Source organism: Chromobacterium sp. CCUG 76385 (assembly GCF_059916625.1).
Genome location: NZ_JAUCGU010000004.1, coordinates 1 through 55378 on the forward strand (window position 1 = coordinate 1; position 55378 = coordinate 55378).

The 55378-nt window shown below is 63.7% G+C and carries 55 protein-coding genes, 3 pseudogenes and 1 other annotated feature (1 of these 59 cut by a window edge); of the genes and pseudogenes, 27 read left to right on the forward strand and 31 right to left on the reverse strand.

Annotated features, from left to right (window positions below):
- Positions 1-56: 56 nt before the first annotated feature.
- Genes QUG01_RS04625 through phnG form a run of 4 tightly spaced genes read right to left on the reverse strand, consistent with a single transcriptional unit; the run spans position 57 to position 2238 of the window.
- Positions 57-149 (reverse strand): alpha-D-ribose 1-methylphosphonate 5-phosphate C-P-lyase PhnJ, encoded by a 93-nt coding sequence (locus QUG01_RS04625; RefSeq protein ID WP_500829094.1) that lies wholly within the window; start codon positions 147-149, stop codon positions 57-59.
- The gene (locus tag QUG01_RS04630) at positions 142-1227 is read right to left on the reverse strand and encodes a carbon-phosphorus lyase complex subunit (RefSeq protein WP_500829095.1); all 1086 of its coding nucleotides are present in this window, start codon (positions 1225-1227) and stop codon (positions 142-144) included. The genes QUG01_RS04625 and QUG01_RS04630 overlap by 8 nt, the downstream gene beginning before the upstream one ends.
- Position 1228: 1 nt before the next feature.
- Positions 1229-1801, reverse strand: coding sequence for a phosphonate C-P lyase system protein PhnH (gene phnH / locus QUG01_RS04635; RefSeq protein WP_500829096.1), 573 nt, complete (start codon positions 1799-1801; stop codon positions 1229-1231).
- Between the two features lie 2 nt (positions 1802-1803).
- A complete protein-coding gene (gene phnG / locus QUG01_RS04640) occupies positions 1804-2238 on the reverse strand; it encodes a phosphonate C-P lyase system protein PhnG (protein ID WP_500829097.1) in 435 nt (144 codons plus the stop codon).
- A 477-nt stretch (positions 2239-2715) separates the two neighbouring features.
- On the opposite strand from phnG, the gene phnF reads away from it, so the two are divergent.
- The 3 genes from phnF to phnN are packed head-to-tail and all read left to right on the forward strand — an operon-like array spanning position 2716 to position 4680.
- Entirely contained in the window at positions 2716-3438 is a 723-nt protein-coding gene (phnF, locus tag QUG01_RS04645) for a phosphonate metabolism transcriptional regulator PhnF (RefSeq protein WP_500829098.1), read from the forward strand.
- Positions 3438-4133 (forward strand): DUF1045 domain-containing protein, encoded by a 696-nt coding sequence (locus QUG01_RS04650; protein WP_500829099.1) that lies wholly within the window; start codon positions 3438-3440, stop codon positions 4131-4133. The genes phnF and QUG01_RS04650 overlap by 1 nt, the downstream gene beginning before the upstream one ends.
- Positions 4123-4680 (forward strand): phosphonate metabolism protein/1,5-bisphosphokinase (PRPP-forming) PhnN, encoded by a 558-nt coding sequence (gene phnN, locus QUG01_RS04655; RefSeq protein ID WP_500829100.1) that lies wholly within the window; start codon positions 4123-4125, stop codon positions 4678-4680. The genes QUG01_RS04650 and phnN overlap by 11 nt, the downstream gene beginning before the upstream one ends.
- Here phnN and QUG01_RS04660 read toward each other — a convergent pair whose 3' ends face one another.
- The 3 genes from QUG01_RS04660 to QUG01_RS04670 all read right to left on the reverse strand — a co-directional run bounded on the left by QUG01_RS04660 (position 4681) and on the right by QUG01_RS04670 (position 10872).
- Positions 4681-6315 (reverse strand): methyl-accepting chemotaxis protein, encoded by a 1635-nt coding sequence (locus QUG01_RS04660; RefSeq protein ID WP_500829101.1) that lies wholly within the window; start codon positions 6313-6315, stop codon positions 4681-4683.
- 77 nt (positions 6316-6392) lie between these two features.
- Positions 6393-8000, reverse strand: a complete 1608-nt coding sequence (locus QUG01_RS04665; RefSeq protein ID WP_500829102.1) for a diguanylate cyclase domain-containing protein — start codon at positions 7998-8000, stop codon at positions 6393-6395.
- Positions 8001-8058: 58 nt separating this feature from the next.
- Positions 8059-10872: an ATP-binding protein gene (locus QUG01_RS04670; protein WP_500829103.1), complete on the reverse strand. Its 2814-nt coding sequence runs from the start codon at positions 10870-10872 to the stop codon at positions 8059-8061.
- Between the two features lie 375 nt (positions 10873-11247).
- Between QUG01_RS04670 and QUG01_RS04675 the strand changes: the two genes are divergently transcribed.
- From QUG01_RS04675 to QUG01_RS04690, 4 genes are all read left to right on the forward strand, one after another.
- On the forward strand, positions 11248-12258 hold the full coding sequence (locus tag QUG01_RS04675; protein ID WP_500829104.1) for a putative 2-aminoethylphosphonate ABC transporter substrate-binding protein: 1011 nt from the start codon (positions 11248-11250) through the stop codon (positions 12256-12258).
- A 72-nt stretch (positions 12259-12330) separates the two neighbouring features.
- Positions 12331-13314, forward strand: a complete 984-nt coding sequence (locus tag QUG01_RS04680; protein WP_500829105.1) for an ATP-binding cassette domain-containing protein — start codon at positions 12331-12333, stop codon at positions 13312-13314.
- Positions 13308-15011, forward strand: coding sequence for a putative 2-aminoethylphosphonate ABC transporter permease subunit (locus QUG01_RS04685; RefSeq protein WP_500829106.1), 1704 nt, complete (start codon positions 13308-13310; stop codon positions 15009-15011). Before QUG01_RS04680 ends, QUG01_RS04685 begins: the two co-directional genes overlap by 7 nt.
- 241 nt (positions 15012-15252) lie before the next feature.
- Entirely contained in the window at positions 15253-18486 is a 3234-nt protein-coding gene (locus QUG01_RS04690) for a transglycosylase domain-containing protein (protein ID WP_500829107.1), read from the forward strand.
- Positions 18487-19060: 574 nt separating this feature from the next.
- Here QUG01_RS04690 and QUG01_RS04695 read toward each other — a convergent pair.
- The 19 genes from QUG01_RS04695 to QUG01_RS04785 all read right to left on the reverse strand — a co-directional run bounded on the left by QUG01_RS04695 (position 19061) and on the right by QUG01_RS04785 (position 35071).
- Positions 19061-19453 carry a hypothetical protein gene (locus QUG01_RS04695; protein ID WP_500829108.1) on the reverse strand — a complete coding sequence of 131 codons (393 nt, stop codon included), beginning with the start codon at positions 19451-19453 and terminating at the stop codon, positions 19061-19063.
- A gap of 297 nt (positions 19454-19750) precedes the next feature.
- Positions 19751-20734 carry a hypothetical protein gene (locus QUG01_RS04700; protein WP_500829109.1) on the reverse strand — a complete coding sequence of 328 codons (984 nt, stop codon included), beginning with the start codon at positions 20732-20734 and terminating at the stop codon, positions 19751-19753.
- A gap of 14 nt (positions 20735-20748) precedes the next feature.
- Positions 20749-21255: a SycD/LcrH family type III secretion system chaperone gene (locus QUG01_RS04705; RefSeq protein WP_500829110.1), complete on the reverse strand. Its 507-nt coding sequence runs from the start codon at positions 21253-21255 to the stop codon at positions 20749-20751.
- A gap of 4 nt (positions 21256-21259) precedes the next feature.
- A complete protein-coding gene (locus tag QUG01_RS04710; RefSeq protein ID WP_500829111.1) occupies positions 21260-21952 on the reverse strand; it encodes a GNAT family N-acetyltransferase in 693 nt (230 codons plus the stop codon).
- The gene (sseE, locus tag QUG01_RS04715) at positions 21928-22311 is read right to left on the reverse strand and encodes a type III secretion system effector protein SseE (RefSeq protein ID WP_103319707.1); all 384 of its coding nucleotides are present in this window, start codon (positions 22309-22311) and stop codon (positions 21928-21930) included. The genes QUG01_RS04710 and sseE overlap by 25 nt, the downstream gene beginning before the upstream one ends.
- 12 nt (positions 22312-22323) lie before the next feature.
- Positions 22324-22926, reverse strand: coding sequence for a type III secretion system translocon protein SseD (sseD, locus tag QUG01_RS04720; protein ID WP_500829112.1), 603 nt, complete (start codon positions 22924-22926; stop codon positions 22324-22326).
- Between the two features lie 17 nt (positions 22927-22943).
- Complete coding sequence (sctE, locus tag QUG01_RS04725) at positions 22944-24404, reverse strand: type III secretion system translocon subunit SseC family protein (RefSeq protein WP_500829113.1); 1461 nt, start codon at positions 24402-24404, stop codon at positions 22944-22946.
- The gene (locus QUG01_RS04730; RefSeq protein WP_500829114.1) at positions 24401-24868 is read right to left on the reverse strand and encodes a SycD/LcrH family type III secretion system chaperone; all 468 of its coding nucleotides are present in this window, start codon (positions 24866-24868) and stop codon (positions 24401-24403) included. Before QUG01_RS04730 ends, sctE begins: the two co-directional genes overlap by 4 nt.
- A gap of 19 nt (positions 24869-24887) precedes the next feature.
- Positions 24888-25685 (reverse strand): hypothetical protein, encoded by a 798-nt coding sequence (locus QUG01_RS04735; RefSeq protein WP_500829115.1) that lies wholly within the window; start codon positions 25683-25685, stop codon positions 24888-24890.
- Between the two features lie 11 nt (positions 25686-25696).
- On the reverse strand, positions 25697-26305 hold the full coding sequence (sseB, locus tag QUG01_RS04740) for a type III secretion system translocon protein SseB (RefSeq protein WP_043628926.1): 609 nt from the start codon (positions 26303-26305) through the stop codon (positions 25697-25699).
- 20 nt (positions 26306-26325) lie between these two features.
- Positions 26326-26676 carry a hypothetical protein gene (locus tag QUG01_RS04745; RefSeq protein WP_500829116.1) on the reverse strand — a complete coding sequence of 117 codons (351 nt, stop codon included), beginning with the start codon at positions 26674-26676 and terminating at the stop codon, positions 26326-26328.
- 791 nt (positions 26677-27467) lie between these two features.
- Positions 27468-28379 (reverse strand): type III secretion system protein SepQ, encoded by a 912-nt coding sequence (locus QUG01_RS04750; protein WP_500829117.1) that lies wholly within the window; start codon positions 28377-28379, stop codon positions 27468-27470.
- Positions 28369-28863, reverse strand: coding sequence for a hypothetical protein (locus QUG01_RS04755; RefSeq protein ID WP_500829118.1), 495 nt, complete (start codon positions 28861-28863; stop codon positions 28369-28371). Before QUG01_RS04755 ends, QUG01_RS04750 begins: the two co-directional genes overlap by 11 nt.
- A gap of 38 nt (positions 28864-28901) precedes the next feature.
- Entirely contained in the window at positions 28902-29285 is a 384-nt protein-coding gene (locus QUG01_RS04760; RefSeq protein ID WP_500829119.1) for a hypothetical protein, read from the reverse strand.
- Positions 29279-30595, reverse strand: a complete 1317-nt coding sequence (locus tag QUG01_RS04765) for a FliI/YscN family ATPase (protein ID WP_500829120.1) — start codon at positions 30593-30595, stop codon at positions 29279-29281. The genes QUG01_RS04760 and QUG01_RS04765 overlap by 7 nt, the downstream gene beginning before the upstream one ends.
- Positions 30582-32633: an EscV/YscV/HrcV family type III secretion system export apparatus protein gene (locus QUG01_RS04770; protein WP_500829121.1), complete on the reverse strand. Its 2052-nt coding sequence runs from the start codon at positions 32631-32633 to the stop codon at positions 30582-30584. The genes QUG01_RS04765 and QUG01_RS04770 overlap by 14 nt, the downstream gene beginning before the upstream one ends.
- Positions 32617-32997: a hypothetical protein gene (locus QUG01_RS04775; RefSeq protein ID WP_500829122.1), complete on the reverse strand. Its 381-nt coding sequence runs from the start codon at positions 32995-32997 to the stop codon at positions 32617-32619. Before QUG01_RS04775 ends, QUG01_RS04770 begins: the two co-directional genes overlap by 17 nt.
- A 298-nt stretch (positions 32998-33295) precedes the next feature.
- Positions 33296-34189 (reverse strand): hypothetical protein, encoded by an 894-nt coding sequence (locus tag QUG01_RS04780; protein WP_106077203.1) that lies wholly within the window; start codon positions 34187-34189, stop codon positions 33296-33298.
- A 54-nt stretch (positions 34190-34243) separates the two neighbouring features.
- Complete coding sequence (locus QUG01_RS04785) at positions 34244-35071, reverse strand: hypothetical protein (RefSeq protein WP_500829123.1); 828 nt, start codon at positions 35069-35071, stop codon at positions 34244-34246.
- A gap of 166 nt (positions 35072-35237) precedes the next feature.
- Between QUG01_RS04785 and sctR the strand changes: the two genes are divergently transcribed.
- The 6 genes from sctR (at position 35238) to QUG01_RS04815 (ending at position 41500) form a co-directional block, all read left to right on the forward strand.
- A complete protein-coding gene (gene sctR, locus QUG01_RS04790; RefSeq protein ID WP_043627572.1) occupies positions 35238-35885 on the forward strand; it encodes a type III secretion system export apparatus subunit SctR in 648 nt (215 codons plus the stop codon).
- Positions 35886-35895: 10 nt separating this feature from the next.
- The gene (gene sctS, locus QUG01_RS04795; protein ID WP_500829124.1) at positions 35896-36165 is read left to right on the forward strand and encodes a type III secretion system export apparatus subunit SctS; all 270 of its coding nucleotides are present in this window, start codon (positions 35896-35898) and stop codon (positions 36163-36165) included.
- A 2-nt stretch (positions 36166-36167) separates the two neighbouring features.
- A complete protein-coding gene (sctT, locus tag QUG01_RS04800; protein ID WP_106077201.1) occupies positions 36168-36947 on the forward strand; it encodes a type III secretion system export apparatus subunit SctT in 780 nt (259 codons plus the stop codon).
- Complete coding sequence (locus QUG01_RS04805; protein WP_500829125.1) at positions 36944-37996, forward strand: EscU/YscU/HrcU family type III secretion system export apparatus switch protein; 1053 nt, start codon at positions 36944-36946, stop codon at positions 37994-37996. The genes sctT and QUG01_RS04805 overlap by 4 nt, the downstream gene beginning before the upstream one ends.
- Before the next feature lie 151 nt (positions 37997-38147).
- Positions 38148-38738, forward strand: coding sequence for a lytic transglycosylase domain-containing protein (locus QUG01_RS04810; RefSeq protein ID WP_500829126.1), 591 nt, complete (start codon positions 38148-38150; stop codon positions 38736-38738).
- Positions 38738-41500 (forward strand): two component system sensor kinase, encoded by a 2763-nt coding sequence (locus QUG01_RS04815; protein WP_500829127.1) that lies wholly within the window; start codon positions 38738-38740, stop codon positions 41498-41500. The genes QUG01_RS04810 and QUG01_RS04815 overlap by 1 nt, the downstream gene beginning before the upstream one ends.
- Positions 41501-41521: 21 nt before the next feature.
- Here QUG01_RS04815 and QUG01_RS04820 read toward each other — a convergent pair whose 3' ends face one another.
- Positions 41522-42175 (reverse strand): two component system response regulator, encoded by a 654-nt coding sequence (locus QUG01_RS04820; protein WP_043627564.1) that lies wholly within the window; start codon positions 42173-42175, stop codon positions 41522-41524.
- 100 nt (positions 42176-42275) lie between these two features.
- On the opposite strand from QUG01_RS04820, the gene QUG01_RS04825 reads away from it, so the two are divergent.
- The 12 genes from QUG01_RS04825 (at position 42276) to QUG01_RS04880 (ending at position 50100) form a co-directional block, all read left to right on the forward strand.
- Positions 42276-42677 carry a hypothetical protein gene (locus tag QUG01_RS04825; RefSeq protein WP_500829128.1) on the forward strand — a complete coding sequence of 134 codons (402 nt, stop codon included), beginning with the start codon at positions 42276-42278 and terminating at the stop codon, positions 42675-42677.
- Positions 42674-44149 (forward strand): EscC/YscC/HrcC family type III secretion system outer membrane ring protein, encoded by a 1476-nt coding sequence (locus QUG01_RS04830; RefSeq protein WP_500829129.1) that lies wholly within the window; start codon positions 42674-42676, stop codon positions 44147-44149. Before QUG01_RS04825 ends, QUG01_RS04830 begins: the two co-directional genes overlap by 4 nt.
- 7 nt (positions 44150-44156) lie before the next feature.
- Positions 44157-45335 carry a type III secretion system inner membrane ring subunit SctD gene (gene sctD, locus QUG01_RS04835; RefSeq protein WP_500829130.1) on the forward strand — a complete coding sequence of 393 codons (1179 nt, stop codon included), beginning with the start codon at positions 44157-44159 and terminating at the stop codon, positions 45333-45335.
- An 8-nt stretch (positions 45336-45343) separates the two neighbouring features.
- Positions 45344-45565: an EscE/YscE/SsaE family type III secretion system needle protein co-chaperone gene (locus tag QUG01_RS04840; RefSeq protein ID WP_500829131.1), complete on the forward strand. Its 222-nt coding sequence runs from the start codon at positions 45344-45346 to the stop codon at positions 45563-45565.
- Positions 45566-45660: 95 nt separating this feature from the next.
- Positions 45661-46380, forward strand: a complete 720-nt coding sequence (locus QUG01_RS04845; RefSeq protein ID WP_500829132.1) for a helix-turn-helix domain-containing protein — start codon at positions 45661-45663, stop codon at positions 46378-46380.
- Between the two features lie 11 nt (positions 46381-46391).
- Complete coding sequence (gene sctF, locus QUG01_RS04850) at positions 46392-46610, forward strand: type III secretion system needle filament subunit SctF (protein ID WP_043627551.1); 219 nt, start codon at positions 46392-46394, stop codon at positions 46608-46610.
- A 28-nt stretch (positions 46611-46638) separates the two neighbouring features.
- On the forward strand, positions 46639-46908 hold the full coding sequence (locus tag QUG01_RS04855) for an EscG/YscG/SsaH family type III secretion system needle protein co-chaperone (RefSeq protein WP_106077197.1): 270 nt from the start codon (positions 46639-46641) through the stop codon (positions 46906-46908).
- Positions 46905-47156: a type III secretion system inner rod subunit SctI gene (gene sctI / locus QUG01_RS04860; RefSeq protein ID WP_043627547.1), complete on the forward strand. Its 252-nt coding sequence runs from the start codon at positions 46905-46907 to the stop codon at positions 47154-47156. Before QUG01_RS04855 ends, sctI begins: the two co-directional genes overlap by 4 nt.
- Positions 47153-47854 (forward strand): type III secretion system inner membrane ring lipoprotein SctJ, encoded by a 702-nt coding sequence (gene sctJ / locus QUG01_RS04865; RefSeq protein ID WP_345909981.1) that lies wholly within the window; start codon positions 47153-47155, stop codon positions 47852-47854. Before sctI ends, sctJ begins: the two co-directional genes overlap by 4 nt.
- Positions 47851-48405: a type III secretion system domain-containing protein gene (locus QUG01_RS04870; RefSeq protein ID WP_500829133.1), complete on the forward strand. Its 555-nt coding sequence runs from the start codon at positions 47851-47853 to the stop codon at positions 48403-48405. Before sctJ ends, QUG01_RS04870 begins: the two co-directional genes overlap by 4 nt.
- On the forward strand, positions 48402-49067 hold the full coding sequence (locus QUG01_RS04875) for a hypothetical protein (protein WP_500829134.1): 666 nt from the start codon (positions 48402-48404) through the stop codon (positions 49065-49067). Before QUG01_RS04870 ends, QUG01_RS04875 begins: the two co-directional genes overlap by 4 nt.
- Positions 49060-50100 (forward strand): HrpJ domain-containing protein, encoded by a 1041-nt coding sequence (locus QUG01_RS04880; protein WP_500829135.1) that lies wholly within the window; start codon positions 49060-49062, stop codon positions 50098-50100. Before QUG01_RS04875 ends, QUG01_RS04880 begins: the two co-directional genes overlap by 8 nt.
- A gap of 995 nt (positions 50101-51095) precedes the next feature.
- On the opposite strand, the pseudogene QUG01_RS04885 reads toward QUG01_RS04880, so the two are convergent.
- From QUG01_RS04885 to QUG01_RS04900, 4 genes and pseudogenes are all read right to left on the reverse strand, one after another.
- Positions 51096-51587 (reverse strand): annotated as a pseudogene (locus QUG01_RS04885) (IS3 family transposase); the annotation flags it as partial.
- Between the two features lie 73 nt (positions 51588-51660).
- Positions 51661-52902 (reverse strand): group II intron reverse transcriptase/maturase, encoded by a 1242-nt coding sequence (ltrA, locus tag QUG01_RS04890; protein WP_500829136.1) that lies wholly within the window; start codon positions 52900-52902, stop codon positions 51661-51663.
- A 515-nt stretch (positions 52903-53417) separates the two neighbouring features.
- Positions 53418-54154: pseudogene (locus tag QUG01_RS04895) on the reverse strand (IS3 family transposase); the annotation flags it as partial.
- Positions 53760-53876 (reverse strand) — a sequence feature (AL1L pseudoknot). Its footprint overlaps the pseudogene before it by 117 nt.
- Positions 54155-54204: 50 nt before the next feature.
- Positions 54205-54518 (reverse strand): annotated as a pseudogene (locus QUG01_RS04900) (transposase); the annotation flags it as partial.
- A gap of 373 nt (positions 54519-54891) precedes the next feature.
- Between QUG01_RS04900 and fliQ the strand changes: the two are divergent.
- Positions 54892-55158 carry a flagellar biosynthesis protein FliQ gene (gene fliQ, locus QUG01_RS04905; protein WP_500829137.1) on the forward strand — a complete coding sequence of 89 codons (267 nt, stop codon included), beginning with the start codon at positions 54892-54894 and terminating at the stop codon, positions 55156-55158.
- A gap of 8 nt (positions 55159-55166) precedes the next feature.
- A protein-coding gene (locus QUG01_RS04910; RefSeq protein WP_500829138.1) for a flagellar biosynthetic protein FliR crosses the window boundary here: on the forward strand, positions 55167-55378 show its 5' end (the start). 550 nt of this gene lie beyond the right edge of the window; 212 of the gene's 762 nt are visible here — the first part of the coding sequence; the start codon lies at positions 55167-55169; its stop codon lies off the right edge, out of view.

The window sequence follows — 55378 nt, forward strand, 5'->3', positions numbered from 1 at the left end:
TCAGCAGATACAACCTGTGCATTGTTTGCAGGAAGCGGTGGGGAGAGGCTACCAACTTACAATTGGGACATAGCTTTCAAAAGGCCGCGGCGCAGCATGCGCTTGGTGTTTTCGTCGAGAAAACCAAAGTTGTAACGCGCGTCAGTCATGGCGGGTCTCCTGGCCGGCGGCGGCGCGCAGCTGGCGGATCAGCGCCAGCTCGGCCTGGAAGTCCACGTAATGCGGCAGCTTCAGGTGCTGGACGAAGCCGGAGGCTTCGACATTGTCGCTGTGATACAGCACGAATTCCGGCTGCTGGGCCGGCGCGTGGGCGGCTTCGCCCAGCTCTTCTGCGCGCAGGCTGCGGTCCACCAGCGCCATCGCCATCGCCTTGCGTTCGGCCTCGCCGAAGCTCAGGCCGTAGCCGCGAGTGAATTGCGGCGGCGCGGTCTTGCTGCCGGCGAATTGGTTGATCATCTGGCATTCGGTCAGCGTGATCTCGCCGATGTCGATCTCGAAGCCCAGCTCTTCCGGGCAGATCATCACGCTGACTTCGCCCATGCGGATCTCGCCGGCGAAAGGGTGGCTTTCGGCGTAGCCGCGCTGGGTGGAGTAGGCGAGGCCCAGCAGCCAGCCCTCGTCGCCGCGCGCCAGGTTTTGCAGCCGCGCCGGGCGGCTGGCGGGGAACATCAGCGGCTCGCGCGTCAGGTCCAAGGGCTCCGGGTCGCCGTCGGGCGGCAGGTCGGCTTCGATCAAGCCCTCGCGGTCCAGCAGCCGCAGCACGCCGGGCAAGGCGTCCGGCAGCGGCGCGGCGGCCTGTTCCCGTTCGACTTTTTGCGAGGTTTCCATCAGACCGAAGTCCAGCAGGCGCTGGGTGTAATCGGCGGTGGGGCCGAGAATCTGCCCGCCCGGCACGTCCTTGAAGGTGCCGGACACGCGGCGGCGCACCCGCATCGCGGCGGTGTCAAGCGGCAGCGTCTGGCCGAAGCGCGGCAAGGTGGTGCGGAAGGCGCGCAGCAGGAATACGGCTTCGATGCTGTCGCCGCTGGCTTGTTTCAGCGCCAGCGCGGCCAGCTCTTCATCGTACAGCGAGCCTTCCTGCATCACGCGGGCCACGGCCAGGCGCAGCTGCTGGCGGATTTGGGCGATGGTCAGCTCTGGAACGTCCTCGTCGCCGCGGCGCGCGGCGGCCAGCAGGTCCCAGGAGCGGGCGATGGCGGTTTCCCCGCCTTTGACGGCTACATACATCTCAACCCTCCCGGATGCGGACGCTGCGCGGCAGGCCGGCGACGTGGGTGTCGGAAATCAGCACGGTGTCCACGCCCAGCGGAAAGCGTGCATGGTTGCGCCGCCATTCGGCCCAGAAACCGGATGGCAAACCGGCGGCGCCGAAACGGCGCGGCGCGGCGAAGCCGGGGCCGCCGCCTTCCACCTGATCCTCGGCGAAGCTTGCCACCTCGATCAGCAGGGTGGCGGAGCGGTCCGGGTATTCGGCGCTGCCGGCTTTCAGGCTGGCCAGATCCGGCAAGGGCATGCCCTGGGCGATGACGATGAAGTCGGCTTCTTCCGGCAAGTCGGTCAGCCGCATGCCGGTATGGAAGCGCAGGCTGGAAATAGTCTCGTCTGGCAGCGCCGGCAGCCAGACGCGCACGTCTTGATCGGCCAGGGTGTACAGCAACGCGGCGGTGGCGGCTTTCAGGCCGGGCAGGGCTGGCGGCAGAGCCGGCAGGGCCTGCGGCAGCAAGGGCTTTGCCATGGCGGACAGAACGGCGCGGAAAGTTTGCTGGGCTTGATCCACCGGATGGACAAAGGCGCTATGCATGGTCATTCTCCCCGCACCATGGTGAAAAACTCCACCTTGCTGGCGGCGGCCTCGCGCGAGCGTTCGGCGCGGCGCTCGGACAGCTCGGTGGCCAGCGGCGTTATCCATTGTTCCATCAGCTGGCTATGGCGCGCCGGGTCTTGCAGCAGCGAGTCGGCCTGGGCGATCAGCTCGGCATGACGGCCGTCGCCGCCGCGCACCCAGCCGTGGCCGACATGGCCGTCTATTTCGCAACTGGCGCGGCTGACGCTGATTTCGCCCAGATTGAAGCGCGCGCCGGCGCCGCCGCTGCGTCCTTGCAGCATCATCAGGCCGGTTTCGGCCCGGCGCAGCCAGCGCGGCGCGGCAGGCAGCGCCGGGGGCAACAGTTCCAGCAGCCGCTCGATTGGGCTGTTGGCCAGCACGGCGAGCCAGCGCTGTCGGGTGGAGGTGTCCATCGTGTGCCTCATGGTTCAAGAAAAATTCATATAAACGTATAGACGTATCCATGATAATGGCAGCGCGGAATGGATTAACAGCATGCGGCGATGAAGGTTTTGTGACGTTTTCAAGGCGGGTTCAGACGATTGCTTTAGCGCTGCTGTGATCAATATGTTTTTGAATCCGCTGCGCGGGTGATGCTTTTCATAGCCGGGGCTGCCCGGCAGGCAGGGAGGGGATATTTGCTTGGCCAAATATCCCCTCCACCCCTAAAGGCCACCCTGCAAGCCTGGCCTGCGGCTGCCCGCCGGTTCCCGTCAGGCCCGAGGCGCGGCTGAACTCGCGATTTGCTAACGTCAAATCGCTCAAATATGCAGCCGCTTAAAACCTCGGGCCTGCCACCCGGCGGCAGGCTTGAAGGGACTTGGGCACGTCGGCTCCGTGTTTGCTACTTGCTGATCCAGGCGAAATTTAAGAAACGCGAAAGGATAGGAATGATAGAGAGAGGCTCCGGCGTCGCCGTGTGGCGACAGATAGAAGAAACGCTGGCGGCGGACATCGCCGGCGGCGCGCTGCAGGCGGGCCGGCAGCTGCCCACCGAACTGCAGCTGGCCGAGCGCTTCGGCGTCAATCGCCACACCATACGCCGCGCGGTGGCGACGCTGGTGGAGCGCGGCCTGCTGCGGGTGGAGCAGGGGCGCGGCACTTTCGTGCAGGACAACGCGATCGACTACGCCATCAGCAAGCGCACGCGTTTTTCGCAGAATATGGCGCGGCAGAATCTCAACTCCGACATCGACATCCTGAACAGCGACACGGTGCCGGCCAATGCCGAGCTGGCGCAGCTGCTGCAGGTGGCGGCTGGCGACACGCTGTACCGCATCAAGACCCTGAGCCGGGTGGAAGAGCGGGTGGTGGACTACGCAACCATGTTCTTCCCGGCCGCGCGCTTGCCCGGCCTGCCGGAGGCCTACCAGCGTCATCGCTCGGTGACGCGCGCGCTGGAAGCCTGCGGCGTGCCGGACTATACCCGCCGTTTTACCCGCGTCACCGCGCGCTTGCCGGATGCCGAAGTGGTGGATTATCTGGGCATCCCGAAGAACCGCCCGGTGCTGCACGTCAAATCGCTGAACGTCGACCCGGCCGGCGTGCCGGTGCAATACGGCATCACCTGTTTCAATGGCGATCTGGTGCAACTGGTGATGGAGCAGGAGTGATGCGCTACGCCGTGTATTACGCGCCCAAACCCGGCAGCCCATTGTGGCGCGCCGGTTGCCAGTGGCTGGGCAGCGATGCCGCCAGCGGCAAGGCGCTGACGCAGCCTGAGATCGACGGCATCGATGCCGGCGTTTTGGCGGCGCTGACCCGGGATGCCGCCCGCTATGGCTGGCACGCCACCTTGAAAGCGCCGTTTCCGCTGCGGATCGATGTCCAGGCAGGCACGCTGCTGCGCCATGTGGCCGAGTTGGCCGCTGCGTTCCGGCCGTTTGCGTTGAATCTGCAAGTGGATTGGCTGGATAGCTTCCTGGCGCTGCGGCCTGCGGAAGCCGCGCCTGAGCTGGACGAGCTGGCCGCGGCCTGCGCCGTGGCGCTGGAACCCTTGGCAGACCGCGGCGCGCCGCTCAAGCCGCGCGCGGGTCTGGACCCGCGGCAGCAAACGCTGTATCGGCGCTGGGGCTATCCCTATGTGTTCGAACAGTTCCGCTTCCACATGACGCTATCGGACACGCTGCCCAAGGAATCGCCGCAGGCCAAGGCCTTGGAACAGGGCGCGCGCCGCCATTTCGCCGGCGTTTTGAACGCGCTCGCGGTCGATGGCATCGCCGTGTTTGTTGAGCGCGAGCAGGGCGGCCCCTTCCATTATCTGGCTTACTGCGGTTTTGACGGCGAGGTGACGCGTTATGGCGATTGAGCCGGGGACGCTGTGGTATGTGATCGGCCCGTCCGGCGCCGGCAAGGACAGCCTGTTGTCTTATGCGCGACAGCATCTGCCGCCAGGCGCGGGCGTGATGTTCGCCCACCGCTACATCACCCGGCCGGCCGATGCCGGCGGCGAGAACCACGTGGCGCTGAGCGCCGAGGAATTTGCCGCGCGCGAGGCGAGCGGCTGTTTCGCCTTGTGCTGGCGGCGGCACGGCCTGGCTTATGGACTGGGCGTGGAGGTGGCGATGTGGCTGGCCCAGGGCTTGGACGTCGTGGTCAACGGTTCGCGTTCGATGCTGCCGCTGGCGGCGCAGCGTTTCCCCACCTTGCGTCCGTTATGGATCACCGCCAGTCCGGAAGTGTTGGCGGCGCGCTTGGCGGGACGCGGCCGGGAGCCGGCCGAGGACATCGCCCGCCGGCTGGTGGAGGCGGGCAGCTTTGCGCCGCCGCCCGGGTGCGAGGTGCTGTGGAACGACGGCGAGTTGGCCGAGGCCGGCGCGCGTTTGCTGGCCCTGCTGGCGCGCCAGCCGGTCTGATCAGTTATCCACCACGAAGCGCCGCATCTGCGTTTGCAGGGTGGCGCTGACTTCCTGCAGCCGGCCGCTGCTGAGACTGGCATCCTGGCTGGCTTTGAGGCTTTCGTCGGCGGAGCGGGCGATTTTCGACACGCTGCCGGCGATGGCCTGGCTTTCCCGCACTTGTTGCTCGATATCGACGGCCAGCCGGTCCAGCTCGCCCACCGTGGCGGTGGCGCCGCGTTTCAGCTCGGTCAATGGTTGGACGATCTCGCTGATCAGCGCCACGCCGCGCGCCATCTCGCGGTGCCCTTGTTGGATGCGCGCCATCGCTTCGGACGTCTGGCTGTCCATCGCGGCGATCACATGATTGATTTCACGCGTGGCCTGGGCGGTGCGCCCGGCCAGATTGCGCACCTCGTCCGCCACCACGGCGAAGCCGCGGCCCATTTCGCCGGCGCGGGCGGCCTCGATGGCGGCGTTAAGCGCCAGCATATTGGTTTGTTCGGCGATGTCGGTCACCGATTCAATCATGTCGTGCATGGAATTGGCGCGCTGGCGCAGCGCATCCACCGACTCGGCGCTGCCCTGGATTTGTTCGGCGATCAGGCCGATCTCGCGCGAGGCGGTTTCGATCAGGCTTTGCCCGCGGTCCGCCAGTTCGGCGGCGTTCCTGGCCTGTCGTCTGGCTTGATCGGCGGTGACGGCGGCGCGGTCGAGTTTGGCGGCGAAGTCGCCGACCACGCCGTTGATCTGATGGATTTCCGCCTGCTGGCGTTCGACCCCGCCGGCCACTTCCGCGGCGCTGCCGCGGGTGGAGGAGGCGGTATCCGCCACCACGTCGGCCGAGGCGCGCAGCTCGCGCACCAGGGTGGCCAGTTCCGCCTGCATGCGGCCCATGCGCCGCAGCATTTGCGCCGTTTCGTCGTTGCCGGCGGCATGGACTTCGCTGCGCAGATCGCCCTGCGCCATCAAGCCCAGTACCGCCACGCTATGCTCCAGCGGCCGGGTAATGCTGCGGGTGACGCTCCAGGCGAGCAGCAATCCAGCCAGCGCGGCCGCGACGCAGCAGCCCAGAAGCAAGCCGCGGGTGGCGCTCATCAGCGACAGCACGTCGGCCATTTCCGCATTCATGTGGCTTTGTTGGACTGCCGCCAGATCCGCGGTGGCGCTGAGCAGCGCCTGCAGCGCAGGCCGCGTCTGGCTGCCGTATTGCTTGGCCAGGGCTGACGGGTCGTTGGCCTCGACCAGGTCCACGGTGTCGCCGAAGGCCTTGGCGTAGGCAGCGCGCAGATCGGCCAGTTTTTGCAGCGCGCCAGCCTGCTCGGGGCTCCATGGCAGCGCCTTGAGCCTTTGCAGCGCGTCGTTGCTCTTGCGGTTGGCCTCGTCCATCGCCGCGTACAGCGGCACGCGCTGCGGCTGCTCCGGGGTGGACACGATCTGCAACAGCAGCAGCGCGGCGCTTTGCGAGTAGCGGTCCAGGTCCGCCGCCGCCTGCTGTTTGCTGGCGTCTTCGCTGACGATGACGCGGGTAGCCTGTTCGATTCGGGCCAGTCCGCTCCACACGCTGGCGGCGATGGCCAGCAAAAAAGCCAGCAGCACCATGAAGGAGACGGCGAGTCGGGGACCTACCTTGATTGTTTGCAGTAACCTCATCGGGGCGCTCTCGCAATTGGAAAACTGTAATGGTTGGTCGGGACCGCATCGGAAATATGACGATGGGCCGGCGCCGGCTACACGCGTATGGTTTCGCTGCCGCTGCGGCCGGTTTTCTTGACCCGGTACATGGCCTGGTCCGCCGCCTGCAGCAGCCGGTCCGGCGTGCTCAAGCCGCTGCCGATGGCGATGCCGATGGAGATGCCCAGCGCGCAATCGGTCCCGCCGACGGGGAAAGGCGTGGCGAAGGCTTCCAGGCACTTTGCCGCCACGGTGCGGGCTATGTCTTCGGCATTATCGTCCAGATCGCTCAACAGCAGCACGAACTCGTCGCCGCCGATGCGCGCCAGCGTATCGGTCTGTCGCACAATCGCCGACAACCGTTGCGCCACCAGCCACAGCACCTTGTCCCCAGCCTTATGGCCATGCTTGTCGTTGATGGTTTTGAAGCCGTCCAAGTCCATGAACAGCAGGGCCAGAGCATTGCTCTTGCGCTTGGCCTGGGCCTGCGCCACTTGCAGACGGTCGGTCAGCAACGCGCGATTGGGCAGTCCGGTCAAGGGATCGTGGTGGGCCAGTCTGGCCAGCTCCACCTGATGGCGGTCGAGCTTGTGCAGCAGGCGGTTGAAAGCGGCGATCAGGTGGCCCACTTCGTCGTTGCGGTGGATAGGCAGCGGCTCCAGCGGCAGCTCGCCGCGAGTCATCCGGTCGGCGTGGCGGGCGGTCACGAACAGCGGACGCAGCACGATGTACATGCCGCAGCACGTTACCATGGTGAATATGCCGAGAGCGAGCAAGGTATTGCGCAGCGTGAATTGCTTGACCCTATCCACGGTGGCGAAGGCCTCTTTGCTGGGAATCCGCGCCACGACGAACCAGCCGGCGCTGGGCACCGAGGCGACGCCGCAGACTTCCTCCACGCCCTTGGCGTTGATGGTGATGCCGGCGCCGCGCCAGCCGGTCATGGCCTTGTCGTGCAGCTGGTTGGCGCCGGGCGGCGGAAGCGGTTTCAGTATCATGTCCGGTTCCGAGGCGGCGACGAATTGACGGTCGCCCGGGGAAATCAGCAGGAAGCTGTCTTGATGGTTGCCGATGCGGCTATGCTGCATCAGTTCCAGAAAACCTGGCGCACCCAGCGCGGTGACCCCTACCAGCACACCTTGGACGCGGCCATCTACCCCCCTGATGGGGACGCTCATCGGCAGAACCGGCACCTTGGTTGCGCGGCCGATCGCCGCCTTGCCGATATATGACCGTCCGGACAGCGCGGCGTGGAAATAATCTCGATCGGCAAACGATATTTGCCTGCGGCCCCGCGCAGTGGGGTAGTCTGCGATCACCATGCCATCCAGTCCTAGCACCACCATGCCGATGGAGAACAGCGGCTGGTAGTCGTAATGCTCACGCAGCCATTGTTCCAAGCGAGCCGGATCCTCCAGCAAGGGGCGGGGCAAGTCGCGGGCCAGCCGGTTCAGCAGCATTTCGCGCTGCACCACCTTTTCGTCGATGTCATGGGCGACGTAGTTGGCCAGCGCCAGCTGCTGCGCCTCCACCACCTTGCCGAGGTCTTCGCGTAGGAAGGCGCTCAAGGCATAGTAGCGCGTCAGCGACCCGGTGAGGACGATCAACAGGGCAAGCGCGAGCAGCCGGGTGACGATGCTGTCGAGAAGGTGGCGAATATTCATCTGAACCTATCGGACGCTGGGTTTCTCAATGTTAGCCAATCCCGCGGGCGCCGCGCCGTCATTCCAGATTCAACTCGTTGGGCGCGCTGCGTTGCACGAGCCATTGCTCCACCTCCTGGCAGTTTGCCTCCAATTGCAGCATCAGTCTCGGCGCCGCCTCGGCGCGCAGGGCGCTGGCCGCCTGTTCCATGTGTTCTGCGGTTGCGGCGATATCCCGGGCGCCTATCTGCTTTGCCGCGGCGGAGAGATCGCGGGCGGCGGCGGCGATGTGCGGCATATTGTCGCTGATGATGGCATCGCGGATGCGGGCGAGATGGCGTCTGGTCTGCCTCAGGAAGTCGGCTAGCAGATCATTTTCCGTTTTGAGATTGCCGCGGCTCTGCATGATGAGCACAAACAGATCGACCGGAGCGTTGGCTGCTTGTCCGGCGTGGGCGTGAGGCGTCGCGTCCGAGGTCGTGGGCGGCGGTTTTTTCAGCCAGTTTTCCAGCATGCTGGCCAAAGTATCCAGCGCCAGCGGTTTGACCAGGCAGTCGTCCATGCCGGAGTCGCGGATCTTTTGCAATTCTTCGGGCGTGGCGCCGGCCGTGCAGGCGATGACGAGGGTGCGCCTGCGCGATGGATGCTCGGCTTCGTAGCTGCGGATCAGCCGCGCCAATTCATAGCCGTTGATATTCGGCATCAGGCAGTCGGTCAATACCAGGTGGTATTCGTCGTGCCGCCATTTTTCGAAGGCTTGCTGCCCGTCCTCGGCCGTGTCGGGGCGGTAGCCGAGTTTTTCCAGCTGGCGTATCGCCAGCTTCAGATTGGTGGGATTGTCTTCCACCAGCAGGATGCGTTTCGACGGGTCGCTGACGTGGTCGGTTTTTTCCAGCTCGCCGGCCGCGGGGTCCGGCGTGTTGACAACCTCCGCGGCGAGACGGAGGGTGGCTTGTGTGCCGCGGCCAGGCTCGCTGCGCAGCAGCACCTCGCCGCCCATCAGCTCGGCCAGGCGGCGGCAGATGGCCAGGCCCAGGCCGGCGCCGCCGTAGCGGCGGGTAGTATGGGAATCGCTCTGGGTGAAAGGCTGGAACAGTTTTTCCAGTTTGTCCGGCGCGATGCCGATGCCGGTATCGATGACATCGAAAGACAGCGCTTGCCTGTCGCCGGTATCTTGTCGCACCGCCACTCGCAGCTTGATGCTGCCGGTGGCGGTGAACTTTACCGCGTTGCTGAGAAAGTTTTGCAGGGTCTGCCGCAGCCGTAGCGGGTCCAGCAGCAGCGTCGGCGCCAGCCGGGGATCGATCTCCAGATCGAAGTGCAGGTTTTTCTGCTCGGCGGAGCGGCCATATAGGCTGAGCACTCGCTGCAGCAAGGGCCAGATGGCGGTGGGCGTCTTGACCAGTTCCAGCTGGTCAGCCTCGATTTTAGAGAAATCGAGGATGTCGTCGATCAGCCGCAGCAAGGTGCTGGCCGAATCCAGCGCAGTGTCCAGCGTGTCCCGTTGCTCCGCGTCCAGTTCGCTCATCTGCAGCAGTTCCAGCATGCCCAGCACGCCGTTCATCGGCGTGCGTATCTCGTGGCTGATGGTGGCGAGGAAGGCGCTCTTGGCTTGGTTGGCGGCATCGGCCTGCTCTTTGGCGCGCATCAGCTCCTGTTCTGCGGCCCGGCGGACCGAGATGTCGCGCAGGGTCAGATTGAAACAGGCGTCGCCGGTGTCCGGCATGCGGGTGAGCGCCAGCTCCAGCGGGAATGTCGTGCCGTCGGCGCGGATGGCGGTGAGTTGCAGCAGGCTGCCCAGCGCGACGCCGTTGTCGTGCAGCAAGGATTGCATGGTGTGCTGGCCGTCTTGGGCAATCAGCTCCTGAATTGCAATGCCCACCATGCCGCCGCGCGGCAGCTGGAACATCCGCTCCGCCACTGCATTGGCGCTGGCGACGATGCCATGGATGTCCAGCGTCGCGATGCCGTCGATCGAGGTTTCGATGACCGAGGACAGGTGCATCTGTTGCCGGGAGAGCTGCAGTTGCGTCTGTTCCAGCATCTGCAGATCCTGGTTGGCCAGGATCAGTTGGCCCAGCGTGTTCAGCAGGGTGGGTGGAATGTCGTTGCCGCGCTCAGGCGTGACCGGATAGGGAAAAAACAGGGTGAAAGTGCCGACGACGCGAGAGGCCAGCGGAATGGGAATGCTCAGGAAGTGGCTGTTGTCGCACAGCGTCGCGCTGGTGCTTTGTTGCAAGCCCAGCAGGCAGTCCTGTTGGCGGTACAGGCAGATGTCGAGCAGGGAGGCGGCATCCATCCGCTGCAGCGGACACCGCGCCGGCGTGAGCGGCCGAAACTGCGGCTTGCTCGACGCATTGCGCACCTCGCACAGGAAGCCGTCCTCCGCGCCAAACCATGGCAGCAGGATGTCGCGGGCGTAGCCGAACATGGTTTCTGGATCGGCCTTGCCTATGAATAGGCTTTGCAGGTAGTTGATGGCATCGAGCAACCGGTCCTGCTGTCGCAGGCTTTCGGCTGACCGCGCGGCCTGGCGCAAGGCGTCTTCCACCCTGCCATGCTCCTCTGCCAGCCGGCGCGACATCTGGTTGAACATGCAGATGGTGAGCGCCAGCTCATCCTTGCCCGATACCGGGATTTGGCAGCCCAACTCGCCGTTGGCGATCTGCTCCGCGGCTTGCCGCAGAGCGTTCAAATGGCGGGTCAGGTAGACGCCGAGCAGCAATGAAAACAGCGCCGAGAGCAGCAACGCGGCCCAAGCCAGCCACAGACCTTTTTGCAACTCGGCGGCATCCGTGTCATGCGGCAAACCCAGGCTGAAATGCAGCAGGATGCCGAGCGTGATCATTTCGATCAGCGTGATGCCCAGTATGGTCTTGAGCCGGAACGACATCGATCAACGCTTTCCCGGCAGGCGGCCGCGCTGCGCTGAGGAAAACTTAGGATAGCCCTGAGGCGCTTGCCGTGGCTGCAGCAGGGGTTCGCGTGGTGGACAGCGTGCGGCCATGTTGTTCTTTCCGAGGTTGCCTGGCATTTCTAAATGAAGCGCTTGGCGCTACCTTGATTGTCAATATAGATATTTCTGCATAATGCGTTTGCACGGAAGAATGTTGCGGCGCATGGGTCTAGTCGAGCAAAACAAGCTTCATCTTCCGTTCACGGACTTGTCATTGCGGCGGCGCATAGTAGCCGCAGTTTTCGTACTGGCTTGGTGTATGGGCAGTTGTCTATACGTCTAAACAAAGGAGCGTTGTCGATGAAGAAGCTGATGGCTGTAGCAACCTGTCTGGCCCTGAGCGGCCTGTTCGCCCCGCTGGCCCAGGCCAAGACGGTATTGACTGTTTACACCGCGCTGGAAGCGGACCAGGTCAAGGACTACAAGGATGCGTTCGAAAAGGCCAATCCGGATATTGAAATCCGTTGGGTGCGCGAGTCCACCGGCGTGATCACGGCCAAGCTGTTGTCGGAAAAGAATAATCCGCAGGCCGATGCGGTGTGGGGCCTGGCCGCCACCAGCCTGATGATCCTGGATCAGCAAGGCATGCTGCAAGCCTATGCGCCCAAGGGCATGGAGAAGCTGAGCCCGCAATTCGTAGACAAGGCCAAGCCGCCGAAGTGGACCGGCATGGACGTGTGGGCCGCCACCATCTGCTTCAATACCGTCGAAGCCGCCAAGAAGAATCTGCCCAAGCCGGAAAGCTGGGCCGACCTGACCAAGCCTGTCTACAAGGGCCAGATCGTCATGCCGCATCCGGCTTCGTCCGGCACCGGCTATCTGGATGTTTCCGCCTGGCTGCAGATGATGGGCGAGAAGAAAGGCTGGGATTACATGGACAAGCTGCACGTCAATATGGCGCAGTACGTCCACTCCGGCTCCAAGCCGTGCAAGATGGCCGCCGCCGGCGAGTACCCGATCGGGATTTCTTTTGAATATCGCGGCGCGCAACTGAAGGAAAAAGGCGCGCCTATCGACCTGATCTATCCGAAGGAAGGCCTGGGCTGGGATCTGGAAGCCACCGCCATCCTCAAGGGCACCAAGAACCTGGCCGCCGCCAAAAAGCTGGCCGACTTCTCCGTCAGCCTGCCGGCGATGAAGCTGTACGAGCAGAACTACGCCGTGCTGGCGATGCCGGGCGTGGCCAAGCAGAACCCGTTCATTCCGGTGGATTACTCGCAGCGTCTGTCCAAGAACAACTTTGGCTGGGCCGCCCAGAACCGCGATGCCATCCTGAAGGAATGGTCCAGCCGCTATGAAAGCAAGGCCGCGCCGAAACAATAAGCGCTCGTCTCGCAGCCGCCCCCATGCGGGGCGGCTTTCGCATCTTGTTCCCGGCTATTTTTGGAGTTACCGATGAAACCGGCCGATAGCCTGACAGCCTTGTCCGAACACCTATCTGTCTATGCGCTGACCCGCCGCTTTGGCGCTTTTACCGCGCTGGACGCGGTATCCCTGTCCATCCGCAAGGGCGAGTTCGTCTGCCTGCTGGGGCCGTCCGGCTGCGGCAAGACCACCTTGTTGCGGCTGATCGCCGGACTGGACTTGCCCGATGCAGGCGCCATTCATCTGCTGGGGCGCGACATCACCCGCGAAGCGCCGGCCAAGCGCGATTACGGCATCGTGTTCCAGAGCTATGCGTTGTTCCCCAATCTGACCGTGGCCGACAATATCGCCTACGGCCTGACCCCGCGGGGCGACAGGGAGGCCCATGCGCGCCGCGTGCGCGAGTTGCTGGACGAGCCCTTGTCGGCGCTGGACGCGAGGGTGCGCGACAAGCTGCGCGAGGAGCTCAAAGGCCTGCAGAAGCGCCTGGGCGTCACCACGCTGATGGTGACGCATGACCAGGAAGAGGCCCTAGCCATCGCCGACCGCGTGGTGGTGATGAACGCCGGCCGGATCGAGCAGGCGGGCACGCCGGCCGAGATCTACCGCAGCCCGGCCAGCCGCTTCGTGGCCGAATTCGTCGGCGAGGCCAACTGGCTGCCGGCGGAACGCCGCGGCGAGCGCCAAGCCTTGGTCGGCGGCTGCGTGCTGTCGCTGGAGCGGGATTTGCCGGCAGGAGACGCATTGACGCTGTTCCTGCGTCCTGAAGACATCATCATCAAGCCGCGCTGGGAGCGGGCGCCGAATACCCTGTTGGCGCGGGTTGAGGATGTGGGCTTTGGCGGCGCGATGACGCATGTGCGTCTGCTGCCGGAGGGCATGCCGGGCGTGACGCTGCGGGCCGAGGTCTGCCCGTCCATGCTGAACCGCCAGCCGCTGGTGCCGGGCGAGACCGTGCCGGTGGAGCTGCCGGCCTCGCTGTTGCGCGCCTATCCCAGGGAGGCCGCATGCTGAGCCTGGCGCAAAGAATCGTCCGCCCCGCCGGTCAGGCGCGCGTGGACAGGGAAAAATGGGCGGCGACGGCGCTGGTGTGGGGGCTGGTTGTGCTGTTGGCCCTGGCGCTTGGCCTGCCCTTGCTGTTCATCCTGGGCAAGTCCGTGTTGACCATGAATGGCGATTTCGCCGGGCTGGACAATTTTGCCGAGGTGCTGGACTCGCCGGGCCTGATGCGCGCGGCCGGCAATAGCCTGCTGCTGTCGCTGACGGTATCGGCGATCGTGGTGCCGCTGGCCTTCGCCTTTGCCTGGGCGCTTTGCCGCACCCATGCCTGGGGGCGCGGCCTGTTCCGCCAGATCGCGCCGCTGCCGCTGCTGGCGCCGTCGTTGATGCCGGCGATCTCGCTGGTGTATCTGTTCGGCAACCAGGGCCTGCTGAAGAGCTGGCTGCACGGCGGCAGCATCTACGGCTTCTGGGGCGTGGCGCTGGGGGAGGCATTTTATACCTTCCCCTATGCCGTCATGATTCTGTCCGCGGCGCTGGCGGCGGCCGATGCGAGGCTGTTCGAAGCCAGCCGGGCGATGGGCGCGGGCCCGCTGCGGCAGTTTCTCACCATTACGCTGCCGGGCGCGCGCTACGGGCTGGTTTCGTCGGCGCTGGTGGTGTTTACGCTGGTGATGACCGATTTTGGCGTGCCCAAGGTGGTGGGAGGCGATTGCAATGTGCTGGCGGTGGAGGCGTTCAAGCAGGTGGTCGGCCAGCAGAACTTTCCGCGCGGCGCGGTGGTCGGGCTGATGCTGCTGTTGCCCGCGGTGTTGTCGTTTTTCATCGAGCGCGTCTTGTCGCGGCGGCAACAGGCGGCCTTGACCGCGCGCGCCGTGCTGTATGCGCCGGCGCCGGACATCCGGCGCGACGCGGCGGCCACGCTGTTGCTGCTATGGATCTCGCTGCCGCTGCTGGCCATGCTGGGCATGGGCGTGGCGGCCTCCTTCATCCAATACTGGCCATACAATATGTCGTTCACGCTGGCGCATTATCGTTTTGACGATGTCGACGGCGGCGGCTGGACCGCGTATTGCAACAGCCTGCAAATGGCGGCGGCGACGGCGCTGATCGGCTGCGTGCTGGTTTTTTTGGGCGCCTACGCTTGCGAAAAACTGGAAGCGGCGCCGCTGGGCCGCGGCCTGCTGCGTTTCTTCGCCATGTTGCCTATGGCGGTGCCGGGCCTGGTTCTGGGCTTGGGTTATGTGTTCTTCTTCAATCATCCGGATAATCCGCTGAACTTCCTGTATGGCGGCATTGCGCTGATGGTGGTGTGCACCGTCGCCCACTTCTACACCACGGCGCATCTGACCGTCGCCACCGCCTTGAACCAGCTCGATGGCGAATTCGAGGCGGTGGCGGCCTCGCTGAAGGTGCCGTTCTGGACTACGCTGAGGCGAGTGACGCTGCCGGTATGCCTGCCGGCGCTGCTGGATGTGGTGCGTTTTCTGTTTGTGTCGGCGATGACCACGCTATCGGCGCTGATTTTCATCATCAGTCCTTCGCGCAGCTTGGCGGCGGTGGCGATTGTGACCATGGATGACGCAGGCGACACCGCCGCCGCCGCGGCGATGTCGACGCTGATCGTAGTGACATCGGCCATCGCCTCCCTGCTGATTCTTTGGCTGGAGCGTGTCTTGGCGCGCCGGCACCAGCGTTGGCGCGGTGTTTGATGCGCGCTTGGCGGCTGTCAGCAACCCCTGGCCGGCGGCCTCCAGCGCATGCCGTTGCTCGGATCGATGCCGCCGTGCGTCGGGAGTTTCTTTAACAAGCTTTTCCTTCCTTTCTAAAGCGCGTCGGCTATCCGATATTGAAAGAAAGCCCCGGTGCGGCGGGGCATGTTGGTGAAGTTCGGTCTGGCCAGTAGTTTTCTCCAGTACATGCGTGGGGGGCGGCCCTGGGGGCCGGCGGAAAATGATAGACACTCCTGAAGCCAAAATCGGATTGGGCAAGAGCAAATCTTCTTCGACGACGACATGGTGGGTGCTGGCGGGCTTGTTCCTGGCCCTGTGCGGACTGGGGATTTCGCTGTTTCTGAACGAGGTGCATACCTCGCGGTTTCAGTCGTGGTTTTTCAGCCACGCTGTCAGCGGCGCCACCTACCAGATGGCGCCGGGCAAGAGCAAGGACATGCGGTTTCCCGAGCCTGGCGGACCTTACGATATCCGCATGGGTTATGCCGGCTTGCCCGGTTATCTGAAGCGCTTGCAGGATAGGGGCTTTGAAATTTCCGCGCAGGCGCGCCAGTCGCCGCAGTTCATCCATCTGATCGATCATGGCGTCGCCTCGCCGTGGTTCCAGCTGGGCATCTTTCCGCAGTACCGCGAGAAGGATCAGTCCGGCCTGCTGCTGTATGACGGCTACGGCCGGCCCATCTATCAATCGACTTATCCGCAGCGCGTCTATCCCAACTTCGACGCCTTGCCGCGCCTCTTGGTGAGCGGCCTGCTGTACATCGAAAACCACACCCTGCTGGACGACGACAATCCGCAGCAGAACCCGGCAGTGGAGTGGTCGCGTTTCGGCAAGGCGCTGGCGGACGAGTCATTGCACCTGTTCCGGCCCGGCTATCACTCGGCCGGCGGCAGCACGCTGGCGACCCAGATCGAGAAATTCCGCCACTCGCCGGGCGGGCGCACCGGCTCGCCGAAGGAAAAACTGCGGCAGATGCTGTCCGCCTCCACCCGCGCCTATATGCAGGGCACCGATACCAGCGCCGCCAGGCGGCAACTGGTGGTGGCGTATCTGAATACCGTGCCGCTGGCGGCGCGCGCGGGCTTCGGCGAGATATCCGGCATAGGCGACGGCATGTGGGCATGGTACGGCCGGCCCTTCGACGAAGTGAACAGCACGCTGGTCAGCAATACGCCGCATTCGGTCAATGAACAGGCCACCGTGTTCAAGGAAGCGCTGAGCCTGATGATTTCGCAGCGCAGTCCGTCTTACTACCTCAACGGCGACATGCGGGTGCTGGAAGAGATCACCGATTCCTACCTGCGGCTGATGGCGCGCGACAAGGTGATCACGCCGGAGCTGCGCGATGCGGCCTTGCAGGTATCGTTGCGCCAGCAGCGCGAGCGGGTGCGGCCGAGTTCGTCGTCTGTGGTGGAGCGCAAGGGCGCCAATGCGGTGCGCGTCAAACTGTCCGGCATGTTGGGCATGCCGCGCATGTATGATCTGGATCACCTGGACCTGACCGTCAACAGCACGCTGGATTCGCAGCTGCAGCAACAGGTGACGGATCTGCTGCTGAAACTGCGCGACCCGGACTATGCCAAGTCGGTGGGGCTCGGTGATAAATTCCTGCTGCAGCAGGGCGAGCCAGGCGGCGTGACCTACAGCTTCACGCTGATCGAGCGCACGCCCACCGGCAACAAGGTGAGGGTGCAGGCCGACAATTTCGACCAGCCCTTCGACATCAACGAGGGCACCAAGCTGGATCTGGGCTCCACTTCCAAGTTGCGCACCCTGGTCACCTATCTGGAGGTGATCGCCGACCTGCATCGCCAGTACGCCGGCCTGAGCCGGGAGGAGCTGGCCCAGATCAAACCGGCCGAACACGAGCCGGTGCTGCGGCGCTGGGCGATAGACTATCTGAAGCAGGCCGATGACCGCACCCTGGCTACGATGCTGGCGGCGTCGATGGAGCGCCAGTACAGCGCCAATCCGGGCGAAAGCTTCTTTACCGGCGGCGGCCGCCATACTTTTGAGAATTTCGAAAAGAGCGACAACAACCGCATCATGACGCTGCGCGATGCCACGCAGCATTCGGTCAATCTGGTTTATATCCGGCTGATGCGCGATATCGTCCACTACTATATGTATCCGCCAGGGTATGACCGCGAAGTGTTGGACGATCAGGCAGATCCTCGCCGGCGGGAGTACCTGCAGCGCTTCGCCGACCGCGAAAGCAAGACCTTCATGGCCGGCTTCTATCACAAATATCGCGGCAAGACGCCGGAGCAGATCGACGAAATCCTGGTGGAAAAGGCCCGCCGCAGCGCCAAGCGCCTGGCGGTGATCTTCCGCAGCGTGCATCCCGAGGCTGACCGCACTGCCATGGCCGCTTTCATCGCCAAGTATCAGACGCCGCCGTCCAAACTGGAGGACAGCGCGGTGGCCAAACTGTACGACGAGCTGGGGCCGGACCGCTTCAATCTGGCGGACCGCGGCTATCTGGCGGGCATCCATCCGCTGGAGCTGTGGATGGTGGCGTATCTGCATGCGCATCCCGATGCCGGCTGGAGCGAAATGATCCAGGCCAGCACGGCGCAGCGCCAGGAAGTCTACCAATGGCTGTTCAACAGCAAGCATAAGGGCGGCCAGGATACGCGGATCAAGGAGATTCAGGAGATCGACGCGTTCCGCCAGATTCACGCGGCCTGGAAGCGGATGGGCTATCCGTTCGACTCCCTGGTGCCGTCTTACGCCTCGGCGCTGGGGGCGTCGGCAGACCGGCCGGCGGCGCTGGCCGAACTGATGGGCATCATCTCCAACGACGGCGTGCGCTTGCCGACGGTATACATCGACAAGATGCATTTCGCCTCCGCCACGCCGTACGAGACTTCGCTGGATCGTCCAACTGCCAAGGGCGTGCGGGTGCTGCCGCCCGAAATTCCGCAACTGGTGCGGCAGGTGTTGTCCGAAGTGGTGGACAAGGGCACCGCCCACCGTGTTTCGGGCGCCTTCGATCATAACGGCGAACATACGCTGATCGGCGGCAAAACCGGCACCGGCGACAACCGCTTCAAGACTTTCTCGCGCGGCGGCGGCTTGACCTCGGCGCGCGTGGTCAGCCGTTCCGGCGCCTTTGTCTTCTATATCGGCGATCATTACTTCGGCACCATCGTCGCCTACGTGGCCGGCCCCAAGGCGGCGGACTACAAGTTCACCAGCGCCTTGCCGGTACAGGTGCTGAAAGTGCTGGCGCCGACGCTGATGCCCAAGCTGGACCTTAGCGCCCACGCCATCAGCCACAGCGCCGACAGCGTGGCGGAGGGCATGACGGATGCCGGCTTGCCGTCCGGCACGCCCTTATGCTTGGTGCCTAATCTGGATGGGGTATGCAAGTTGCTGAAGCCGCAGCATGTGGATGCGCCGGCCAACGCCAAAGTCTGGCGCGATGACCGCAGGCTGCGCTCAGGTTAGAGGCCCAGCTGCGGTAGACCAAGGCATGGTCGGGCGACTATCTAGCGGATCGGGGGCGCGGATTGGCAATGAAGGCCGCCAAGCGGCGGTTGGCGTTGCGTTTTTGGACACAGAGCTTCCATGCATTGTCAGCATTCGTGATGTCACAATGGCTGCGCATGGCATAGCCACCGCGGATTTCATGCATGTTTTTTATTCATGTGTTTTCTGTGAAATCAATTTTATTTTAAAATCGTTATGTTCTATTTGCATTTGTCATGCTAAAATTGTCTTAAGTTGAATTTTTGACTTCTGGAAAGTCTAGTCAACTACCCCCTTTGCGGCCGCTGCGTGCGGCCTTTTTCTTTTGCCCTTGCCTCGCTCCTTACCTGCGCGCTGATGCGACAGGTCAATCCATAGCAGCAAACGATGCCAAAACAAGACGGGCCGTCCGTGGCGGCTGCGACTGTGCCAAGCGAGCAGGGCCAGCCAAGCGCGCGCCGCACGCCATCGCACAGCAAAGAAAGCCGGGATGGAGAACCGCCAACCCAGATCCGGTACGGTCTGCATCGGCGAGCCTTGGCTGGCGAGGCGGTTATTTGGCTTGCGGCTGTACCTGATAGCAGGTAGTTGCCAGCAGGGAAGGCAGCAGCTTGGCGGCGGCATCGCGACCAACGGCGAATCGAGCCTTGTCGACTGACAACTGACCCGCCATCACCGGCGCGCTGATCGGCACGTTATTGATCACAATCACCACCGGCTGGCCCAGAAAGTCGCGCGAGGCCTGCTTCATCCTTGCGGCGGTGTCGGATTTGAGCGAGGCGTCAAGCAGGATGGCGTCGCGTTGGATGCGTACATTGCTCTCGGTGAAATCGCAGGCGGAGTCGAAACGCAGGATATGGCCGGTGATAACCGGCTTGGCCGGCTCATCGGCAAAAGCGGCGCTGGCGATGAGCAGCGCGGCAGCGGACAGCAGAAGGGATTTCATCGAAATGCTCCGGGAGGGCAGGGTTGAAGTCGCGGACATTGTACACGGATAAGCCGCCAGCGCCGGAGGGCAGCGGCATTGCAAGGCGGGAACGCGCAGGCAAAAAAAATCCCGCCGCAGCGGGATGCAAGGAGGAGGAGAAAATCTCTTACCAGAGCTTTGATCATAGTTTCTCTTCCGATCGTTCGATATCAGATGAATACGAAAAGGCGTTGCGCAAGGTTGTCCGCGACCGTGTCGAGAAACACGTCTCACAATCTTGAAGCGATGTAGACAATCTTACCGGCCACCGCGCGATCAGAAGGAGACCGACCGGCTGCGCTGCAACAGGCGCGCGCTGTTCTCCAGCGTCTGCCGCATGGTCTGGCTGATCAAGTGGATCGTTTCGGTTTCCGCGTCGCGTGTCTGCGCCGGCTTTGCCTGCGTGGCTGTTGAAACCAAGGTCGGAGTCGGGCGGGTCTGCGTGTCCATGTCATGGACTGGCACGGCCTCGGTCTGCACGGCTTGATTTTTCTGTTCCGGCTTGGCTTTGATCAAGGCAAGTTTGGCCTTGGCCTCCGCCGCCTCCATTTCATGCTTTTGCTTGTCTGCGCCGCGCAAGCCGGCGCTGGCGGTGGGGATGCCGCTTGCCGTAGTCAACGCCGCGCTGCCTATGGAAATCCCCAGCCCGGCGCTATGCAGCGCGCCCGTGGTGGCCACCGGCAGGAAGCCGCCGACGGCGATGGTGCCGACGGCAAGCGTCCCGCGCGCCAGCAAAGAGCCATAAGTGGCGACTTTCTTGGCGGCATCGGCGGAAGCGCCGCATTTCGTGGCCAGCCAATTCATGAAGTTGCCCAGCGAGTCGCCGCCCATCGCCATGCCTTCGCCGCCGTGCGCTTTGCTATACCAGTCGTAGCCGGCGCAGGCCACATCGCCCACCGCCATGGCAAAAGCCACGCCGGCCAGCGCCAGCAGCGGGATGCCGGCGCCGCCGGTCAGCCCGGTGACCAGGGCCGCGGCCACCAGCACGGCGCTGGCGGCGGCCAGGGTCAGCAGCTTGGCGAAGAAGCCGCGCTTGGCGATGTCTACGCCGCATTTTTTGGCTTCGGCGTCGGCCGTTTTGGCCTTGTCTTCCAGCTCCTCCAGGCTCAGCGCTTCCGGCCGGTTCTGGGTATTCGGTTGCGCAATGCCCAAGTCTTCAGGGGAGTCCAGCACCACGCCCGGCGAATTGTCGATTATCGCATTGCCATCCAGATGGCTGATGGATGGAGAGGAAAGCCTGCTGATTGATGGATTTTCCATGTCGAGATTCCTGATCAGTGGTTTAGGTCGTCCAGCATGTCTTCCGCCCGCTGCCGCAGCGGGGTGTAGCGCGGGTCCGCGTCAGCCTGGCCGTAGCACAGCGCGATGGTGGTATCGAGCGCGTCGCGCGCGGCATTCAATTCATCCATCGCCAGCAGGCATTCCGCGATGTGAAAGGTGGCGAAGGGATCATTGGCCTGCATCGCCACGCTATAACCGAAGAAAGTCAGCGCGTGGCGGAATTCGCCATGCCGCTTCAGCGCACAGGCAAAAGCGAACAGGAAGCGGCGGTCCAGCGGTTGCTGCAGGGCCAGAAAAGCGAAGTCGGCGGTGGCGCTGTCCAGGTCGCCGGCGCTCCAGGCGCGATAAGCGCGTTCATAAATGGCTTCGAGTTCAGCCGCGCTGTAGCCAGTGATATTGCCCAGCGTGGCGCGGCCTTCCAGCACCTCCAGGCAGCGTTGCGCGGCGGCCTCGGCCTGCTCGGCCGGCGTGGCAGTTAAGGGAATGTTCAGTGACGTCATACGGCTAAGACCTTTGAGCACCTTGCATGGGGCTAGAGTGTGATGGATGGGTGTGGGAACGGCTTTGGCAAAATGGCTCGGGTTTTGGCGATTCCGTCGTCGATGCGCCGCCGTCCGGCGCATATGCCGTCTCATGGGCTGGCATTGCGGCGGTGCGGTCGCCGATCAGCAAGCCATAGGCGCAAACATCGTGGCGGCTTGCCCCGTGGCGAAACACGCCGCGCAGCGTGCCCTCGTGGGTAAAGCCCAGTCTGGAGAGCAGCCGGCGCGAGGGATGGTTGTCGCTCAGCACCCAGCCTTGGATACGGTGCAGCGGCGCGCCCAGGCCGCCGTCAAACAGCCAGGGCAGCACTTCGGCCAGGCATTCCCGCATCAGGCCCCGTCCCCACCATTCGGGGCTCAGGGCGTAGCCCAGCGTCAGCACGCCGGCGCCGCGGTCCCAGTCGGTGAGACGCAGCACGCCAGCCAGCGCGCCCTGGCTGCCCAGGCGCAAGGCCATGACCCGCCCTTGCTCGGGAGTCAAGGCCAGCGCGGCATGGAACCAGCGTCTTGCCTCGCCCTCGTCGGCCAGCGCGGACAAACCCGTAGGGGCCGCCACGCGCGGGTCGGCATAGAGCGCGCGGTAGCGCGGGTAGTCTGCCTGCACCAGAGGCGTCGGCCGCAACGCGCTGGCTAGCGGCAGCGGTAGCGCAGCCATAGCTCGTCGTCCAGGCGCACCGGCTGCGCGCCTTCCGCCAGCATCAGTTCGGTCAGCCGGCGGCGCGTCCGGTCCAGCGCCGGGTCGCGCGGGGCGGGCAGGATCATGGCATCGACGTAGCGCAGCGCCGGCACGGCTTTGATCAGCCGCCGCAGCAGCGTCATCAGCGCGAGCACGGCCTGTCCGTCGGGCGCCTGGGCGGAAAAATCGCACAGCACCAGACGCTCGCCTTCCTGCCGATAGGTGAGGGCATAGCGCCCGGTGTCCACGCGCTGTCCCAGCATGAAATCGCTGCCCAGGAAGCTCTGCGGCGCCGGCTTCAGGCCATCGGCCTGCAGAAAGCGGGTGACATCGTCCATGATCCAGCCCCCTTACGACATGCGCACGCTGCTGGACAGGCGTTCGTGCGCCTGCGTCAGCGTGCTGAGGATCTCGCGCAGGTCGCTGGACACCTTGAGCGCTTTTTCCAGCGTCTCGTCGGCGCGCTTCAGCTGTTGCTCGGCCAGACCGTGCTGATAGTCGGCCTCGGCCTGTTTCTCCTGCGCCTCCCGCAGTTCCGGATTGACGGCGACGCCGACGCTGCCATCCACGATGCTGCCGATTCCCTTGCCGATATCGCCGGAGTGAGCCAGCCAGCTGCCCTGCGCCGCGCCGAAGGCCGACGCCGCGCCGGCCAGCCCCTGGGCGATGCCGGTGCCGATCTGCGCCCATGCCTGCTTGTTCTTGGCGTCGAATTCGGTTTCGATGGCCTGCATCCGGGTATCGAACGAGGTTTTCTGCATCTGGAAGGCGTTGTTCTGCTGAATCTGGTTGTATTGACGCAGCAGGTCGCGCAGCTTGCCGAACAACTGGCCCAGTTGCACCATCAGTTCGTTCAGCTGGCCGATGGCGTCGCCGCCTTGATTGCCGTCCACGCTGAGTACGGGCGTGCCGCCGTTGATGGCGGCTGCGTTGGTGTTTGCAATGGTGTTCATAGACTTCTCCTTGAAAGTCAGGCGATATTGGCGGCAATGCTGCTGAGCACGGCGCCGGTCTTGTTCTGGGCTTCCGAACCGGCTGCCAGGGCCTTGCCGGCGCCGTCCATCAGATTGCCGATGTCTTCCTTGGCGCGTTTTTTCAGCTTTTCGAACTCGTCGAGCATGAACTGCATGAAGTTGCTTTCCGCCATCAATTGCTGCACGACTTTCTGCAGCTCGGCGCGCTCCTTGGCGATTTCGCCCTGGAAGACGCCGTTGGCGCCTTGCAGGCTGGCGCGCGTCACGGCCTTGGCGGTGTTGGCGGCGCTCATCAGGCTGGCGTGGATCGCGGCTTTCACCACTTCGCGCTGCACCTCCTTGACCACGGCCTGCGTCAACTCCTTGGCCGTGGTTTCGGCGCCGGTCTTGAGGGCCTTTTCCGCCACGGTTTCCACGGCGCGGGCCACCATCTGTTCTATGGCCTGTTTGCTGAAGGCTTCCAGCAGATGGCCCTGTCCCAGGAAGCGGGTGGTCTGCTCGGCGATGTTCTTGGCGATCTGCTCCGACACTTCCGCCGCCACGTCGGAGGCCACCTGTTTGGCGACATCCTTGATGACTTCCTGCGCCACTTCCTTGCCTGCCGCGCCGCTGGTCTGCTTGATGGTGTTTTCCAGCAGCTCGCCGGCGCCTTTCTCCATGGCGGTTTCGGTGGCCTTGGCCATGGACTTGGCGGCCATGACGCCGCGGCCCACGCTGATGATGTCCACCATCATCCCGGCGATTTCAAAGCCCAGCTGGATCTTGCCGGCGATGTCGGCCACTTCCTTCCATTTCGCCGCGGCGTCGCCGTCTGAAACCAGGGCCATGGTTTCGGCGAACGCCTTGACCAGGCCCGAGCAGCCGGCCGCCAAATCCATGGCGCCGCCAGCCACGTCGCCGACGATGATCTTGGCCACGCCGCTGATCACCTCGGCCACCGAGACGATCCAGTCGACGATGGCGGAGAAGATGCCGGCTTTTTGCGCCTTGTTCTGGTCCTCTATCGATTTGTCTATCTGTTTGCGCAGATCTTCGTTCTGGCGCAGGCGCAAGTTCTCCGCGCCCTGGGTGCGGATTTCCAGCGCCAGCGACTTCAGATCGGCGTTGTCGCCCAGCGATTTCACGCCCAGCAGGGCGGCGGCCAGGCTCATCGCCTCCATCGGCGTGCGTTCCAGCTGAGCCAGTGTGATGGGCTTGCCGTCCACGCGCGGACCGAAGGCATCCAGAATCCGGTTCAGCGCGCCTTCGGCCAGGCGCAGCGATACCGACTCGCGCGGGCGCGGCGGCGATTGGAACGCATGTTCCTGGCTGCGTTGTTGGTCGCGCGGGCCAGGGGCGGCGAGCGGATCCAGCGCGCCCGCGCCTACCCGGCCGACGTTGCCGGCTGGCGGCGCATCTTCCGGGCGCCGGGCATCCACCAGGCCGGCTGGGGAGAAGTTGTCGATGATGGTGTTCATGCGTGTTCCTCTTGAGGGAGAAGGGCGGCCTGGCGCAGGACCTCGGCCTTGATCGCGGCGTGTTCCGGTTTGCCGGCGCACCACTTGAGCGCGGCGGCGAAGGCTTTGCCCGCCTGCTCGGGGTGGCCGGCCAGCTGGTGGCTGAGTCCGGCCAGATAGGCCGGGCGCGGGTCATCCAGCCGCAACAAGCCGGCTTGCCCGAAACTGAACACGGCCTCTTCGTGTTCGGACAGGCGCTGGCAGGCGAGGCCCAATGCCAGCCAGTAGTCGAATTGCCAGTGCGACAGGCGGGCCAGCATCAGGTAGAAGCGCTTGGCCCCCGCATAGTCGCCGGCGTCGAACAACTGGCAGGCATAGGAATAGACGCTGTCCAGATCGGCCGGGTCCAGATTGACCAGCGCCTGCAGCGTGCCGCCCTGATTGAAGAAGTCGCGCACGGTATCGAGGTCGTCTTGCTCGGTCATGTCCTTCTCCTTCTTGGCTTTAGCGGATGTTTTGCGAGATGGATTTGTTCATCTCGGCCAATAGCGACTGCATGCTGTTGATCAAACTGACGCAGACGTTGTAGGACTGCATGGTTTTCTGGATTTGCAGCTGGGCCTGGGTGACGAAGTCGGAGCAGCGGCCGGAGTCGGTTTCCAGCGCGCCCTTGATTTCATTGAGCTGGCCTTTGTCCAAACCGCTGGAGGATTCGGCCAGCACGTCGGCGATATGCTGCATGTGCTCGCGGCTGATGTTCTGGTAGCTGCGCTGACCCACTTCCGGCAATCCCCAGATGTAGTCGGCGCATTTCTGGCCATCCACCTTGATGCCGTGCTCATCCATATAGCTGACCACGTCTTGCCAGCTGTCCGAGCGCATCCCTTCCGGGCCGGCCTGGGCGATTTTCTCGCGCAGCTTGTCCAGAAACGGCAGGGCTGGGTTATTCGCTTTCAAGTAGTCGTCGATGGATTTGCCGCCCACCGCGATGTTGTGATCCTTCAGGTACTGGATCACCTCCGGCGGCAGCGGCGCCTTGTCGCCGGCATTGGCCAGCTGTGAGAGGATGGCGTCCACCTGGTTGGCGGCTTGCTGGGAGTCGCGCGCGCGGTCGGCCTTGGCGCTCATCTGGTCGTATTTGCCTTGGGCAAGGTCGGAGAACAAGCTCATGAACTTGTACAGCACCGAAATGCCCTGTGACATGATGGAATCGCCCTGGCCGGCCTTGCGGTCGACATAGGCGCCGTAGTCGGGGTTGGCGGAAACCCCCCCGATTCCGGCGAAGCTGCTTGCTATGCTCATGGCGCGCGTCCTTAGCGGATGTTCTGGGCGATGGACTTGTTCATTTCGGCCAGCAGGGACTGCATGCTGTTGATCAGGCTGACGCAGACGTTGTAGGACTGCATGGTCTTCTGGATTTGCAGCTGGGCCTGGGTGACGAAGTCGGAGCAGCGGCCGGAGTCGGTTTCCAGCGCGCCCTTGATCACGTCCAGCTGGCCTTTGTTCAGGCCGGTGGCGTTGCCTTGGTCGTCGAATTTGCAGCCTATGCTCTTCAGGTAGTCGTCGATGCTGCCGCTTGTGTTCTTGCCGTCGTTCTGCACCGTGACGCTGATGTTGTGGCTTCTCAGGTAGTCAATGACTTCCTTGGGCAGGCTGCCTGTGCTGCCCGCATCCTTCAGTTGGGCGATGATGGAGTCCACCTGGTTGGCGGCTTGCTGGGAATCGCGCGCGCGGTCGGCCTTGGCGCTCATCTGGTCATACTTGCCCTGGGCGAGGTCCGAAAACAAGGTCATGAACTTGTACAGCACCGAGATGCCTTGCGACATGATGGAGTCGCCTTGGCCGGCTTTGTTGTCGACGTAGTTGTTGTAGTCCTGGTTGACGATGGGCGAGCTGCTGGCGAAGTTGGTGGCGAATGTCATGATGAAGTTCTCCTGAATGGTCAGATGAAGTTGCGGCCCAGCATCGGGCCTGCCTTGCGAGCGGCGGCGGGCTTGTCTGCTCCGCCGCTTCCCGCTTGCTTGAGCGATTCCTCAAGCGATTTGAAATTGCCCTGCAGGCTCTCCACGCACTGGGACAGCCGTTGATTGAGCGGGGCCAGTTCGCCTTGCATGGCGCGCGACAGGCGCTCCAGCCGCTGGCGCGCCTGGACATCCTGCGGCGCGCGTTGTTTGAGCGCGGCGATTTCCTGCTGCAGAAGCTGAAAAGCCTGTAATTGCTCGCCCAGCCCTTGCTGGCGTTTCTGCAGGTCTTGCATCAGGTGTTGCAGCGGGTGAATAGCGGTTTGGCTCATCGTTTATTTCTCCCTTTATTGGGTAGGTTTGCCGGATGCTAGGCCGGTCCTTATGGCTTAACTTTCGAAAAGTGGCGCTTTCTTTGGTGTTTTGCCGGCATGTTTTTCATGCGTTTCGGTATTCATTTTTATCCGTCAAATACGGAGGCGGGATAAGGTGAATACCTGAAATGGCGACGCTGAAAAAGGGAAGAGGGGCGCTATTTGAGGCGGGTTTTTTATATTGCTTCGGCGATATGAAAAAGCCGCAAGAGGAGGTTTGACAGGGTTTGGCTGTTTCAACGCTTGGGAGCGTGATTGCGCTGCCATTTTCAGAAGGGAAATGGTTTTGCTTGTGTCATATATTCGACGGAGCTGGTCAAATTCTGAAACATCAACATATTTTCGAAAGATGCGGCATGGCTCATGGGATAGAGAGTGGCTTCCATGCATATGCTATTTTGAATCGCCAGGCAGTCAGAGAAAATCATGGGGCAAGACATGGATTTCAAAGCGACTTCTTCCGCTGCCCAGACCAATGAAATTCGCGCTGGCATGAATGAATGGCCCAGAATCCTTTATCTTTCAAAAGCGGTTTAAATCTTGAGGATGAGAAAAGCCGCGTTCAGCCATTGCCGGCTGTGCGAGGCCGGCATCCGCATGATGGCGCAGGACGCTTCGGCCAGATCAGCCGCGTCTATGACGCTTTCTGTTAGCAGTTGCCGGTGCCGCTGACAAAGGGCAGGAGTCAACTGCTCGGTCCGATCGCGGACAGTCGTTTTTTGTTGCGCGGCATGGCCGCTCGGCAAGCGTCAGCAGTTCTGTCCCTGCGCTTCGCCTGCGCGCGAGGCGATGCGCACCGTCCAGCCGTCATCGAGCCGCAGCAGCTGTCCCAACGCCAAGGTTTTGCCGTGCCGAGTCAGGTGCAAGGCGGGGTAGGCCGCGGCGCGCGGGAATAGCTGGGCTTCCGGTCCCCAGGCCGCCAGATCGAGGGCAGAGAAACGGGCGCGTCCCGCTTCCACCACAAGACGCCATTCGCCCGCGGAGGGTTCTCCCAGCGGCAGCGCGGCGCCATCGGCGACGGCATCGCCAGACTCCCGCAATAGAATTCGCCCCGGGCAGGCCTGGGGGTGCAGCCAAAACGCATCCAGCGAGTCTCCCATGCCGATGATGGGGAGGGCGTCGCCGACGGCGACATCGGCCCAGTCTGGCTCAGTCAGCACGCACCATCCCAGGGCCAGCGCCAGCTCATGCTCGCCTTGCGGTGATGGCTGCAGCGCCGTAAGCATTGCCTGCAGCCAGCCCGCCGACGCCTGTTCCAGGTACAGCGGCAGGCGGCGTGATCCCATGCTCAGCGTCAATCTCCAGCCTGGGGGCGGCGCGGCGCCGTTCTCGACCGCGGCGGCAGCCAGGCCCGGCAGGCCCGTGGTCTGCAGCCATCCATCCAGCGGCGACAGGGTCCAGGCCGCCAGCAGAGGCAGCAGTTCCGCATCGATCGGTCCGCGGCGCGGCACGGCCAGCTGCGGCTGCAGCCAGTCGCGCCATTCCGTTTCCGGCACCCAGAAGGCCAAGTCTTCGCCATCGCTGCGGGCGGTCAGCCGCAAGCCGTCGCCGCTAGGCTGGGCGAAGTCGCTGTCGAATCGGCAACCATCATGTTCCGCGCTGGCGCCGATGCGGCTGAGCTCAAAAAGACTAAGCGTGGCGGGCAGGCATTCATTGCTCATGTTCGACCTCCAGGGTGACGTCCACGCCCAGCGCCGCCGATAGCGCAGCCTCCAGATTGCGCCTCTCCCTTTCCAGCCGCGCCGCCAGCGCGCCTGGCGGCGCGGACAGCCGCAGGCCCAGTCCGCCTCCCCGCCAGCATGCCTGCACAATCAGTCCAGCCAGCGGGCCGCTGCTGGCGCGCAAGGCGAGCGTCTGCTCGTCAAGGGATTGTGGCGGCGCATGGGGAAGGAGCGTTTCCGCCCTAGGGGGCAACTTGCTGGCCACGGGCGGGCCAGCGGGCGATTCCGCTTCGTTCTGCGCGAGGGGAGGCTGCGGCTGGGGCGGACGCTGCCAGGGAATGGCCATATCGGGGTGCGCCTGAGCGTCATCCAGCAGGGCGCGGAAGCGCCTGGCGTCATCCTGATGCGGCGCATGGGCGTCATGCTCTCCTTGCCCGCGCGACGAGGGGCGGCTATTGGCGCTATGGCTTATGGGTGCGTACATGGTGATGCCTCATCGTGTTGGCGATTGCCGTGGCGGCCTCAATGCTTGTGCTGGTGTTCGGACTCCAGCAGCAAGACGAGTTTTTCCTGTTCACGCAAGTTGCGGCGCAGCAGGCTGTCTTGTTCGGCGCGCGCTTGCGTGAGCAGCGCGCGCTCCGCGGCCAGGGTTTCCAGTTCCCGCGCCAGGGCTTGATCTTCGCCTTCGAGTTTTGCCAGCGAGGCGCGCAGCCGTTCGAGTCCGTGGTGATCGAAGCAGCCGCTTTGCCTGGCCAGCGATCGCCATTCTTGATACAGCGTGTGGCGGCGCGCGTGCACCGCATCCTGGCGCGCGCACAGCGCCAGCTCCTCGTCGGCCAGCCGGGCGAGCGCGGCGCGCAGGCTGCGTTCGCGGCGGCGTTTGACGTCCAGCAGCTGATTCAACATGGCAGCCCCACGGTTTCGGCAAGTTCGGCCAGCATGGCGTCCAGACGGACTTGCTCATCCACGCGTTGTCGCAGCAACTGATTGATGCGCGGACGCCGCGCCATGGCATCGTCGGCATCGGCATCCTGTCCGGGGCGGTACTCGCCCACCCGCACCAGCAGCTCTATCTCCTGCCATGCCGACAGCAGCTGGCGCAGGCGGGCCGCGGCCTCGCGGTGGGCCGGCGCCGCCACTTGATGCATGACCCGGCTGACGCTGGCGAGCAGGTCTATCGCCGGGTAGTGGTTGGCCTCGGCCAGTTTGCGCGACAGCACGATGTGGCCGTCCAGCAGCGATCGGACCTCTTCCGCCAGCGCATCCGCCTTGTCGTCCATCAGCACGGTGTAGAAGGCGGTGATGCTGCCGCGCGCGGCCGGGCCGGCGCGCTCCAGCAGGCGCGGCAGGCGCGCGTACAGGCTGGGCGGATAGCCGCCGGCGACGATGGGTTCGCCGGCCGCCAGCGCGATTTCGCGCACGGCGCGGGCGTAGCGGGTGAGGGAATCCACCAGCAGCAGCACGTTCTTGCCCTGGTCGCGGAAGTGCTCGGCGATGGCTGTGGCGGTGGCGGCCGCCTTCAGCCGTTCCAGCGCCGGACGGTCCGAGGTGGCGACCACCACCACGCTGCGTTGGCGCGCCTCGGCGCTCAGTACGTGCTCCAGAAACTCCCGCACTTCGCGTCCGCGCTCGCCGATCAACGCCAACACCACGACGTCGGCGTCGCTGCCGGCGGCCAGCATGCCCAGCAAGGTGCTTTTGCCGCAGCCGGCCGGAGCGAAGATGCCCAGACGCTGCCCCACGCCGACGGTGAGCGCGGCGTCGATGGCGCGCACGCCCATGGGCAGCGCGGTATCGATGACGCTGCGTTGCATCGGGTCGGGCGGGTCGCTGTCGATTTCCCTGCGGCTGCTCGCCGGCGGGGCCGGCAGACCGTCTATCGGGCGGCCCAGCGCGTCGACGACCCGGCCCAGCATGGCATCGCCGACGCCGATATCGGCGCGGCGTCCACTGGGCCGCACCAGCATGCCGCTGCACAAGCCGACGGGCTCGCGATACGGCGACAGCAAGGCCTCCTCGCCGATGACGGCGACGACCTCCGCCGGCTCTCCGTCGGGCAGGGCGCATAATTCTCCCAGGCCGGCGCCGGGCAGGTGGGCGCGCAGCAGCGTGGCGCCGACTTCGGACAGCCTGCCTTCCAGCCGCCCTGCGCGGCCCGTCTCCAGTTGCGGCGGCTCGATGGCGTCCAACACGGCGAAGTAATCAGGCAGCCGCATGGGCGTCTCCTATCAGTTCCACATGGCCCAGAACCTTGAGTTCCGCCTCGTCCCCCAATTCCTGGAATGACAGGACCGGCACTGAGAACAGGTCGCGCTCGATCAGCTTGCGCACGAAGCGGCGCACGTCGATCGCGGTGACCAAGGCCATGCCCGCTGCGCCGCTTTTTTCCAGCGAGGATCGTATCTCGCCGATGATGGCCTGGTTTTCCTCCGTGCTGAGCGCGGAGTAGGAGCCGGCGGATGTCTGGCGAATCGATTCGCGTATGGTCTGCTCGATATGGCCGCCGATGACCCAGGCGCTGATCCAGGGTTGGCCGCGGCGCTGGCGGCCGACGATATGGCGGCGCAGCGCCAGCCTGGCGTACTCGGTCAGCATCACCGGGTCTTTTTCGCGCGGCGCCCACTCCACCAGCGCCTCGAACACGGCGCGCAGATCGCGGATGGACACCCCTTCGGCAACCAGGCGCTGCAAGACATCGGCCACGCGGCCCACCGGCAGCTGCCGCTGCAGTTCCTTCACCAGCTCGCCGTAGCGCTGCTCCATCTGGTCCATCAGATAGCGGGCTTCCTGTACGCCTATCAGCTCGGCGGCGTAGCGGTCCAGCGCCAGCGACACCAGATACACCACGCGGTCGGCGTCCCGATACAGCATGTGTCCCAGCGCGGCCAAGCCGGATGCCTGATCCGGCGCAATCCACTGCAGCGTGATGCCGCCGAATGGCAGCGCGTCGCGCGCGGCGGCCTGCGGCAGCGCGGGGCTGGCCGCATCGAGCAGCAACATGGGGCGCAGTTCCAGTTGCAGCACCGGCTCCTGATACAGCAGGAAAACCATCTGGCGCGGCGGCAGGCTGGCGTCGGCCTGCAGCAGGATTTCCGGCAAGGGCAGGCCAAGCTGTTCCAGCTTTTGTCCCCGCAACTCGCTCAAGCTGCCTGCAAGCGCGCCGCCCTGGGCCAGTTCCGGGTGGACGCGCAGCAGCAGCGGAATGGCGCCGATGGCCGGCGCGGCGTCTGCCGAATCGCTGCCGTCCGCGCTGTCCGCCGCATGGCCGGATGAGGCGTCGCGCCCATCCCGCAGCGATACCCACCAGGCGGTGCCGGCCACGGCGGCGGCCAGCGCCAGGAACACCACGACGGGAAAGCCGGGCAGGCAGGCGAACAGCGCCAGCACCGCCGCCACGATCCACAAGGCCTGGCGCTGGCGCAGGATCTGCGAGGACAGTTCGGCCGCCAGGTTGCGCCGCGTCTCGCCCGGCACGCGGGTGACGATGATGCCGGCGGCGATGGAGATCAGCAGCGCGGGAATCTGCGCGATCAGCCCGTCGCCCACCGACAGGATGGCGTAGGTGGAGGCGGCCTCGCTCGCGCTCATCTCATGCATGAACACGCCTACGCAGATGCCGCCGAAGATGTTCACGAGGATGACGATGATGGAGGCGATGGCGTCGCCTTTGACAAATTTCATCGCGCCATCCATGGCGCCGTAGAGCTGGCTTTCCTTCTGGACCAAGGCGCGTTCGCGCTTGGCCTGCGCCGCGTCGATGATGCCGGCGCGCATATCGCCGTCTATGCTCATCTGCTTGCCCGGCATGCCATCCAGCGAAAAGCGCGCGCTGACTTCGGCCACCCGTTCCGAGCCCTTGGTGATGACGATGAATTGCACCACGGTGATGATGGCGAACACGATCAGGCCCACCGCCAGATTGCCGCCGACGGCGAAATTGCCGAAGGTGTAGACGATCTCGCCGGCGTCGTGTTGCAGCAGGATAAGGCGGCTGGTGCTGATGGTCAGGGCCAGCCGGTATAGCGTGGTGATCAGCAGCACGGCGGGGAAGGCGGAGAACTCCATCGGCTCGCGGATATACACCGCCATCATCAGCAGCGTGATGGACAGGGCCAGGTTGATGGCGATCAGCACATCCACCAACAGGGTGGGCAGCGGCACGATCATCATGAAGATGGCCATCAGCAGCATGGCCGCCAGCACCACATCCTGGCGCGACTGCAAGCCATGCAGCCAGTCATTGATCTTTTTCATGCGAGTCCTCCATGACGCGGTCTAGCAATCGGCGCTGCTGGCGGGAAATGCTTGCCCATTGTTCGGCGCCGCTGTCCGGCGGGGCCGTGGCGGCCAGCCACACGCGGCCTTGCGCCAGCCAGGTGCGTAACGGCACGCCGTTGCACGCCTCCGGCTGCAGCAGCGCCAGCAGTTTGTGCAGTGTGGCCTGTCGGCGCGGCTCCGCCAGGGGGCGGGACAGGGAGAGCAGCGCCCGGTTGTTCAAACGCTCAAGATGAATGGAGTCCGCCTCGTGACGCAGAGTCAGTCTTTCCTGTGCCGCGACATCGCGCGCCTCCAGCAGCCGCAACCACAGCTCGGTTTGTCGTTGCCATTGCAGATACATCTCATCTTCCTTGTGCGGGATGGTTTGATCTTGCGTTGCGGGAGCGGGGGCGAGTATCGGGTGAACACCTGATGTCTATGCATCTTTGATGAATGTTGTGTGAAGGGCACTGTCGGGGGCTGAATGGTGGCGCAATCCGGCGGCTTATTTATCCATGGATTGGGTATGCAAAGACAATCCACGCAGGATGTTGCCGCCGGGATATAGTGTTGAAAATGATTCTGCGTGATATAGCGGAATCATCGATATTTTCTGGTGGTGTTGAATTTAATGGCGTGGGGCGCCGTGCGCTGTGTTCTCAATGTTGCGTATTGAACGAGGTGTTGCTATTTAAGTGATTGTGCATGGTATCCGTATCTAGATTAACTGCGGCATGTTCCAGTTCTTCTATCTTCAAGGGTGATGTCAGGTAGATGGCTCGGTAATCCTGAGGATCTTGATGGATCATGGATGGATCTATTTTATTTTTGGGGATTCTGAAAACAGTGACGACGCCACCTTCTTTTTTGTATGAGGCATAGTCTTCTACTGCGCCAGGCATGCCGGTTAGGTAGAGTTTTCCCGTGCAGTTGACTTGAGCTTCCTGATAAGAGGATCGCACGTAGGCCAGGCTGGTAATTCTATATAAGAAATCATCTTTTTTGATAGCGGCAACCATTTCTTTTGCTTTTGTTATCGAAGGTTTTTTATCCTTGATTTCTCCTGTCAGCTCTTTGCAGTATCCAGCGCCTTCGCTCGGCATTTTGGATATGAGTGCTTGATATTCCTCGGTGTATTGTGATGAGGCGTGGTGTTGGCTGAAAGATTCAATAAAATACTCGTGCTGGTCAGCATAGTATTTTATTGACATGCCCATAAAATTCTCCATGACGGTTTTTTTTGCGGTTTCAAAACTTTCGAATGAGAGCATAAGCCGCGCCATTGCAAGCATTTTCTTGTCCATGGTGTGCTCGGATAGGGTTGCGCCTTCCGTCACAGTTTTGGCATTTCCTGGCTGCAGTCCACCGCTTTCCATGATTGATTGCACCGCGCTTAATCGCGTGACATGGTAATAAAAGTCATCGGCGTGTCCAGCATAAGGAGGGGCGTCTAGTTTTTTGAAAACGCTGGTTTCGTGGGTGGTGTTGTTCCCATTAAGATTATTTGCCCTGAGGAAATGGCTGATGGTTCCAATTGGGTTTTTGCATTCCATTTTAATTCCTTTGGCATGGATGGGTGGAGGCTCCGCAAGCGAGAGGTGCACGTGTCAGCGAAAGTGATCGTCTATGATCTGGATGGGCGCAAACTGTCGGACCACGGGGGCGGAGTCCTGATGATCGATGACTTCCCAATCCTCCAGCAGCTTGCTTTCGTCGATATCCGGCGCTTTTGGGGCCGCGCCGGTCTGATAGATTTGCACCACATTGGCGCTCTTGCCTGGGCCGTAGTGCTTGTCGAAGTTCTGTCTGTCCTTCGGTGCATCCAGGTTGTAACGCTGTCCGAACTGGCCATCGATCACCATGGCGCCCATATCAGTGCGCACCAGATTCATGGCGTGGGCAAAACCCTTGTCCCGGACCGGAACCATGATGATGTTGCGGCTCCCTTCCTGGCTGTGTTGCAGCAATTGGCTGGACAGGGGCTGGTCCGGGTCCAGCGAGAAACAGGCGTAGTGATCTGGCGAAACGTTTTGCGGCAGTCCGCCCTGAGTCGTGCTTTCCGCCACCCAGAAATCATCGATCTGGCCGCTTTCCAGCGCGGCAAGATTCTTCTCCACCGCCTTGCTGCAGATGACGCAATTCTGGTTGAGCGCGCCGCTGGAAAAATAGCTCCAGGCGTTGCTGAGCATGCCTTTGATTTGATGCGGGTTGGTGTGCTTGGCGATGAAATCGAGCGAGGCGCCTATGCCTTGTTCGGATTTGCTGCGGAATTCTGCCGTCCGGTATGTTTCGCGGGCCAGGCCGTCATGGAAACTTGGCGCGTCCGTGATCTTGTCCAGCATCTGCTCCTGCTGCGATAGGGAGAGGTCGGCGATTTCGAAGTCGTCATCGCGGGTTTGATGCAGCGATGTCGGAGAGGGATTGAAACCAAGCATGATGCGCGCTCGCAGTTGTGGAAACTGGGCCAGTATGCTGATGGGTCAAACGATATGCAGTCCGGTAAACACCTGAGTCGGAAGGAGAAGGGTTCAGGTGTAGACCCGATGGGGCATCGGCCAGGCGAAACGGACAATGGATTCCAGAAATATCTGGAGCACAACCATGTCCCTGACCGAGCAACCCGTTGCGTTGATCACCTTGCTGGCCGCCTTGTCATTGCTGCCGCTGCTGGTGGTGATGGGCACATCTTTTCTGAAGCTGTCCGTGGTATTCGCCTTGCTGCGCAATGCGCTGGGCGTCCAGCAGATTCCTCCCAATATCGCCTTGTATGGGCTGGCGCTGATCTTGTCGCTGTTCATCATGACGCCGGTGGGCATGGCGGTGCAGGACCGGCTGGCCGCCTCGCCGGCTGAGCCGCAAGCCAGCCTGTTGTCCCGGCTGTCGGACAATACGCTAGACCCGTATCGCCAGTTTTTGAAAAAACACACCGCTCCGGCGCAGCTGCGCTTCTTCCGCGACGCGGCGCGCAAGAACTGGCCAGACGACATCCGCGCCCGCGTCAGCGACGACTCCCTATTGCTGCTGATGCCGGCCTTCGCGGTGAGCCAGCTGATTGAAGCATTCAAGATCGGCCTGCTGCTGTTCCTGCCGTTCATCGCCATCGACCTCATCGTCTCCAATGTGCTGCTGGCCATGGGGATGATGATGGTGTCGCCGATGACCATCTCCATGCCTTTCAAACTGCTGGTTTTTGTGCTGGTGGGCGGCTGGGACCGTTTGCTGGGGCAGCTCTTGCTGTCTTATCGCTGAGGAACGCGCCATGGGACAGGCGGAAATCGTGCAATTGGCCAGCGAGTTGTTGTGGCTGGTGCTGATGCTGTCGTTGCCGGTGGTGCTGGTGGCGTCGGTGGTGGGGGTGCTGGTGGGCCTGGTGCAGGCGCTGACCCAGATCCAGGACCAGACCGTGTCCTTTGTCATCAAGCTGGTGGCCGCTTGCGTCACGCTGGCGCTGACCTACCACTGGATGGGCGAGGCGCTGCTGGCCTATGCCATACGCAGCTTTGATCTGATCTCGCGCATGGGGAGTTAGGCATGGACGAGCTGAATCGCTGGTGGCCGCTGCTGGGCGTGGCGATGATGCGTCCGTTGGGGGCGATGCTGCTGCTGCCCTTGTTTGGCTCGTCCATGCTGGGGGGCACGCTCACGCGCAATGCGCTGGCGCTGATGGCCACGCTGCCCATATTGCCGCTGTTGTCGCCGCTGGCGCTGCCCGATCCCATGCAGGCGCCGGCGGCCTATGCGCTCATCCTGGCCAGCGAGCTGGCGCTGGGGCTGATGCTGGGCTTTTCCGCCGCCATTCCGTTTTGGGCGCTGGACATGGCCGGTTTTGTATTGGACACCATGCGCGGGGCGTCTATGGCCGGCGTCTTCAATCCTCTGATGGGCGGGCAATCGTCGCCGCTGGGCGGGCTGTTTTCGCAGATGGCGGCGGTGCTGTTCATGGCCTTGGGCGGCTTCCATGCTTTTCTCTCCACGCTTTACGCGTCCTACCATACGCTGCCGCCGGGCCTGGGCTGGCATTGGGCGGGCCAGTTCATCCCCATGCTGCGGCGCGAATGGCACACGCTGTACACGCTGACGCTGGGCTTCGCCATGCCGGCGATGGTGATGATGGTGCTGATAGACCTGGCGCTGGGTTTGATCAATCGCTCGGTGCAGCAGCTGAATGTGTTTACGCTGTCCATGCCGATCAAGAGCGCCGCCACCCTGCTGATGCTGATCATCGGCTTGCAGTTTGGCTTGTCCGATGTGTTGGCGCGTTTCGAGCACTTTGATGGCGGACTGATCCGCATGCTGGAATCGGCGCCATGAGCGAGAAGACCGAAAAGCCCACGGCCAAACGCCTGCGCGATGCGCGCGACGAAGGGCAAGTGGCCAAGAGCCAGGAGGTGAACGCCGTGGTGCAACTGGGGCTGATCCTGCTATGGCTGGGCGCGGAAGGGCATGCGCAGTACGCGGGGCTGGCCGGTTTCATCCATGGCTGCATCGATGCGGTCAATCTGCCGCTGGAAAGCGCCATGGCTCAGCTGACGGGCCAATTTGCCGAGCTGTGCCTGCGCTTCGTGTTCGGTTTGGCGGGATTGCTGGCATTGGCGCTGACGCTGACCGGGCTGATCCAGTCCGGCTTCCTGTTTGCTCCCAAGGCCATCCAGCCGTCGGCGCAGCGCATCAATCCGCTGTCCAACGCCAAGCAGATGGTGTCGCTGATGAAGCTGTTCGAACTCTGCAAGATGCTGCTGAAGGTGGGCGTGCTGGGCGTGACTTTTGCCTACTTGATAGAGCGTTACGCCGCGTCGTTCGCGCACCTGCCGCAGGCGGGCCTGGCGGCCGGGCTGGCGGTGTGCGCGCAGATGGCGCAGTGGATGTGGGCCATCCTGCTGGCGGTGACGGCGGTATTCGCCGTGGCCGATTACGCCATGCAGCATTACCAGTTGCGCAAGCAGCTGATGATGTCGCACGAAGACATCAAACAGGAGTTCAAGAATTCCGAGGGCAGCCCGGAGGTCAAGCAGCGCCGGCGCGAAATGCATCGCGAGGTGCAAAGCGGCAGCCTGGCCGGCAAGGTGGCCAAGTCGTCGGTGGTGGTGCGCAATCCGACCCATATCGCCGTCTGCCTGCGCTACGAAGAGGGCGAGACCCCCTTGCCGCAGGTGCTGGAGTACGGCCGCGACGCGCTGGCGCTGCATATCGTCAGCCTGGCCGAGAAACAAGGCATTCCCGTAGTGGAGAACGTGCCGCTCGCGCGCGCGCTGTTAGCCTCCACCCGGCCTGGCGATTACATACCGGAGCCTTTGTTCGCCGCAGTGGCCCAGGTGCTGAGCCTGGTCATGGATGCGATGGAGGATGACAATGAAGCTTAGTCGAATCCCGCGGCTCAGACTGGCGCTGCTGTGCTTGGCCTTATGCGGCCTAAGCAGGACGGCTGCCGCTGAGGGCTTGCAGTGGTACGTCGTCCCGCCTGGCGCCGATGGGCCTTCCGCCATGGCGCCGCCGCCAGCGTCCTCGAAGGCGATGCCAGCGCCCGCTTCCGCCACTGGAGCGGAGGGGAAGTCCTTGCGCTATGGCGAGCTGATCGACGACGTGGCGCAGCGCCACGCCCTGGATCCGCTGTTGGTGCACGCGGTGGTGGAAACGGAGTCGGCCTATCGGCCGCAGGCGGTGTCGGACAAGGGCGCCATCGGACTGATGCAAGTGATGCCGGCAACCGGCATGCGCTTCGGCCAGCGCGCGCTGACCGAGCCGCGCGCCAATCTGGAAGCCGGCGCCGCCTACCTCAGCTGGCTGCTGCGCCGTTTCGATGGCCGCCTGGAATTGGCGCTGGCCGGTTATAACGCAGGAGAGGGCGCCGTGGCGCGCTATGGCAACGCCGTGCCGCCGTATGAGGAAACCCAGGAATATGTGCGAAAAGTGATGGCGCGCTATGCCCGCTTGCGCGGCGGCGCCAGCCGTGGTGTCCCGGCATCGGCCATGCCTGACGCCGCCGTGACGGCTGCCCGGCGTGTGGGCAAGCCGAAGGGCGCTATGGGCGGCGTGGGCGATATGGGACAATTGTGGCGCATCTTCACCGGCGGCTCGAATGCCGGCGGAGCGAACGGAACCTGATGAGAGACCCTATGCCGAATCTGCCCTGGCGCTCGTCGCTGCCATTCCGTCTGGCCCTGGTGCTGGGCGGGGCCATCGCGTTGTTCTGGCTGCTCAGCGCCAGCGCCGTGCTGTATCTGGATTTCAAGGAAACCCGCGAGGCCCTGGCGCACAAGGTGGAGGCCATGACCCGCAACGTGGGGGAGCAGCAGAGCGCAGAGTTGAGAAGCGCGGCGCGCGACGTGATGACGCTATTCAATTCCTGGCGAACGCTGGACGACAAGACGCAACGCGGCGACAAGAATTACCTGGTGACGCACTATGTCCTGCTCGATGAGACGCGCAGCGATCCGCCTGCCCAGGTGCGGCGCGCCATGGATTTCGTCGAGTCCTACGGCAGCAGCGGAGTGGGCAAGTTCGTCGATACCTTTGTCGTGCTGGATAGCGGCATCGTGATTTCCAGCGCCAACAGCTCGCGCCGCGAAACCGCCCGCCACCTGGAAGATTTGTACAAGCTGCGCGATTTGCCGCCGCGCGCCGGCCTGGTGTGGGGGCGTCCTTATCAGGGCCTTGACGGCGGATGGCAGGTGGCCATCGCCGCGCGCGATCCTGCGACCGGCGCCATGGTGGGGGTGACGGTGCATCTTTCGCTGCGCTTTGCCCTGGAGTGGCTGAGCAAGACCGATGACGGCGCCCTGATCTGGCTGGGCGACGATGGCTGGCCGTTCGCACCGCTGCCGGCCATCGCGCCGACAGGCTTGATAGAGCAGCTGCCGGCCTGCAAGAAGCCGTTCATCCAGAGCATGCAGGGAGTCAGCATCATTTGCGTCAACGTCGAGCCTACCGGCTGGCGTCTGATCGAGATCTATCCAACGGAGCGCATCACCCAGCGGGCGCTGGCGGAGCTGCCCAAGCATCTGCCGGTGGCCTTGCTGTCTTTGCTGGGGCTGGTGGTTTTGCTGTATGTCGTGCTGCAGCGCAGCCTGGGGCGCATGCTGTCCAATATCGTGCACATCATCAGTCCGCAAGAGGCGGTGAGCAAGCAGCAGCGTCTGCCAGAGGAAAGGCAGGACGAACTGGGGCAGATCGCCCACGCCTACAACCGGCTGCTGGACGCGGTGCAAGCGCAATACGCCGAGCTGGAAGCCAAGGTGGAGGAGCGCACCGCGGAGTTGAACGAAGCGCGTTGCCGCGCCGAGCGGGCCAATGCCCATAAAAGCGAGCAGCTCACCAACATCAGCCATGAGATCCGCACGCCGCTGAACGGCATCGTCGGCGCGCTGAGGCTGCTGGGGCGCACCGAGTGCGACGCCAATCAGCACGATCTGGTCGATACCGCGCTCAAGTGTTCCGGCCATCTGCTGGAAATCATCAACAATCTGTTGGATTTTTCGCGGATCGAGTCCGGGCAGATGGTGGTGACACCTTCGGTGCAAGACCCGCTGGTGTTGATCGACCAGGCCATGTTGACGGTGCAGCTGCCGGCGCAGGATAAGGGCCTGGCGCTGCGCTGTCAGGTGGATTCGAGCTTTCCGTCCCAGTTTCTGACCGATGGCCTGCGCCTGCGGCAAATCCTGATCAATCTGCTCGGCAATGCCGTTAAATTCACCCGCGAAGGCTGCGTGACCTTGTCGGCCTGGAGCGCCGAGGGCCGGGTCTGTTTCAGCGTGCGCGACAGCGGGCCGGGCATTCCGCCGGAAAAATACGCGGAGGTCTTCATCGCCTTCCGCCAGTTGGAAGGCTTTGTAGCGGGCAGTGGTCTGGGGCTGCCCATCGCGCGCAGCCTGGCTCAGCTGTTGGGCGGCGATTTGCGGCTGATCCCGGTTGAAAGCGGCGCCTGCTTTCAACTGGAGCTGCCGCTGGGCGAAGCGAGTCCGGGACGGGCGGCGGACTGCGGCCCCATCGCGGCACCGGAGCGTTTGCATCCGCAGCTGCGCGCCTGGGGCTATGCGCCGCACGCCGGCGAAAACCCAGCCTTGGACGCGCCGGAGCTGGCTTTCCTGCCTGCCCGGCTGCGCCAGCATCTTGAGCCGGACCGCACCCCCGACATCAGTCTGAGGGAGGAGGCATTGCCGGTGTCGCCATGGTCGCTGAACGTGCTGCTCGTCGACGATGTCGACACCAACCGCGACATCGTCGGCCGCATGGTGCGCCAGCAGGGGCATAGAGTGTGGGAGGCGGCGTCCGGCGAGGACGCCCTGGCCCTGGGGCGCGCCCATGTGTTCGATCTGGTGCTGATGGATATGCGCATGCCGGGCCTGTCCGGCGGCGAAACGGTTGCGCTATGGCGGGATGAGGCCAGCGGCATGCTGGACCCGGATTGCCCCATCGTCGCCCTTACCGCCAATGCCCAGCCCGGCGAGCGCGAGCGGCTGCTGGGGGCCGGCTTCGACGAATACCTGACCAAGCCGGTATCGCCGGAAATGTTGGCGCGGGCCTTGGACTTTGCCGCCGATCAGCAACTGGCCCGCGGCATGGAGCTGGAGCCTAATTCCGGCAGCGAACAGCCGCTGTTGGGCAAGGATCCGGCGCTGTTGTCGCGCCTGGCGGCCGATCTGCGCGAATATTATCGACGTCTGGGCCTGGCGATGGAGGCGCGGGACGAGGCCGAGTGCCGGATGCTGCTGCACACGCTCAAGGGCCTGGCCGGCCAGGCGGGGCTCGATCTGCTGCGTGAGGCGGCGGAGCACTGGGAGGCCTTGTTGAACCAGGGCGACGCCGTGTCGCCTGGCGCATGGGAAGTGCTCGGCCGCCTGATCGAGAGCGAGCTCGGCGCCGATTGAGCGCGCGCCGCGCCGGCCGCATCAGTATTCCAGCACCCCCAGCCGGCGCGCCCAATTGCTCAACTCCGCGGCATTGTGCGCATCCAGCTTGCGCATCAGGTTCAGCCGGTGCGTCTCCACGGTTTTCAGGCTGATGGACAGCAGCTCGGCGATATCGCGGTTGCGGCGGCCTTCGGCCACCAGCTTCAGCACCTGGCGCTCGCGCAGGGTCAGCGGCGTGTCGCCGGGAATGGGCGCGCGTTCCGCCGCGTCCAGCGTTTCCAGCTTCAGCGCCGGGTCGATATAGCTCTTGCCCAGCGCCGCGTGCTGCAGCGCGGCCAGCAGCACCTGCTGCGGGCTTTGCTTCAGCACATAGGCCAGGGCGCCGGCCGACAGCGCGGCCCTGCCGCGATGTTCTTCTGCGGAAGCCGTGACCACCACGATGCGCAACGCTTCCCAGCGGCGGCGCAACTGATGGATCACGTCGATGCCGTCCATGCCAGGCAGGCCCAGGTCCAGCAGCACCATGTCAGGGGCCAGGCGCTGGCAGGCCTCATACACCGCCAGTCCATCGGAAACGGTGCCGACCACCTCGTAACGCGGCTGGCTGGCCAGCAGGTTGCGGATGCCGTCTATCAGCAAGGCATGGTCTTCGACGATCAGAACGCGAAGCGCCGAGGCGGAAGCTAGAGTCATCACCGTCAATCCTTTTATTGTTCATTGTCGAATGATTATAAGCGCATTTCAGGTGTGCACCTGATGCGCGGATGCGCCGCCCCCCGGCAGCATAGGCGACATGAACAGAACACTTGATCCCGCCGCCGCCCTGCATTGGCTGGCCGCGCGCCTGGCCCGCCCGCAGTGGTCGCTTGCCGATACCGTCGTGACCGGGCAATTGGGCGAGCGCGCCGCGCGCGCCCGCCGCTTCGACACCGGATTGACGGTGGCGCTGACGCTGGACCGCCCGCCGCTGCAGGCGGCAAGCGCTTGCCTGTTGCTGGCCGCCACGCCGGAAGCCGGCGATGACGCGCTGTATCTGTCTGGCGACAAGCTGTGGCTGCTGCGGCGGTATCCGGTGGCATTGACCGAAGTGGAACTGGACTTGCTGTTCAAGCAGCAGCAGGCGATGGCCGCGCTGCTGGCTGCGCGGGAACGCGCCGCCCCCGTTCCGCTGCCTATTGCCGGGAGGTATGCATGAAAGCCCTGATTCTGATTGCCGCCGCGCTGGCGTCCGCCAGCGCGGGCGCCCAGCCCATTCCCTGGCGCGGGCAGCCTTTCTTTGTGTCCAGCCGCAATACGCCGCTGGCCTCGGTGCTGAAGGACCTGGGCGCCAATTACGGTTTGCCGGTGGTGGTCAGCCCCAAGATCACCGAGGCCTACGCCGGAGCCTTGCGCGACCAGCCCAAGGGAAAGGCGCTGGCCGAGCTGTCCAGGCTGTATCAGCTGCTGCCTTATTACGATGGCAATTCGCTGTATGTCTACAAGGCTCAGGAGGTGGACCAGGCATTGCTGGCGCCGGCCTATGTCGGCGCGGACCAGTTGTCGCGGCTGATCGGGCAGAGCGGGCTGCTGGATGGCCCGGCCTGCCGGCTGCATCCGGTGGGCGCGTCCAATTCGCTGCAAGTCAGCGGCGTGCCGGTGTGCCTGACCCGGGTGAGCGCGCTGGCCAAGCAGCTGGACGAGCAGAATCTCAATCAGGAGCAGAACAAGGAAACGGTGGCCATCTACCCCCTCAAGTATGCCAGCGCCGCGGATACCAGTTATTCCTACCGCAGCCAGACGGTGACGGTGCCGGGCGTGGTGTCGGTGCTGCGGGAGATGGCGCAGGGCAGGGCATTGCCGCTGCCGGACAACAAGACGCCGGCGCCGGCCGATGCCAGCGGCTTGCCGACTTTTTCCGCCGATACGCGGCAGAACGCGGTGCTGATCCGCGACCGCCGCAAAAACATGAATCTGTATGCCGACCTGATTCCCAAGCTGGACCAGCGTCCGACGCTGGTGGAAATCTCGGTGGCCATCATCGACGTGGACGCGGCCGACATCAACGAGCTGGGCATAGACTGGTCCGCGTCGGCCCGCATCGGCGGCGGCACGGTGAACTTCAATACTGACGGCGGCCTGGCTTCGGACAGCTTCTCCTCGCTGGTGTCCAACTCCGGCAACTTCATGTTGCGCCTGTCGGCGCTGGAGCAGAAGTCCAAGGCCAAGATCGTGTCCCGTCCGTCGGTGGTGACGCTGGACAATGTCCAGGCGGTGCTGGACCGCAGCATCACTTTCTACACCAAGCTGGTCAGCGAGAAGAACGCCAAGCTGGAGTCGGTGACCGCCGGGGCGCTGATGCGCGTCACGCCGCGCCTGATTCATGAAACCGATGGCGACAAGGTGCTGCTGACGCTGAACATCCAGGATGGCCGGCAGGACAAGCCGATCAGCCGCGCCGAACCGCTGCCGCAGGTGCAAAACGCCGAAATCGCCACCCAGGCCACGCTGAATCTGGGCCAGGGCTTGTTGCTGGGCGGCTTTGTCCAGGACGAGAACATCGAAGGCGTGCGCAAGATTCCGCTGCTGGGCGATCTGCCGCTGATTGGCGGGCTGTTCCGCAGCACCACCAAGAGCGAGCGCAATGTCGTGCGCCTGTTCCTGATCAAGGCCGAGCCGCGGAAGTTGTGAGGTTGTCATGGAAGCTGCATTCAAACTCAAATTGCTGAACGGCCCTTTGGCGGGGCGAGAGCTTTTCCTGCCCGAAGGCGCGTTCACCGTAGGCGCTGGCGACAGTGATCTGTCGCTGCCGCTGGAAGGCGGGGGAACGGCGACGCTGGAGGTTTCGGCCGACGCGGTCATGCTGTCCAGTCCGGCCGCGTGCTGGGTGGACGGCCGGCGCTGCGCGCCAGGTCCCTTGCCGCAGCGGCGGGCCGTCGATCTGGCCGGCGTGCATCTGGTGCTGGGTCCGGCCGACGGCGAGCTGGGCAGCCCGCCGGTGCCGCCGCGCGGCGGCGCGCATCGCCGCGCGGCCGCGGTGCTGCTGGCCGCGTTGGCCTTGGCCGCCGCGCTGGGGTGGACGCTGACGCCGGCCGCGCCGGCGCCGCCGCCGGCCCCGCGCGCTTGGCTGCCGCAGGCGCTGCGCGCCGAACCCGGATTGACGGCGCGCTGGCTGGGCAACGATGTGCTTGAGCTGACCGGCCGCTGCCGCGACAGCAGCCAGTTGCTGACGCTGACCGCGAGATTGCGCGCGGCCGGCGTCCGTCTGCGGCAGGAAACCGTGTGCGACGACGAGCTGCGGCTTTCGGTGCGTGCGCTGATGGCGAGCTATGGCTACCCCGATGCGACGGTGACGCTGGATGCGGCGGGCCATGCCGACATCGACGGCCCGGTGGCGGGCGATACCGCCGCGCTGGCGGCCGCGCTGGATAAGCTGCCGGGGCTGGCCGGCTGGCGCCTGTCCGACCGAGGCGCCGATGAGCTGGCCGCCTTGTTGCCGAGGCTGAAGGCCGCCGGCTTGCTCGCCGGCCTCAGCGCCGCGCGCGGAGAACAGGGCTGGTTGCTGTCCGGCCAATTGGACGAGGCCCGCCAGGCGCGGCTGGCGGCGTTTCTGCAAACCGTCAATGCCGAGCCGGGCCGGACGCTGCCGCTGCGTTTCGTCGGCGCGGCCAGCCGCGCCAAGGCGGCCGACTATCTGCCTGCCGCCATGGCCGGCGTGGGCGGCAACGCCGAGGCGCCATACCTGCAGCTGGCCAACGGCATGCGCCTGCTGCCGGGCAGTCCGGTGCGGCAGGGCTTGCGCGTGGCGGCGATAGACGCCGACGGCGTATCGCTGGCCGGCGCGCGTGAACTGATATTCCTTCCTTTGCACAGTTGAGGCTAGACATGCACACCCTGACCGAACTGGAAGACCGCCTGGCCGCCGATGCGTCCGGCCATCAGCGCCGGGCCTTGCTCGACGCCTTGAACGCGACGGTGATGGCGCTGGGACGGGCGCAGCGCGAGCCGCAGAGCGCGGAGCGCTACGCCAGCCTGGAGCGGCAGCGTCTGGCCGCCCTGGCGGCGATGCGGGTGGTGGATACGGTATGGAGCCGCTTGCACTCGTAGCGAGTTTCATTTTCCCCAATTCAGGTGATGACCTGATGGGGTCATGGCCGGCCCCGCGTGATGATGGTCCCACCAAGTCAACCAAGGAGTGCGCGATGTTCAGTCTGCACATCATCCTCGCCCCGCAAGCCGGCGCGTTGCGCTTGGACGGGAACGACACCGCCGCGGAGCGGCCTGGCTTGTGGCTGATGGCGGGCGGCGCGGCGTTCGAGTTGCCGGCCTCCGCCCGTTGCTACAGTTTTCCCGCTTCTTGTCTGCAGCCGGTTTATCGGGAAATGCAGCCTCTGCTCGCCGACCATGGCGGTTGCGCGGCGCCGAACACGCCGTACGCGGTGCCGGCGGATGAGGGCCTGCTGCATGCGGTGGCGCAACTGGCCGACGTCGACGACGAGACCATGCTGCGTTTCGTCCTGGCGTATTGCCTGGCCATCGATGGCGAACGCTGCGCCGCGCTGCTGCGTTATCTGGTGGCGGCCGACATCGACCTTTTCGATTTCATCCACCGTCACCGTCTGGAGCCCTGGCCCATCGCGCGTTACGCCGATGCGCTGGGTCTGCCGCCGCGCAAGTTCAACCAATTGTTCAAGGAAAAGTTTGGCATGTCCGCCAAGCACTGGCTGCTCGCGCAGCGCCTGGAGCATGCGCGCGGCTTGCTGGAGACCACCACCAAAAAGGTGATCGATGTGGCGCTTGAATCGGGATTTTGCAATGCCGCGCATTTTTCCGACAGCTTCCGCCGCCATTTTCAGATGTCGCCCAGCGATGTCCGCCGCGAATCCCTGCCGCTCACGCTGGCGCCGTCGCTGCTGTTCTGAAGGAGATTCACATGAACATCGACTCGCTTGTCGCCCAGATGGGCAGCCAGGTCACCCGCTCCGCCAACGACGCGGAAGCGGCGATGAACGCCAATGTGCAGAACGATCCGCAAGCCATGCTGAAGTCGCAATACGCGCTGCAGCAGTATTCGGTGATGATCGGCTACGAGAGCTCGGTCATGAAGGCGGTCAAGGACATGATGATGGGCATCATTTCCAAAATCGGCTAAGCGCGCCAGTTGAATCAGGAGCAGACCCATGAATGCCTCACACCCCATCGCGCGCACCATCGTCGAGGCCGGCTTCGCCGCCGTCAATCACGGCTTGCGCGCCGAAATGCACGACATCCTGGCCGCGCTGCCGGACTGGCTGGACGATGCCGACCAGCTGGCGCGCTGCGAAGCCCTGCTGCTGTTTGGCCTGGGCCGCCATAGCGCCGCCGCGGCCAAGCTCGCCGGCCTGCCGGATGACGATTGCGCCCCGCTGCGCGCCTTGCTGAAGTCTTCCTCAAAGGAGTCCGGATCATGACTATCGAAGCCATCACCCATGCCCTGGCCGCCATCGCTCCCCTGGGCGAGGCCGAGCCGGCTCAGCCCAGCCTGTCGGCGCAGCAACGCTTCGCGGAACTCTTGAACAACCCCAAGGCCGCCGACGAGCCCGGCGCCTTGTTCGCCGCGCAAAGCGCGTTCAATGAACTGGCCGTCGGCACCGAACTGACGGCCAAGGTGGCCGGATCGCTGACCCAGTCGATCAACAAGCTGGTGAACATGCAATGAAAACCTCGCCATGGGTCCTGCTGTTGCTCGCCTTGCCGCTGTTGGCCGGCTGCAAGAGCGAGCTGTACAGCAAGCTGGACGAAACCGAGGCCAATCAGATGCTGGCCCTGCTCATCTACAACAAGATACCGGCGGATAAACAGGTGGGCAAGGACGGCGTCTCGCTGCGGGTGGAAGAGGACCGCTTCGTCGACGCCGTCGAGGTGCTGCGCCAGAACGGCCTGCCCAAGCGCAAGACGGTGACCATGCAGAACCTGTTTCCCAGCGGGCAGCTGGTGTCCTCTCCCGCCCAGGAGGAGGCCAAGCTCAACTATCTCAAGAGCCAGCAGCTGGAGAAGATGCTGGGCAGCATGGACGGCGTGATCACGGCCGAGGTGTCGGTGGCCGAGCCGCGCGCCGTCGATGGCGAGGCGCCTGCGCCGTCATCCGCCGCGGTGTTCATCAAGTACAGCCCGGAGATCAACCTGCCGGCGCGCGAGGCGGAAATCCGCGCCTTGGTGCGCGACGGCATCCCGGGGCTGGCGCCGGATCGCATCACGCTGACGCTGCAGCGCGCCGAATACCGCTACCTGCCGCCGGCGCCCGTCGCGCGGCAGACGCCATGGCCGGCCATCGCCGCGGCCGGCGGGACCGCGCTGCTGGGCGTGTGCGCCGCCGTGGCGATGTGGCGGCGCCGTCGGCCGGGAGCCGCCGCATGAACCCGGCGCGGCGGCGCTTGTATGCGCTATGGCATCAGCCCGGACAAGAAATGGATGCCGGCTGGTGGGCGGCGCTGGATCTTGCCTCCTGGCGCGAGCCTTACGCGCAGCAGCCCTTGCTGCGTCCGCCGCTGGACGATTTGATCGCACGCCGGCTGGGGCAGGCTGGCGCGGCGCCGCCGCTGTCCGCGCTCGCAGAGCCACTGCTGGCCGATGAGCCGCGTCGCGAGGCCTTGCGCATGGCCTTGGGACTTTGGGCATTGCGCTGCCCCGACTACGTCTTGCTCAAACCGTACCGCGAGGCGCTATCCAGCAGGCTGGACGGCAGGGCGCTAGCGCAGTTGCAGGCATTGCTGCCATTGGAAGGAGCGCGCGCCGATCTGACGCCGGCCATGCTGCCGGCCCGGGCCTGCGAGATCGGCGCCGCCTGGCTGGCGGATGCTGCGGCCCCGGCGCTGCGTCTGTGCAGGCTGCTGTGGCCGCCATCTGCCTTATTGGCGCCGCCGCAGCCCGTGGAGCCGGTGCTGCAGAAGCTGTTGAGGTGGTTATGAACAATCCGCTGAATCTGGCCGTGGCCACGCTGCCCGGCCCGCTGCCGGCAGGCTGCGTGATCCGCGCCGCGGAATTGGAGACGCGGCGGGATCTGGCCGGCGAATTGGAGTTGCTGCGTGCCGCCGCGCGCGAGGATGCCGAGGCGCTCCGCCGCCAGGCTCAGGCAGAGCTGGCGCAGGCGCGACGCGAAGCCGAAGCCTTGCGCCAGGCCGCCAGGCAAGATGCCGCCGCCATCCGCCGCCAGGCGCGCGATGAGGCCGTGGACGAAGCCGTGCAATGGCTGTGCTGCGAACAGGACATGGAGCAATTGATCGCCCGCGAGCTGGCGCAGCGCTGGCGGACGCTCACCGCCCGCGTACTGGAGGAGGTGCTGGGGCAAAGCGACCAGAACCAGCTGTTGCTGCGCCGAGTGGAGCGCAAGGTGGCCGAATTACTGCCGCGCGGCCGCGTCACGCTGTGCGTGGCGCCCTCTGCGCTGGCCGCGGCCGCCCGCGTCTGGGCAAGCGCGCCGGAAGTCAAGGTGATGGCCGATTCCGGCCTGGCGTCCGGTCAGGCCAGACTGGACAACGGGCTGGTGCGCATCCATCTGGACGAACCCGCGCATCAGGCCAGGGTATTGCAACAATTGGCGGGAGTGCCGGAGAGGGTAGCGCATGCTTAGACTGGATCAGATCAGCCCCGGCGGCGCGCTGGGCAATGTCGAAGACAATCTGGCGACGGCGCGTCAAGACCGCGCCGCGCCAACCGAGTCGGTGCTGGCGCAGGCGCAGGCGGAATTGCTGGAATTTGAAAGCGACGCGCTGGCGGAAACCCAGGAAGACCTGAGCTTCGCCCTGGGCGGCAGGCTGCGCGACACCAAGCGCGGGTCGGCCGGGCAGGACAATGTGCGTGGCAGGGTACTGATGCAGAAACTGGTGGCGGAATTGGCCGCGGTGGAGGCGGCGGACTTGGACAGCTTGCTGTCCGGCCCGCAGGACTGGCTGCGCGCGCCGCAACTGCTGGTAGCCTTGCAGTCGCAAACGCCGGACCCCGGCCGCGCCGCCTTGCAGCTTGCGGCATGGCTGGCGCGGGGCAAACCGGACCCGCGGCTGCGCCGTCGATTGGAGGAGGCGCTGGCCAGCCTGGCCGAGGACGATACGCTGGCGCTTTCGCTGTTCGGCGCGCTGGAGTACGGCGCGCCCACGCCGGCGCTGCGCCAGGAATTGGCCCGCCTTTACCATCGCGCCAGCGCGCCCAAGCAGAAGCTGTCGCAATGGCTGGAAGCGCTGGGCGAGCGCGAAGGGCGGCAGCGCAAGCTGCGCGTCATGCTGCGGGTGCTGTCCTATGAACTATCGGCTAGCGGGCAGCCTATCGTCGGCAGCCATCTCGCCGCCGTCATCGGCGATCTCAAGCAACTGCTGCGCATTCTCGGGCTGGAAGCGCACTGCGACCAGGCCGCCGCAGCCCTGGCCATGGCGGAGCTGCGCGGCGAGACCTTGCTGGCCAGCGTGGTGACGCTGGTGGAGCAGGTCTGGGTCAATGCCGACAGCGTGGCCGAAGCGCTGCCGCCGCTGCCGGACGCGCAACGCTATCGCGTCGCCCATGCTTTGGGGCGTTTGGTGCAGCTGCTGGCGGACGATTGCTTTGGCGACGCCGAGCAGAAAAAACAGCTGGAAGACGCGATTGCCGAGCTGCGGGACCGCAGCCTGGATTGAGAGTTTGAACAGTTGACCGAGGCCGGTTGAACGGCCGTGGCTGAGCCAAGGCGGTGCTCGGTCAACTCTTTCCCGCGCAAAAGGCTGACGCGCCTGGGAGATGTCGCTTGCCTGCCCAAATTGGAAAAGGCCGGATGCCCTTCAACGCGATTGATTGCATTGGGGCTTCCGGCCAGACTAGGCGGGCGGCCTTTTGTCCGGGCTCAGAACGGTAACCGGAACCGGATACGAGCAAGTTTTTCTTCAAACTTATGATTTAATTGGGAAAAATATTAATGGATAGAGGAATGTGTAAAGATCACCTAGTGTAAAGTATTTGTCGATCGACTAGCTGTGCTCAGCTTGGCGAAAGGCCCTCTTCTGACACTTAGCACAACCTAGAAGGCTGTTCATCAGCCAAAGCGGTCCGTCACCCCATTAGTCCTGAGCGTCTACTCAGCCACATACCGGCCATTTCTCTGTCTCCGGCACCGAGCGTCGGCTTCCTGCAACGGAGAGAGCGATCTCTCGACCCTGACCGGTCTTTCATAGTCGCGGCTAGTTAACGTCCACATTGGTCACAGTAGATGCCGATGTTTTACTCACCCCCAGACTCACTGATGCTCTCTTGGTGCAGATTCCGGTGAATCTGGCCGGCTGTGCCGGTAGTAGCTGGCCATTGCTAGCCACTAGTGCTGATGGTGGCCGCCAGTGCATGTGAAGTTCGGTCATATGCGGAACTCCACATAAAGCGAACTGCTGCCTTGCCTTCAGCTCTGGCGACCGATCGTTGGCCAGAGTGGTAGTGCAGTTTTTTGACCGAAATTTCAGCAGTTCTCAGAAAAACAGCCCTTCGGGAGGCAGGCGTGCTGTGTGGTATCTCGGAGCAAATCAGGGGCTTGCAATCACGCGGATGTCCACATTTGCAATGTCACGCACATACATATAGCTGGTACCAAGAACTGTCATAACGCTATTGAAGCGCCCCGGTTTTCGCGGAGGCTGTTTTGTGTGAGTCAGACCAGCACGGCCTGCTCACTCAGACTGCGATAGTAGTGTGCTTCTGCCTCCGCCGGTGGAATGTAACCGATCGGCGCCAGCAAGCGGTGGTGATTAAACCACGCCACCCATTCCAGCGTCGCCAGCTCCACCGCTTCCAGGCTCTTCCACGGTCCGCGCCGATGGATGACCTCTGCCTTGTACAAGCCATTGATCGTCTCGGCCAACGCGTTGTCGTAGCTATCGCCCGTGCTGCCAACCGAGGGCTTGATGCCTGCTTCGGCCAGCCGTTCGCTGTAGCGAATCGAGACGTATTGCGAGCCGCGATCGCTGTGGTGGATCAAAGCGTCGCGACTCGGCTGCCGCGCCCACAGCGCTTGCTCCAGCGCGTCGAGCACAAACCCGGTGTGCATGCTGCGGCTGACGCGCCAGCCCACGATAAAGCGGGCGAAGACGTCGACGACGAAAGCGACGTAGACGAAACCCTGCCAGGTCGACACATAGGGGTAAGTAGGCCAGGGGAGTTTCACCCCCAGCCCCTCGCAGAACCGGACGTGAGCCTCTCGACTCATCCGGCTCCCATCATCCAACCGTAGGTAAGCATCCCATTTCCCAGTGCACGAAGGCAGTCGGGAACCGACGCGCAAGTCGCCCAAGAGCGCGTATTGCTCGCGTTTTATGGCGAGCAAGCGTCTTGTACTTGCGCATCATCCAGCGCGCCAGATAGCCATTCATGTGTTTCCAGATCGCCGACATCGCCGATCCATGGAAGCGGCCGTAGTACTGCTGCCATCCCCTCAGGACCGGATTGAACATTGCAGCCAGATCGTGCAGTTCGCGGTCGCACATCAGTTGGACATGCCAGCCTCGGATGGTCTGCCGCATTGCTTTGAGGGCATCGCGGCTGACCGCCGGCGCAAAGTTCACGTAGACCCGCTGATGCTTGTCTACCGCTTTGCGCGGCCGGAAGGTATATCCGAGGAAGGTGAACTGCACGTCCGGATGGGCTGCCGGTCGATTGACGTCCTTGCAGTAGACGATCCTTGTCTTGCCCGGATGCAATTCAAGCCCGCACTCGCGGAACCACGCACCTATCCTGTCTAACGCCAGTTTGGCTTGCGCCAAGCTCTTGCAGTGGACCACCCCATCATCGGCGTAGCGGCAGAACCGCACGCTCTTGAGATTCCGGGTGACCCAGACATCGAAGGCGTAGTGTAGGAACAGGTTGGCCAGCAACGGGCTCACGACACCGCCTTGTGGCGTGCCGCGCGTCCGTTCCAGGCGTTCTCCGGCTGCAGTCTGCATTGGCGCTTTCAGCCAACGCTCCACATACAGGAGCACCCACGAGGTCTGGCAGTGCTTCTTGAGCGCGCGCAGGAGTAGATCATGATCGATGTTGTCAAAGAGACCTTTGATATCAAATTCCACAACCCAGTCGTAGTCCCAGCAGCGCCGCCGCACCAAGGCAATCGCATCGTGGGCAGAGCGCCCAGGACGATAGCCATAGGAATTCGGATGGAACATCGGATCGATTTTCGGCTCCAGTAGGAGCTTAACCGCCGTCTGCGCCACCCGATCAGCTACGGTGGGAACTCCCAACATGCGCATACCACCTGACTTCTTTGGAATCGGAACCCCTTTGACCGGCGGCGGGAAATAGCTACCGGAGCAGAGTCGATTCCAGAGTTTGTACAGGTTGTCGCCCAAGCGGCTCTCGAATTGCTCAATCGACTCGCGGTCGACGCCTGCGGCGCCGCCGTTCGCCTTAACACATTGAAATGCTTTCCAGATTAACGCTTTCGGAATGTCAAACGGTTTGGTCATGAGGTCGTGCTCCTCCTGCTTGTGCAGTTGACACCACCGCTGACCAGGATGACGCAGCCCCTTCGCTCCACCGCCATTACAGCGGCCTCAACACTACTACGAGCTGCTCCGCCCCTTGATGGCGCATCGCTATTATCGGCCTTGCCTTTCGGGCTTGCGCCTTTCGCTTGGCATCGCCATCGAAGGTTCCCGCAGTTCAACGTAAGAGCCCGAATCAGGCTGACGCTGCCTCTATGCCGGACACCGACGGGACCGTAAGCAGGTATCGTCCCGACTGATCGCGGGGCAACATCACTCCCCGGTTTTGATGTCATCTGAGTACTTTCGACACTTGAGCGGCAGTTCACGGTTGTTCGTCTTCCATAATCCATACCTGACGTCTTTGACGACGCCTTTTCCATGACGCTCACGACCGGGGCTTTTGACCCAAGCCGCTCATGGTGGTTTGCCACCCGCTCCTGCAAGCCGATGGCGAGGGGCCATACCCTCATCTCTTACGCCGCTTGCTGCGGCACACTGAAGTCCGAGACCCAGAGTTGGTTTGGCCGCTCCGCGACAAACTGCCGATTGACCCGGTCTAGCGGACACGCTGCCGCCGGATCGGGACGAGTGGTGCGAACCGCCTTGCCGCGGCGGACGCCACGCAAGCCGAGCTGCCGCATCAGTCGCTCGACGGTGCAGCGCGCCACGGCGATGTGTTCGCGCCGAAGCTGACGCCAAACCTTGTCGGCGCCGTACACCTGCTGATTAACCTGCCAGACACGCTTGATCTCAACGCTTAATCTGTCGTCACGCTGGGTTCGAGGGCTGCGCAAGGCAGGATCTCGCTGCCGGGCGACGTAGCGGCGATAGGCGGACGGGGCGACCTGCAAGATGCGGCAAATCGGCTCGACCCCAAGGCGCTCACGGTGCGCGTCGATGAAAGCTCTCACGACTTGAAGCGGCGGTCGAGCTCCGCCTGCGCGAAAAATGCGCTGGCCAGCCGCAGGATCTCGTTGGCTTTCTTCAGTTCGCGCACTTCGCGCTCGAGTGCTTTGACGCGTGCGGCTTCGGTGCCCGCCGGGCCATCGCCCTGGCCGGCATTGCGCTCTTGCTGGCGTATCCAGCGGCGCAGCGTTTCGGCGGTGCAGCCGATCTTGGCGGCAATAGAAACAATCGCGGCCCACTGCGATTCGTACTGATCCTTGGCGTCAAAGACCATGCGCACAGCGCGCTCGCGGACTTCTGGGGAAAACTTGGTGGATTTGCTCATGGCTCCATTCTCTCAAGTGAGGGAGCCTCCGCGAAACCCGGGGCGCTTCAGTACGCGTCGATCAGGAAGTTGGCCAACTCGCGTTTGCGGGTCGGCCTCACAGCTTTTTTTGGATGACTTCCTGCAGCATCTGCTTGTCCAGGCTCAGGTCGGCGACCATGCGCTTGAGACGGGCGTTCTCTTCTTCTAGTTGTTTCAGGCGGCGCAATTCGCTGACACCCAGGCCGCCGTATTTCTTCTTCCAGTTGTAGAAGGTGGCTTCGGAGACACCCATCTTGCGGCAGACCTCGGCGACGGTGGTGCCGGACTCGGCCTGGCGCAACGCGAAGGCAATCTGTTCTTCGGTGAACTTCGATTTTTTCATGACAAATCTCCTGCCCGAATGGGCTTAAATTTGCCAGAAATCTCTACTTTTCGCGGCTACGTTTTTGCGGGAGGAGGTCAGGGCTGGGGGGGTATAGAGGGATGGGTTTGTCAAAATTGAATCAGATCCGCTAACTAGACTGCATATCCATGTCGTGCCAAATGGATTTAAAGCACGTGGTTCAAAGGCGGCTGACTTGTCATCTATGCATGCAACAGAACAAACAGAAGCTAAAATATGTAAACAAGAACAAATTATTTTGTAAAAGTTCACGCATTTGTTAACATAATGCCATAAGTGTAAATTTTATGTGTTTTTGAGCGTAAATTTGTAATTGATAACATGCCAAATAAAAGTCTTGTAAGTTCTTCGCATGAATAGCGATTTGTCATTGCAGTTGATGTCTCAGATGGTCTGGATGGCGTTGGCCATTGCGGGGCCGATTCTGCTTTTCAGCCTGGTTGTCGGGGTGTTGGTTAGCGTGATCCAGGTTGTGACGCAGATCCAGGATGCCTCTCTCGCCTTTGTGCCCAAACTGCTAGCGGTTTTCGCCGCTTTGCTGATGTTTGGGCCATGGATGTTGAAGTCGCTGGTGAATTATGCCGTCAGCGTGATCGGCAGCATCCCTTCTCTGTTTTGAATTCTGTCATGCACTTTTCGCTCGATGCCGGCTGGTTGTATGCCACCTTCCTGTTGTCGGTGCGCCTGGCTCCAGTGCTGCTGTCCCCGGTATTGGGAACGGCCAATCTGCCGGGTCCGGTGCGTGGTTTATTGGGCATATCGCTGTCTGGCTTGCTGGCATACGGGATGCGGCTGAGTTTGCCGCTGCCGGCCAACGGCTGGGTGTTGGCCGGGCAGGC

Coding starts and splice junctions, on each gene's coding strand:
- QUG01_RS04625 (WP_500829094.1), bottom strand. CDS start 149: ATGACTGACGCGCGTTACAACTTTGGTTTTCTCGACGAAAACACCAAG.
- QUG01_RS04630 (WP_500829095.1), bottom strand. CDS start 1,227: ATGTATGTAGCCGTCAAAGGCGGGGAAACCGCCATCGCCCGCTCCTGG.
- phnH (WP_500829096.1), bottom strand. CDS start 1,801: ATGCATAGCGCCTTTGTCCATCCGGTGGATCAAGCCCAGCAAACTTTC.
- phnG (WP_500829097.1), bottom strand. CDS start 2,238: ATGGACACCTCCACCCGACAGCGCTGGCTCGCCGTGCTGGCCAACAGC.
- phnF (WP_500829098.1), top strand. CDS start 2,716: ATGATAGAGAGAGGCTCCGGCGTCGCCGTGTGGCGACAGATAGAAGAA.
- QUG01_RS04650 (WP_500829099.1), top strand. CDS start 3,438: ATGCGCTACGCCGTGTATTACGCGCCCAAACCCGGCAGCCCATTGTGG.
- phnN (WP_500829100.1), top strand. CDS start 4,123: ATGGCGATTGAGCCGGGGACGCTGTGGTATGTGATCGGCCCGTCCGGC.
- QUG01_RS04660 (WP_500829101.1), bottom strand. CDS start 6,315: ATGAGGTTACTGCAAACAATCAAGGTAGGTCCCCGACTCGCCGTCTCC.
- QUG01_RS04665 (WP_500829102.1), bottom strand. CDS start 8,000: ATGAATATTCGCCACCTTCTCGACAGCATCGTCACCCGGCTGCTCGCG.
- QUG01_RS04670 (WP_500829103.1), bottom strand. CDS start 10,872: ATGTCGTTCCGGCTCAAGACCATACTGGGCATCACGCTGATCGAAATG.
- QUG01_RS04675 (WP_500829104.1), top strand. CDS start 11,248: ATGGCTGTAGCAACCTGTCTGGCCCTGAGCGGCCTGTTCGCCCCGCTG.
- QUG01_RS04680 (WP_500829105.1), top strand. CDS start 12,331: ATGAAACCGGCCGATAGCCTGACAGCCTTGTCCGAACACCTATCTGTC.
- QUG01_RS04685 (WP_500829106.1), top strand. CDS start 13,308: ATGCTGAGCCTGGCGCAAAGAATCGTCCGCCCCGCCGGTCAGGCGCGC.
- QUG01_RS04690 (WP_500829107.1), top strand. CDS start 15,253: ATGATAGACACTCCTGAAGCCAAAATCGGATTGGGCAAGAGCAAATCT.
- QUG01_RS04695 (WP_500829108.1), bottom strand. CDS start 19,453: ATGAAATCCCTTCTGCTGTCCGCTGCCGCGCTGCTCATCGCCAGCGCC.
- QUG01_RS04700 (WP_500829109.1), bottom strand. CDS start 20,734: ATGGAAAATCCATCAATCAGCAGGCTTTCCTCTCCATCCATCAGCCAT.
- QUG01_RS04705 (WP_500829110.1), bottom strand. CDS start 21,255: ATGACGTCACTGAACATTCCCTTAACTGCCACGCCGGCCGAGCAGGCC.
- QUG01_RS04710 (WP_500829111.1), bottom strand. CDS start 21,952: ATGGCTGCGCTACCGCTGCCGCTAGCCAGCGCGTTGCGGCCGACGCCT.
- sseE (WP_103319707.1), bottom strand. CDS start 22,311: ATGGACGATGTCACCCGCTTTCTGCAGGCCGATGGCCTGAAGCCGGCG.
- sseD (WP_500829112.1), bottom strand. CDS start 22,926: ATGAACACCATTGCAAACACCAACGCAGCCGCCATCAACGGCGGCACG.
- sctE (WP_500829113.1), bottom strand. CDS start 24,404: ATGAACACCATCATCGACAACTTCTCCCCAGCCGGCCTGGTGGATGCC.
- QUG01_RS04730 (WP_500829114.1), bottom strand. CDS start 24,868: ATGACCGAGCAAGACGACCTCGATACCGTGCGCGACTTCTTCAATCAG.
- QUG01_RS04735 (WP_500829115.1), bottom strand. CDS start 25,685: ATGAGCATAGCAAGCAGCTTCGCCGGAATCGGGGGGGTTTCCGCCAAC.
- sseB (WP_043628926.1), bottom strand. CDS start 26,305: ATGACATTCGCCACCAACTTCGCCAGCAGCTCGCCCATCGTCAACCAG.
- QUG01_RS04745 (WP_500829116.1), bottom strand. CDS start 26,676: ATGAGCCAAACCGCTATTCACCCGCTGCAACACCTGATGCAAGACCTG.
- QUG01_RS04750 (WP_500829117.1), bottom strand. CDS start 28,379: ATGAGCAATGAATGCCTGCCCGCCACGCTTAGTCTTTTTGAGCTCAGC.
- QUG01_RS04755 (WP_500829118.1), bottom strand. CDS start 28,863: ATGTACGCACCCATAAGCCATAGCGCCAATAGCCGCCCCTCGTCGCGC.
- QUG01_RS04760 (WP_500829119.1), bottom strand. CDS start 29,285: ATGTTGAATCAGCTGCTGGACGTCAAACGCCGCCGCGAACGCAGCCTG.
- QUG01_RS04765 (WP_500829120.1), bottom strand. CDS start 30,595: ATGCGGCTGCCTGATTACTTCGCCGTGTTGGACGCCATCGAGCCGCCG.
- QUG01_RS04770 (WP_500829121.1), bottom strand. CDS start 32,633: ATGAAAAAGATCAATGACTGGCTGCATGGCTTGCAGTCGCGCCAGGAT.
- QUG01_RS04775 (WP_500829122.1), bottom strand. CDS start 32,997: ATGTATCTGCAATGGCAACGACAAACCGAGCTGTGGTTGCGGCTGCTG.
- QUG01_RS04780 (WP_106077203.1), bottom strand. CDS start 34,189: ATGGAATGCAAAAACCCAATTGGAACCATCAGCCATTTCCTCAGGGCA.
- QUG01_RS04785 (WP_500829123.1), bottom strand. CDS start 35,071: ATGCTTGGTTTCAATCCCTCTCCGACATCGCTGCATCAAACCCGCGAT.
- sctR (WP_043627572.1), top strand. CDS start 35,238: ATGTCCCTGACCGAGCAACCCGTTGCGTTGATCACCTTGCTGGCCGCC.
- sctS (WP_500829124.1), top strand. CDS start 35,896: ATGGGACAGGCGGAAATCGTGCAATTGGCCAGCGAGTTGTTGTGGCTG.
- sctT (WP_106077201.1), top strand. CDS start 36,168: ATGGACGAGCTGAATCGCTGGTGGCCGCTGCTGGGCGTGGCGATGATG.
- QUG01_RS04805 (WP_500829125.1), top strand. CDS start 36,944: ATGAGCGAGAAGACCGAAAAGCCCACGGCCAAACGCCTGCGCGATGCG.
- QUG01_RS04810 (WP_500829126.1), top strand. CDS start 38,148: ATGCCAGCGCCCGCTTCCGCCACTGGAGCGGAGGGGAAGTCCTTGCGC.
- QUG01_RS04815 (WP_500829127.1), top strand. CDS start 38,738: ATGAGAGACCCTATGCCGAATCTGCCCTGGCGCTCGTCGCTGCCATTC.
- QUG01_RS04820 (WP_043627564.1), bottom strand. CDS start 42,175: ATGACTCTAGCTTCCGCCTCGGCGCTTCGCGTTCTGATCGTCGAAGAC.
- QUG01_RS04825 (WP_500829128.1), top strand. CDS start 42,276: ATGAACAGAACACTTGATCCCGCCGCCGCCCTGCATTGGCTGGCCGCG.
- QUG01_RS04830 (WP_500829129.1), top strand. CDS start 42,674: ATGAAAGCCCTGATTCTGATTGCCGCCGCGCTGGCGTCCGCCAGCGCG.
- sctD (WP_500829130.1), top strand. CDS start 44,157: ATGGAAGCTGCATTCAAACTCAAATTGCTGAACGGCCCTTTGGCGGGG.
- QUG01_RS04840 (WP_500829131.1), top strand. CDS start 45,344: ATGCACACCCTGACCGAACTGGAAGACCGCCTGGCCGCCGATGCGTCC.
- QUG01_RS04845 (WP_500829132.1), top strand. CDS start 45,661: ATGTTCAGTCTGCACATCATCCTCGCCCCGCAAGCCGGCGCGTTGCGC.
- sctF (WP_043627551.1), top strand. CDS start 46,392: ATGAACATCGACTCGCTTGTCGCCCAGATGGGCAGCCAGGTCACCCGC.
- QUG01_RS04855 (WP_106077197.1), top strand. CDS start 46,639: ATGAATGCCTCACACCCCATCGCGCGCACCATCGTCGAGGCCGGCTTC.
- sctI (WP_043627547.1), top strand. CDS start 46,905: ATGACTATCGAAGCCATCACCCATGCCCTGGCCGCCATCGCTCCCCTG.
- sctJ (WP_345909981.1), top strand. CDS start 47,153: ATGAAAACCTCGCCATGGGTCCTGCTGTTGCTCGCCTTGCCGCTGTTG.
- QUG01_RS04870 (WP_500829133.1), top strand. CDS start 47,851: ATGAACCCGGCGCGGCGGCGCTTGTATGCGCTATGGCATCAGCCCGGA.
- QUG01_RS04875 (WP_500829134.1), top strand. CDS start 48,402: ATGAACAATCCGCTGAATCTGGCCGTGGCCACGCTGCCCGGCCCGCTG.
- QUG01_RS04880 (WP_500829135.1), top strand. CDS start 49,060: ATGCTTAGACTGGATCAGATCAGCCCCGGCGGCGCGCTGGGCAATGTC.
- ltrA (WP_500829136.1), bottom strand. CDS start 52,902: ATGACCAAACCGTTTGACATTCCGAAAGCGTTAATCTGGAAAGCATTT.
- fliQ (WP_500829137.1), top strand. CDS start 54,892: ATGAATAGCGATTTGTCATTGCAGTTGATGTCTCAGATGGTCTGGATG.